The 44,603-nt window shown below is 69.5% G+C and carries 39 protein-coding genes and 2 pseudogenes; 18 read left to right on the top strand and 23 right to left on the bottom strand.

The window, feature by feature from the left end; genetic code table 11:
• Positions 1 to 276: 276 nt before the first annotated feature.
• Positions 277 to 693, bottom strand: coding sequence for a DUF5318 domain-containing protein (locus ABZ319_RS25855; protein WP_354989107.1), 417 nt, complete (start codon positions 691 to 693; stop codon positions 277 to 279).
• Between the two features lie 306 nt (positions 694 to 999).
• Between ABZ319_RS25855 and ABZ319_RS25860 the strand changes: the two genes are divergently transcribed.
• Together ABZ319_RS25860 and ABZ319_RS25865 are read left to right on the top strand one after the other, a co-directional pair.
• Positions 1,000 to 1,557: a PadR family transcriptional regulator gene (locus ABZ319_RS25860; RefSeq protein WP_354989072.1), complete on the top strand. Its 558-nt coding sequence runs from the start codon at positions 1,000 to 1,002 to the stop codon at positions 1,555 to 1,557.
• A complete protein-coding gene (locus tag ABZ319_RS25865; RefSeq protein ID WP_354989073.1) occupies positions 1,550 to 2,647 on the top strand; it encodes an inositol-3-phosphate synthase in 1,098 nt (365 codons plus the stop codon). Before ABZ319_RS25860 ends, ABZ319_RS25865 begins: the two co-directional genes overlap by 8 nt.
• 189 nt (positions 2,648 to 2,836) lie before the next feature.
• On the opposite strand, the gene ABZ319_RS25870 is transcribed toward ABZ319_RS25865, so the two are convergent.
• The 6 genes from ABZ319_RS25870 to ABZ319_RS25895 all read right to left on the bottom strand — a co-directional run bounded on the left by ABZ319_RS25870 (position 2,837) and on the right by ABZ319_RS25895 (position 9,623).
• Positions 2,837 to 3,262, bottom strand: coding sequence for a GyrI-like domain-containing protein (locus ABZ319_RS25870; protein ID WP_354989074.1), 426 nt, complete (start codon positions 3,260 to 3,262; stop codon positions 2,837 to 2,839).
• Positions 3,263 to 3,267: 5 nt separating this feature from the next.
• Positions 3,268 to 3,723 carry a GyrI-like domain-containing protein gene (locus ABZ319_RS25875; protein ID WP_354989075.1) on the bottom strand — a complete coding sequence of 152 codons (456 nt, stop codon included), beginning with the start codon at positions 3,721 to 3,723 and terminating at the stop codon, positions 3,268 to 3,270.
• 183 nt (positions 3,724 to 3,906) lie between these two features.
• On the bottom strand, positions 3,907 to 6,117 hold the full coding sequence (locus ABZ319_RS25880; RefSeq protein ID WP_354989076.1) for a transglycosylase domain-containing protein: 2,211 nt from the start codon (positions 6,115 to 6,117) through the stop codon (positions 3,907 to 3,909).
• Between the two features lie 205 nt (positions 6,118 to 6,322).
• Positions 6,323 to 7,231, bottom strand: a complete 909-nt coding sequence (locus ABZ319_RS25885) for a carbohydrate ABC transporter permease (RefSeq protein ID WP_354989077.1) — start codon at positions 7,229 to 7,231, stop codon at positions 6,323 to 6,325.
• A gap of 11 nt (positions 7,232 to 7,242) precedes the next feature.
• A complete protein-coding gene (locus ABZ319_RS25890; protein WP_354989108.1) occupies positions 7,243 to 8,217 on the bottom strand; it encodes a sugar ABC transporter permease in 975 nt (324 codons plus the stop codon).
• A 104-nt stretch (positions 8,218 to 8,321) separates the two neighbouring features.
• A complete protein-coding gene (locus ABZ319_RS25895; protein ID WP_354989078.1) occupies positions 8,322 to 9,623 on the bottom strand; it encodes an ABC transporter substrate-binding protein in 1,302 nt (433 codons plus the stop codon).
• Between the two features lie 147 nt (positions 9,624 to 9,770).
• Between ABZ319_RS25895 and ABZ319_RS25900 the strand changes: the two genes are divergently transcribed.
• Positions 9,771 to 10,625 (top strand): DUF2786 domain-containing protein, encoded by an 855-nt coding sequence (locus ABZ319_RS25900; protein WP_354989079.1) that lies wholly within the window; start codon positions 9,771 to 9,773, stop codon positions 10,623 to 10,625.
• A gap of 161 nt (positions 10,626 to 10,786) precedes the next feature.
• Complete coding sequence (locus ABZ319_RS25905; protein ID WP_354989080.1) at positions 10,787 to 11,302, top strand: TIGR04338 family metallohydrolase; 516 nt, start codon at positions 10,787 to 10,789, stop codon at positions 11,300 to 11,302.
• Between the two features lie 178 nt (positions 11,303 to 11,480).
• Here the strand turns inward: ABZ319_RS25905 and ABZ319_RS25910 are convergent, their stop codons facing one another.
• A complete protein-coding gene (locus ABZ319_RS25910) occupies positions 11,481 to 12,470 on the bottom strand; it encodes an o-succinylbenzoate synthase (protein WP_354989081.1) in 990 nt (329 codons plus the stop codon).
• Between the two features lie 1,409 nt (positions 12,471 to 13,879).
• Here ABZ319_RS25910 and ABZ319_RS25915 point away from each other — a divergent pair.
• Both ABZ319_RS25915 and ABZ319_RS25920 read left to right on the top strand, forming a co-directional pair.
• The gene (locus ABZ319_RS25915) at positions 13,880 to 14,608 is read left to right on the top strand and encodes a hypothetical protein (protein WP_354989082.1); all 729 of its coding nucleotides are present in this window, start codon (positions 13,880 to 13,882) and stop codon (positions 14,606 to 14,608) included.
• Positions 14,609 to 15,054: 446 nt separating this feature from the next.
• Complete coding sequence (locus ABZ319_RS25920) at positions 15,055 to 15,390, top strand: hypothetical protein (protein ID WP_354989083.1); 336 nt, start codon at positions 15,055 to 15,057, stop codon at positions 15,388 to 15,390.
• Between the two features lie 189 nt (positions 15,391 to 15,579).
• Here the strand turns inward: ABZ319_RS25920 and ABZ319_RS25925 are convergent, their stop codons facing one another.
• Positions 15,580 to 16,749 carry a thiolase family protein gene (locus ABZ319_RS25925; protein WP_354989084.1) on the bottom strand — a complete coding sequence of 390 codons (1,170 nt, stop codon included), beginning with the start codon at positions 16,747 to 16,749 and terminating at the stop codon, positions 15,580 to 15,582.
• Between the two features lie 107 nt (positions 16,750 to 16,856).
• On the opposite strand from ABZ319_RS25925, the gene ABZ319_RS25930 reads away from it, so the two are divergent.
• Positions 16,857 to 17,348: a helix-turn-helix domain-containing protein gene (locus ABZ319_RS25930; RefSeq protein WP_354989085.1), complete on the top strand. Its 492-nt coding sequence runs from the start codon at positions 16,857 to 16,859 to the stop codon at positions 17,346 to 17,348.
• A gap of 31 nt (positions 17,349 to 17,379) precedes the next feature.
• On the opposite strand, the gene ugpC is transcribed toward ABZ319_RS25930, so the two are convergent.
• Positions 17,380 to 18,459: a sn-glycerol-3-phosphate ABC transporter ATP-binding protein UgpC gene (ugpC, locus tag ABZ319_RS25935; RefSeq protein ID WP_354989086.1), complete on the bottom strand. Its 1,080-nt coding sequence runs from the start codon at positions 18,457 to 18,459 to the stop codon at positions 17,380 to 17,382.
• A 158-nt stretch (positions 18,460 to 18,617) separates the two neighbouring features.
• Here ugpC and ABZ319_RS25940 point away from each other — a divergent pair, with 158 nt between their 5' ends.
• The 4 genes from ABZ319_RS25940 to ABZ319_RS25955 all read left to right on the top strand — a co-directional run bounded on the left by ABZ319_RS25940 (position 18,618) and on the right by ABZ319_RS25955 (position 24,312).
• A complete protein-coding gene (locus tag ABZ319_RS25940) occupies positions 18,618 to 19,412 on the top strand; it encodes an LLM class F420-dependent oxidoreductase (RefSeq protein WP_354989087.1) in 795 nt (264 codons plus the stop codon).
• 210 nt (positions 19,413 to 19,622) lie between these two features.
• Complete coding sequence (locus ABZ319_RS25945; protein WP_354989109.1) at positions 19,623 to 21,371, top strand: ABC transporter substrate-binding protein/permease; 1,749 nt, start codon at positions 19,623 to 19,625, stop codon at positions 21,369 to 21,371.
• Entirely contained in the window at positions 21,368 to 22,093 is a 726-nt protein-coding gene (locus ABZ319_RS25950) for an amino acid ABC transporter ATP-binding protein (protein ID WP_354989088.1), read from the top strand. Before ABZ319_RS25945 ends, ABZ319_RS25950 begins: the two co-directional genes overlap by 4 nt.
• Before the next feature lie 158 nt (positions 22,094 to 22,251).
• A complete protein-coding gene (locus tag ABZ319_RS25955) occupies positions 22,252 to 24,312 on the top strand; it encodes a PhoX family phosphatase (protein WP_354989089.1) in 2,061 nt (686 codons plus the stop codon).
• A 355-nt stretch (positions 24,313 to 24,667) separates the two neighbouring features.
• Here ABZ319_RS25955 and ABZ319_RS25960 read toward each other — a convergent pair whose 3' ends face one another.
• Positions 24,668 to 25,396 (bottom strand): glycoside hydrolase family 25 protein, encoded by a 729-nt coding sequence (locus ABZ319_RS25960; protein ID WP_354989090.1) that lies wholly within the window; start codon positions 25,394 to 25,396, stop codon positions 24,668 to 24,670.
• Positions 25,397 to 25,640: 244 nt separating this feature from the next.
• Complete coding sequence (locus tag ABZ319_RS25965; RefSeq protein WP_354989091.1) at positions 25,641 to 26,981, bottom strand: glycogen debranching protein; 1,341 nt, start codon at positions 26,979 to 26,981, stop codon at positions 25,641 to 25,643.
• Between the two features lie 173 nt (positions 26,982 to 27,154).
• Between ABZ319_RS25965 and ABZ319_RS25970 the strand changes: the two genes are divergently transcribed.
• Positions 27,155 to 27,859 (top strand): SDR family oxidoreductase, encoded by a 705-nt coding sequence (locus ABZ319_RS25970; protein ID WP_354989092.1) that lies wholly within the window; start codon positions 27,155 to 27,157, stop codon positions 27,857 to 27,859.
• Positions 27,860 to 28,012: 153 nt separating this feature from the next.
• Entirely contained in the window at positions 28,013 to 28,813 is an 801-nt protein-coding gene (locus tag ABZ319_RS25975; protein ID WP_354989093.1) for a polysaccharide deacetylase family protein, read from the top strand.
• Between the two features lie 89 nt (positions 28,814 to 28,902).
• On the opposite strand, the gene leuS is transcribed toward ABZ319_RS25975, so the two are convergent.
• The gene (leuS, locus tag ABZ319_RS25980; protein WP_354989094.1) at positions 28,903 to 31,779 is read right to left on the bottom strand and encodes a leucine--tRNA ligase; all 2,877 of its coding nucleotides are present in this window, start codon (positions 31,777 to 31,779) and stop codon (positions 28,903 to 28,905) included.
• Between the two features lie 56 nt (positions 31,780 to 31,835).
• Between leuS and ABZ319_RS25985 the strand changes: the two genes are divergently transcribed.
• Entirely contained in the window at positions 31,836 to 32,378 is a 543-nt protein-coding gene (locus ABZ319_RS25985) for an SdpI family protein (protein ID WP_354989095.1), read from the top strand.
• A gap of 6 nt (positions 32,379 to 32,384) precedes the next feature.
• Here the strand turns inward: ABZ319_RS25985 and ABZ319_RS25990 are convergent, their stop codons facing one another.
• From ABZ319_RS25990 to ABZ319_RS26010, 5 genes are all read right to left on the bottom strand, one after another.
• Entirely contained in the window at positions 32,385 to 32,819 is a 435-nt protein-coding gene (locus ABZ319_RS25990; protein WP_354989096.1) for a GNAT family N-acetyltransferase, read from the bottom strand.
• Positions 32,820 to 32,865: 46 nt separating this feature from the next.
• Complete coding sequence (locus ABZ319_RS25995; protein ID WP_354989097.1) at positions 32,866 to 33,156, bottom strand: hypothetical protein; 291 nt, start codon at positions 33,154 to 33,156, stop codon at positions 32,866 to 32,868.
• Between the two features lie 178 nt (positions 33,157 to 33,334).
• The gene (locus tag ABZ319_RS26000; RefSeq protein ID WP_354989098.1) at positions 33,335 to 33,610 is read right to left on the bottom strand and encodes a hypothetical protein; all 276 of its coding nucleotides are present in this window, start codon (positions 33,608 to 33,610) and stop codon (positions 33,335 to 33,337) included.
• A 224-nt stretch (positions 33,611 to 33,834) separates the two neighbouring features.
• The gene (locus ABZ319_RS26005) at positions 33,835 to 34,698 is read right to left on the bottom strand and encodes a DUF692 domain-containing protein (protein WP_354989110.1); all 864 of its coding nucleotides are present in this window, start codon (positions 34,696 to 34,698) and stop codon (positions 33,835 to 33,837) included.
• Between the two features lie 254 nt (positions 34,699 to 34,952).
• Positions 34,953 to 35,888, bottom strand: coding sequence for a TIGR04222 domain-containing membrane protein (locus tag ABZ319_RS26010; RefSeq protein WP_354989099.1), 936 nt, complete (start codon positions 35,886 to 35,888; stop codon positions 34,953 to 34,955).
• A gap of 104 nt (positions 35,889 to 35,992) precedes the next feature.
• On the opposite strand from ABZ319_RS26010, the gene ABZ319_RS26015 reads away from it, so the two are divergent.
• Entirely contained in the window at positions 35,993 to 36,961 is a 969-nt protein-coding gene (locus ABZ319_RS26015; protein ID WP_354989100.1) for a bile acid:sodium symporter family protein, read from the top strand.
• Here ABZ319_RS26015 and ABZ319_RS26020 read toward each other — a convergent pair.
• The 4 genes and pseudogenes from ABZ319_RS26020 to ABZ319_RS26035 all read right to left on the bottom strand — a co-directional run bounded on the left by ABZ319_RS26020 (position 36,912) and on the right by ABZ319_RS26035 (position 41,550).
• Positions 36,912 to 38,042 carry an aminotransferase class I/II-fold pyridoxal phosphate-dependent enzyme gene (locus tag ABZ319_RS26020; protein ID WP_354989101.1) on the bottom strand — a complete coding sequence of 377 codons (1,131 nt, stop codon included), beginning with the start codon at positions 38,040 to 38,042 and terminating at the stop codon, positions 36,912 to 36,914. The two genes, ABZ319_RS26015 and ABZ319_RS26020, sit on opposite strands and share 50 nt — an antisense overlap.
• Positions 38,039 to 39,078: pseudogene (locus ABZ319_RS26025) on the bottom strand (3-oxoacyl-[acyl-carrier-protein] synthase III C-terminal domain-containing protein). Before ABZ319_RS26025 ends, ABZ319_RS26020 begins: the two are co-directional and overlap by 4 nt.
• A gap of 10 nt (positions 39,079 to 39,088) precedes the next feature.
• The gene (locus ABZ319_RS26030; protein ID WP_354989102.1) at positions 39,089 to 39,763 is read right to left on the bottom strand and encodes an SRPBCC family protein; all 675 of its coding nucleotides are present in this window, start codon (positions 39,761 to 39,763) and stop codon (positions 39,089 to 39,091) included.
• A 2-nt stretch (positions 39,764 to 39,765) separates the two neighbouring features.
• On the bottom strand, positions 39,766 to 41,550 hold the full coding sequence (locus ABZ319_RS26035) for a thiamine pyrophosphate-binding protein (protein ID WP_354989103.1): 1,785 nt from the start codon (positions 41,548 to 41,550) through the stop codon (positions 39,766 to 39,768).
• A gap of 150 nt (positions 41,551 to 41,700) precedes the next feature.
• On the opposite strand from ABZ319_RS26035, the gene ABZ319_RS26040 reads away from it, so the two are divergent.
• The 3 genes from ABZ319_RS26040 (at position 41,701) to ABZ319_RS26050 (ending at position 44,064) form a co-directional block, all read left to right on the top strand.
• Positions 41,701 to 42,216, top strand: a complete 516-nt coding sequence (locus tag ABZ319_RS26040; protein WP_354989104.1) for an EXLDI protein — start codon at positions 41,701 to 41,703, stop codon at positions 42,214 to 42,216.
• Positions 42,217 to 42,340: 124 nt separating this feature from the next.
• Positions 42,341 to 43,300 carry an ATP-binding cassette domain-containing protein gene (locus tag ABZ319_RS26045; RefSeq protein ID WP_354989105.1) on the top strand — a complete coding sequence of 320 codons (960 nt, stop codon included), beginning with the start codon at positions 42,341 to 42,343 and terminating at the stop codon, positions 43,298 to 43,300.
• Positions 43,297 to 44,064: an ABC transporter permease gene (locus ABZ319_RS26050; RefSeq protein ID WP_354989106.1), complete on the top strand. Its 768-nt coding sequence runs from the start codon at positions 43,297 to 43,299 to the stop codon at positions 44,062 to 44,064. The genes ABZ319_RS26045 and ABZ319_RS26050 overlap by 4 nt, the downstream gene beginning before the upstream one ends.
• A gap of 138 nt (positions 44,065 to 44,202) precedes the next feature.
• On the opposite strand, the pseudogene ABZ319_RS26055 reads toward ABZ319_RS26050, so the two are convergent.
• A pseudogene (locus ABZ319_RS26055) lies at positions 44,203 to 44,603 on the bottom strand (hypothetical protein); the annotation flags it as partial.

The raw sequence follows: 44,603 nt of genomic DNA on the forward strand, positions 1-44,603 counted from the left end.
GCCCTGTCCGCCCGGACCCCCCGGCCCGGGGCGGCCGGCGCCGGGCTGCTGTCGTGGCGCCCCTGGCGGGGGACCTGCCGGTCGCGGCGGCGGATACCCGCCGGGGCCCGGTTGCGAACCGCCACGCTGGGGGCGGCCGCCGTGCGGTCCGTCGTCATAGGGCGAATTCACAGCCTGGATCTCCAATAACTACTCGATACGGTCCTGTAGCTCGATGCGGTCACGTGCCACCGCGGCGGGCAGATCTGCCCGCTGATCAGCAGTCGACGTGGCCTTTCACTCGGCGCGGGTGCCGGTGCGGCGGCGACGCCCGGTCGGTGCCGGGGCCTGGCCCACCACGTAGGACTGCACCAGATGGTTCCAGCTGCAGGTCCGGCATACCTCGACCACGTGCACCGAGAACTCTTCGCGAGACTCGGCGAGCCGAATCAATTCCTCCGGCGTACGTGCCGACCCGGCAGCCTGACCCAGTCCGTCACCGTAGACCCACGATACGAGGGTGAGCTGTTCTTTTCGGCAGATAGGGCATGTGACCTCGCTCCCGCGCCCGTGGAACTTCGCCGCGCGCAGCAGATAGGGATTCGCGTCGCATACCTCGGATACAGCTACTCGCCCCGCATAGACATCGGCCAGCAGCGACCGGCGCCGGAGCGCATAGTCCACTACCTGCCGCTGTATTCGCACGCGACCCAGAGTACTTGCGGGTGTCCTCTGCTCGCACGCTGTATCTTCTGCCTCCGCTTCGCTCCGGCTGTTCGCGGCCCCCGTAACCCGGTTCTTCCCTCCTCCGCTCCTCCGCTTCGCTCCCCCGTTCCGTCAGTCCAGAACCGGCGGGCCGCGAACCACGAGGTCTTCTACAAGACCTTTTGGTTTGTGAGGAGTGTCTCGTGTGCCGGGTTCATGCCGGTTGTGTAGCCGCAAATATATCGGCGCGATATAGTTTCGTACTGCATCCATCGGTTAGATCTGTAGACAACAGTCAGGAGGGGGTGAGGCCCGGTGCTCGAGTTGGCAATCCTCGGGCTGCTCCTGGAATCTCCGATGCACGGTTACGAGCTGCGCAAGCGGCTCACCGGGCTGCTGGGCCCCTTCCGGGCCTTCTCCTACGGGTCGCTCTATCCGACCCTGCGGCGCATGCAGTCCGACGGCCTCATCGCGGAAGAGATTCCACCGGGGTTGACCACGCGGCGTGCGCGGCGGGTTTACCAACTGACTGATTTCGGGCGGGAGCGGTTCGCCGAACTGCTGGCCGATACCGGACCACAGAACTACACCGACGACGGCTTCGGCGTTCATCTGGCCTTCTTCACTCGCACCCCCGCGGAAGCGCGGATGCGGATCCTGGAGGGTCGGCGGAGGCAGGTCGAGGAGCGCCGAGAGGGCTTGCGGGAGGCGATCAAACGAGCCAGCGGGCAGCTGGATCGCTACACCCGCCAACTCCATCAACTCGGTCTCGAATCAAGCGAGCGCGAAGTGCGCTGGCTCAACGAGTTGATTGCTGCGGAGCAATCGACGAAGGCGGCACCACAGAAAGAGGGAAATAGCGGCCATGAGTGACATCAACACCGAAGTACGGGTGGCCATTGTCGGTGTAGGAAACTGCGCTTCTTCCCTGGTCCAGGGCGTGCAGTACTACCGGGACGCCGACGCCGACGCGACAGTGCCGGGTCTCATGCACGTCAAGTTCGGCCCCTACCACGTCCGCGACGTCAAGTTCGTCGCCGCGTTCGACGTGGACGCCAAGAAGGTCGGCTTCGACCTGGCCGACGCGATCTTCGCCAGCGAGAACAACACCATCAAGATCTCCGATGTGCCGCCGTCGGGCATCTCCGTGCTGCGTGGTCCGACGCTGGACGGCATCGGCAAGTACTACGCGGAGACCATCGAGCTCTCCGACGCCGAGCCGGTCGACGTCGTCCAGGTCCTGAAGGACGCGAAGGTCGACGTGCTCGTGTCCTACCTGCCGGTGGGCTCGGAGGAGGCCGACAAGTTCTACGCGCAGTGCGCGATCGACGCGGGTGTGGCCTTCGTCAACGCGCTGCCGGTGTTCATCGCCTCGGATCCGGTGTGGGCCAAGAAGTTCGCCGATGCCGGTGTGCCGATCGTCGGCGACGACATCAAGTCGCAGGTCGGCGCGACCATCACGCACCGCGTCATGGCCAAGCTGTTCGAGGACCGCGGTGTCACGCTGGACCGCACCTACCAGCTGAACGTCGGCGGCAACATGGACTTCAAGAACATGCTCGAGCGTGATCGCCTGGAGTCCAAGAAGGTCTCCAAGACCCAGGCCGTGACCTCCAACCTCGAGGGTCCCCTCGCCGGCAAGGTGCACGACCGCAACGTGCACATCGGCCCGTCGGACTACGTCGAGTGGCTCGACGACCGCAAGTGGGCCTACGTCCGCCTCGAGGGTCGCGCCTTCGGCGACGTGCCGCTGAACCTGGAGTACAAGCTCGAGGTGTGGGACTCCCCGAACTCGGCCGGCATCATCATCGACGCGGTGCGCGCGGCGAAGATCGCCAAGGACCGCGGCATCGGCGGACCGGTCATCCCGGCCTCGGCCTACCTGATGAAGTCCCCGCCGAAGCAGATCGCGGACGACATCGCCCGCGCCCAGCTCGAGGCGTTCATCATCGACGCGGAGTAGTCGCCCCATCGAGGAAACTCGACACAGGTGAGGGAGCCCCGGCCGGATACCCGGCCGGGGTTTTGCCGTGTCGGGGGCCCGTGGCGACCCCGGCGACGAAGCCGCCCCCGCGATCCGATCGCGGGGGCGGCCTTCGGTTTTCGGTGCCCGGGGTCCGGCGTCCGTTCCGCCGTGCCCGTGCTCTCGACGTCAGTCGAGGGAGATGTAGACCTCGACCGAGGTCGGTCCGGTGTAGCGCTCGATCTCGGCGCGGTGCGAGCGCGTGATCGTGCCCGCGCTCTCGGCCTTGGCGACCTTGGCCCACGCGGTGCGCAGCAGATCGTAGGGCTTGTCCGACACCACGAACTTGGCGTAGCGGCCGGTGGGAATCCGGGTGACCACGTCGCCGGTGTCCAGCTGATCCAGGCCGGGCACCTCGTACCCGAGAATGGCGACGGCGTGGTCGTTCTGGCCGATGTAGGCCGCGACGCGTTCGACCTTCTTCTCGCGGGCGAGATAGCGGTCCCAGGTGAAGTTGACCAGATCCAGGTCCCGGGCCGTGACCTCGCGCCCGGCCAGGGGGATCGTGAGTCCGCCGACCAGGAACGCGTCCATGGTGATGATCTCGAAATCCACGGCCCCTACCCCTCCGCGCCGGTGTCGAGCGCGACGAAAACCTCTACGGTCCGGGAGTCCGGATACCGTTCGTAATCCCCGGTGTACGCGCGGGTCAGCGTGCCCGAGGCTTCCAGGTCCCACACCGTGCGCCAGATGGCGGCGATGACGTCGCCCAGATTGTCGCCGCTGCGGCTGAAACGGGCGAACTTGCCCGCGGGGATGCGCGCGAGCACGTCACCGGGCTGTAGGTCGTCCAGCGTCCGGCACCGGTAGCCGACGATATGGGTCAGGTACGAACCGATTTCGGGCGCGTGATCGACATACGCGGTCGCGGGTGGACCGGGCAGGCTGCGCGCGAGGTTCTGTTTCCAGGCCTCCTCGACCTTGGCGCGGCGCGGTCCTTCGACCGCCAGCGCCGGGCTGCGTAGCACCGTTCCGGCCACCAGCGTTTCGTGGCGTTCAACGACATTGAAATCCACCGGCGTCGCCCCTAAGTCTCGTGCTGTCTCCGACCCCACCCTGCTCCTGACCCGCATCCTGCCACCGATCTCCGGAGTCGATGGCACCGGTGGCCGATTCCACAATATCCGCGGCCGGGGGCAGATGGGTCCGGTCGTCATGATTCATGATCAACAACGATGGGGAAGTCATCTGCGCCGACCTTAACCCGGAACCGGGATGGACAGTCCCGGGAAGATCTCGACCTGCCGGGGTTCGGGCGCCGGCGGGATGATGACCACGGGTTCCTGCTGCGGGCCCGGCCCCGGATTGAGGATGTCGTAGTTCGGATCGGCCGGTGCGGAGCCGGCGATCGGGACCGGATTGGGGAACTGTTCCACCGGCGCGCCGTCCAGCGCGCCGTCCATGGTCTGCTTCCAGATATCGGCGGGCAACCCGGATCCGTAGATCGCGCTGCCGCGCGCGGTGCGAATCGGCTGGGACTGTTCGGTTCCCACCCACACCGCGGTGGACAGCGACGGTGTGAACCCGACCATCCAGGCGTCCTTGTTGTATCCGGTCTCACCGAGCTGGGTGGTGCCGGTTTTGGCCGCGGACGGGCGGCCCGCCAGATCGTGTCCGTTGGAGTAGCCCGCGATGGGCAGCATGGCCTGGGTGACGCTGTCGGCGATGGTGGTCTGGATGCGCTGTTCGGTGCGCTGCGGGTCGGCGTCGCGGTCCAGCAGCACCCGGCCGTCGCCGGTCACCACCTTCTGCACGAAATACGGTGCGCGGTAGGCCCCGGAGGCGGCCAGGGTGCCGTACGCCGAGGCCATGTCGATGGGCCGCACCGAATACGCGCCGAGCACGATGGCGGGCAGCGGCGGCCCGCCGTCCTCGGTCAGGGTGCGCCCGGCCACGCCCGGGATCTGCTCCGGGATTCCGGCCTGGTGCGCGGCCTTGGCGATGGCCTCGGGCCCTTCGAACAGCGCCTGGCTGAGCCGGTAGAAGCTGGTGTTGAGCGAACGCTTGAACGCCTCGCTCAGCGGGCAGGTGCCGCAGGACTCGTCCTGCACGTTGGAGATCTTCTCCCCGTTCACGGTGATCGGCGCGCTGTCGAGCCGGTAGGACAGCGGGATGCCCTGTTCCAGGGCGGCCAGCACCGCGAAAGTCTTGAAGGCCGAACCGGTTTGCAGGGGCGCCTGCGCGAAGTCGAAGCCGATGCCGTCCGGCCCGCCGTAGTAGGCGCGCACCGCGCCCGTGCGCGGATCGACGGACACCACCGCGGTGCGCAGCTCACCGGGCTGGCCGCCCATGATGTTGCCCACCGAGTTCAGCGCCGACTGCTGGGCCCGCGCGTCGATGGTGGTGATGATCTGCAGCGCACCGGTATTGATCTCCTGCTCGCTGACCCCGGAGGAGCGCAGCTCGCGCAGCACCTGGGCGCGGATCAGGCCCTCGGGCCCGCGCGGGATGCTGTCGTCGAGTTCGGTGATCGGCAGGATGCCGGGAAACACGGTGGCGGCCCGCTCGTCCCGGGTGAGCTTGCCCATCTCGATCATGCCGTCCAGCACGTAGGCCCAGCGTGCCCGCAGCGGCTCCAGATGGGTTTCGGGGTCGAGTGTGGAGGGGGCGCGCACCACGGCGGCGAGTACCGCGCCCTCGGCGAGGGTCAGTTCCGGGACGGGCTTGCCGAAGTACGCCTTGGCGGCGGCGGAGATGCCGTACGCGCCGCGCCCGTAATAGATGGTGTTGAGGTAGGCGGCGAGGATGTCGTCCTTGCTCCACTGGCGCGCCATCTTGGCGGAGATGATGAGTTCGCGCATCTTGCGGCTCAGCGTGCGTTCCGAACTCAGGAAGGCGTTCTTCACGTACTGCTGGGTGATGGTGGAGCCGCCGCCGGCGTCTTCGCGGCCCAGGAAGTTGTCGCGCGCCGCGCGCACGAAGGCCGAGGTGGAGTAGCCGGGATTGGTGTAGAAATTGCGGTCCTCGGCCGAGAGCACGGCCAGGCGGACCGGTTCGGGCACGTCCCGCAGCGGCACCGGAATCCGATTGCCCTCCGGCGGAACGACCTTCGCGATGACGCCCTGGCCGTCGGAGGTGAGGATGGTGGCGATCTGGTTGGTCTGCACCGAATCCGGGTCGGGGATCTCCGCGCTCCAGTACGCGAGGGTCAGCACCAGCGACGGCAGCGCGAAGAAGATGAGGAACAGCGACAGCGCGAGCCTGCGCAGGCGTTGCGCTCGGGTCCGCATCGGCCGCCGGGCCCGCCCCGGTTCCGACCCGCCCGGTCCCGCGGGGGGCTTTCTCCGGCGCTGCGGCCTGCTGTGCCCGGTTTGTCGGGGCAATTCGGTCGTGATCTCGTTCCAGCCTGCCATGCTGGCGTACGGTGCCGGTTCCGGGCGGCGCCGTTTGCGGGACGAGCTCACGAGCATCTCCTTTGGGAGCGTTCGACAAAGCTTGCGTACTTGCGCGGGCCGCGGGCGCGGCGCGACCCATGCTAGTGGACGCATCCTTTCCCGCCGTTCAATTGCGCGGGGTCGGTTCGCTTGTCCGGAACCGGAACGAAACAGGGGTTCCGGCGGTCCGAGACCGCCGAAACCCCTGGTGTTCAGCACAGTTTCGACTGTGCCGGCGTTGTCAGCTCTTGACGCCGCCGGCGGTGAGGCCCGAGATGATCCGGCGCTGGAACAGCAGCACCATGATCACGAGCGGAATCGTCACGATGGTGCCCGCCGCCATGATCGCGGTGTACGGCTCCACCTGCGGGTTGTTACCTGAGAAGCGCGCGATGGCCACGGTCACCGGTTCGGTGGAGTCCACCGAGAGCAGCCGCGCCAGCAGGTACTCGTTGACCGAGGCGATGAAAGCCAGGATGGCGGTGGTGAATACGGCCGGCGCCGCCAGCGGCAGCATGATCAGCCGGAAGGCCTGGAAGCGCGAGGCGCCGTCGATGCGCGCGGCTTCCTCCAGTTCCCAGGGCAATTCGGTGAAGAACGACGCCAGGATGTACACCGTCATCGGCAGCACGAACGAGATGTTCGGGATGATCATGGCCTGGTAGTGGCCGATCCAGCCGATATCGGTGAACAGCTGGAACAGCGGGGTCACCAGCACCACCGCGGGGAACATGGAGGCGCTCAGGATGATGCCCGAGACCAGGTACTGACCCTTGAAGGTCAGCCGGGCCAGCGCGTAGGCCGCCATCACGCCGATGAGCAGCGCGACCACCGTGGTCGCCGCGCCGATCGCGACGCTGTTCACCAGCGCGCGCCCGAAGTCGTTGCCGCGACTGGTGTCGAAGGCGTTGCGGAAGTTCTCCATGGTCACGTGGGTGGGCCACGGGGTGTTGTCGAACGTGTAGTCCGGGTCGCGCAGCGCGGTGACGACCATCCAGTAGAACGGTCCCAGGCCCCAGACCAGCACGATCAGCGCGCCCAGGTACACCCGAGCCGAGGCGAGGCGTTTCGTCCACGGAACCGCCTGCGGGGCGGGCGCTTTCGGAGCGGTCGCGGCCTGCACCTCGTCCACGGCGGGAGATTTCGACATGCTCACGTTCATCAGTGGGCCTTCCGCTGCTCTTCCTGAGTGCGAACCGCGTTGGCGCCCAGCACTTTGACCAGCATGAACGCGACCGCGAAGATCAGGAAGAAGGTGATCACGGACAGCGCCGACGCGCTGTTGGGGCCCTGGCGGACCTGATCGACCACCAGCATGGAGATGGTCCGGGTGTGCGGGTTGTCCTGGGTCAGGATCGCGGGCAGGTCGTACATACGCAGCGCGTCCATGGTGCGGAACAGCACGGCCACCAGCAGCGCGGGCTTGAGCAGCGGCAGCGTGATGTGCACGAAGCGCTGCCACGCCGACGCGCCGTCGACCCGGGCCGCCTCGTACACGTCGTTCGGAATGACCTGCAGCCCGGCCAGAATCAGCAGCGCCATGAACGGGGTGGTCTTCCACACGTCCGCGGCGATGACCGCGAACCGCGCCGCCCACGGATCGGCCGTCCACAGGATGTGGGTGCCGAGCACCCGGTTGACCACGCCGTCGTACTGGAACATGAACTCCCACAGCCGCGCGGTGACGGCGGTGGGGATGGCCCACGGAATCAGCACCGCCGCGCGCAGCAGCGCGCGGCCCTTGAAGGTCTTGCCCATGATGACGGCCATGCCCAGGCCGATGGTGGCTTCCAGCGCGACCGTCACCACGGTGAACAGCAGGGTGATGCCGATCGCGGTCCAGAACTGCGAGCCGAGGTTGCCGGTGGGGCAGCTGACGGTCTCGCCGAGGCCGTTGGTGCACTGCTGCAGCAGCCAGTGCGTGTAGTTGTCGAATCCGGCGGAGCCGCCGTCGACGAACATGCCGGTCGCGGGGTCCAGCCCCTGATCCTTCTGGAAGGACATCCACAGGGCGTTGGCGACCGGGTAGCCGATCACGACGGCCAGGGCGAGTAGCACCGGGCTGACGAACAGCCAGGCCTTGGCCGATCCGGGGAGGCCGGATCGGCGCTTCTGCGGCGGCGGTGCGGGTTTCACGGACTTGGTGGAGTCGGGGGACGCGACTTCGGTCGCTCCCGAAGGACGTGACACCTGTTCTCTTCTCCTACGCGACTGACTCGTCGGGGCAGCTCGTGCCGGTATTACCGACCGGCGGTCTCGATGCCCTTCTGCATCCCGTCGATCGCGGCGTCGACGGACTTCGTGCCGGTCAGGGCAGCATAGGCGTTGTCCTGGATGGCCTTGGACACCGCGGGGTAGAAGGGGGTCACCGGACGCGGCACGGCCGAGGCGATGGACTCCTTGAGCGCGGGCAGGTACGGCATCTTGGCGATGAGCGCCGGATCGTCGTACACCGAGGCGCGCACGGACGGCAGCGCGCCCGAGGCCACGATGTGCTGGGCGTCCTCGGAGATCAGGAAGCGCAGGAAGTCCAGCGCGGTGGCCTTGTTCTTGGAGAACGAGCTGATGGCCGCGTTGTACCCGCCGAGGGTGGAGGCGCCGACGCCGTCCTTGCCGGGCAGCGGGGCGACGCCGAACTTGTCCTTGACCGCGGAGGCGTCCGAGCCGGCGTCACCGAAGGTGGACGGCCAGCCGCGCATGAACAGGAGCTTGCCGCTGACGAAGGCGTTCTGGCTCTCGGGCTCCTTGAAGGAAATGGCTTCCTTCGGGATCTCGCCGTTCTTGTAGGCGTCGACCAGCACCTGCAGCCCGGCCTTGGCCTGCGGGCTGTTCACGGTCGGGGACTTGCCGTCCGGGCCGACGAAGCTGCCGCCGAAGGCGTTGATGACCTCGGCGGTGTTCACGGTCAGACCCTCGTAGGGCGCGAATTGCCCGGCGTAGCAGCTGATTCCGGCCTCGGTGGCCTTGGGGCAGTTGGCCACCAGATCGGTCCAGGTCTTGGGCGGCTCGGGGACCAGGTCCTTGCGGTAGAACAGCAGGCCGCCGTTGGTGTTGCGGGGCGCGGCGTAGAGCGTGCCGTTGTAGGTGGCCGAGGCGACGGGCGGCGAGAGCAGCGTGGAGGTGTCGATGCCGAAGCCGTCCTTGAGCGGCTGGATCCAGCCCTTGGCGGCGAATTCGGCGGTCCACGGCACGTCGAGCGCGACCACGTCGTAGTCCGACTGCTTGGCCTTCATGTGCTGGACCAGGTCGTCGTACTGCTGGGAAGCGTCGTTCGACTGCTCCTTGAACGTCACCTTCTCGTCCGGGTGCGCGGCGTTCCAGCGGTCGATGAGCTGCTTGACCGCACCGGTTTCGGTGGTGTCCTTGCCCTCGACGTAGGTGATCGGCCCGCGGCCGGTGAGGTTCTCCGAGGTGGAGTTGCTACCACTGTCGCTGGAGCACGCACTGGCGAAGGTCACCGTCAGCAGCGCTGCCGAGGTGACCACCATCGCGGCACGCGGCACGAGCGACGATCGTAGGGACGACACCTTCTTGAAAACCATCGCGGATACTCCAGGGTCGAGACGTGAGCGGCAGCACACTCAGCCGGTTGCACAAGGGAAGATACATGGTGGAGGTTCTGTGTGCCGGGACTACCTCGGTGTTCGCGCCCGGCGGCGCGGACATCCGCCCAGCTAGGCTGAGTGTCGATGTCTGCACAGGACAAGTTACTCACCAGGATCGGTGGTCTGCTCCGGCAGGCCGAATCCACCGACAACGAACACGAGGCCGAAGCCTTCCTAGCCGCAGCTCAGAAGCTTGCGACGCGGTCGGCGATCGATCTCACGGTGGCGCGCGCCCACGTGGCGAGTCGCGAGCGGCGGCCGACGCCGGCCCAGCGCGTCATCCCGATCGGCGAGCCCGGCAAGAAGGGATTGCGGACCTACGTCCAGCTTTTCGTGGCGATCGCCGCCGCGAACGATGTGCGCTGCGATGTTGCCCGCACCTCGACCACGGTCTACGCCTACGGTTTCGACACCGACATCGACACGTGCGCCGCGCTCTACGGCAGCCTGCTCGTGCAGATGGTGCGGGCCTCGGATCACTACATCAAGTCCGGGTCGTATCGCACCGCCACCACCGAGAAAGTGGTGGTGGAGACCACGCGCTGGGGCAGGCAGGTGCAGCGCCGGGTCCAGGCCCCGGTGGCGGCGGTGACCGCGCGGCTGAACTTCCAGATGGCGTTCGCCACCCGGATCGGGCGGCGGCTGGCGGAGATCAAATCCGAGGTGGAGGCCGAGGCCGTGCGCGGCGACTCCGGTCCCGCGGCGCTCGGTGCCGCGCCGACCGGTACGGCATTGGCGCTGCGCAACAAGGAGATAGAACTCACCGATTTCTACCGCGGTACGTCCGAGGCGCGCGGGACCTGGCAGGGTCCGCAGGCGTCGGCGGGGTACTCCTCGGCCGCGCGCCGGGCCGGTGACCGTGCCGGGCGGGCGGCCCGGCTCGGCAATTCCCCCGAATTGGACGGTCCCCGTGGGCAGTTGCCGCGCGGCGGGGAGTAGGTCGTGTCCGCCTGCGCCGAGTCGGGCTCGGTCGTGGTGACTCGCGGCGCGGCCGGATCGGCCCGCGGTCCGCTCGGCGAGCGGGGTGGGGCGGGCACGATCCGCCGGGCGTGGCGGCCGATTCCGCGAGTGGGTCCGGCTTCCCGGTCCGTGGCGCGGCGGTGAGCGTGCGAGATGCCCAGCGCGCTCGCGTCTATGACGCGGAGATGCTGGTGCGCGGGGTGTTCGACCGCGCCGACGAGTTCGGGGCGCGCGTCATCGAGGTCGTCGGCTCCCAGTTGACGCTGCCGATCGAGCGCCGCTTCGCGTCGGTGGAATCGGTGCAGACCTACGTGGATCGGGTGCTGGCGCTGAATTGGGTTCGGGCACAATGGGAGCCCGCCGCCCACCCGATCACCGTGCGGTCTCGCGCGGGTGCGAAAGCGGCGCACTACGAGGCCGGGAGCGCGGTCCTGGCGGTTCCCCTGCACGTGCGCGGAACCGCCTGGGCGCTGCGGGAATTGGTGATACTGCACGAAATCGCCCACCACCTCGATCCCGCCCCGGCCACCTCGGCCCCCCACGGTCCCGAGTTCTGCGATCGCTATCTGGAACTCCTGTCGGGCGTGATCGGCCCCGAGGCGGCGCTCCTGATGCGCAGCACCATGTTCGACTGTGGCGTGCGGATCGGCGCTTAGTCGCCGGGGATCCGGCCGGCCGCTCGCAACCGGGCCGATCAAGGCGGGGCGCACCGACCCTGCACGTGCGCGACCGCGAAATGTCCGGTGCTGCTCAGGGAGTGGTGTGATCGACGGCGCGTGGAGGCGATGTCGCCGGCTCGGAGTGTGCGCTGCGCGTGCGTGGGGTTCGTTCGCGCTATCGGTCGGGGAGCAGCGCGCTGACGCGATCGAGGCGGTGGCGCCACCAGCGCTCGCGCTCGGGGTCCGGATGGCGGTAGCGGTCCACCAGCGCCGGGTCGGGGGCCGGTGGAGCGGGCGGGACCGGGAGGTACCCGTCGACGGGGCGCAGGGAATCGGTGACGGTGTCGCCGGTGAGCAGGGACAGGGTGTCCAGACCGCAGGCCAGGTCGAGTTCGGGAAGGGTTGCGGCCAGCCGGATCTGGGCGGCGAGACCGACGCTGGTCTCCAGCGCGGAGGACACGATGCAGGGCAGGCCCGCGGCCGCGGCCACCCGCAGCGCGCGTCGGACCCCGCCCAGCGGCGTGCATTTGAGCACCGCGACGTCCGCGGCCCCGGCCACCGCCACGCGCAGCGGATCCTCGGCGCGGCGGATGGATTCGTCGGCGGCGATGCGCACCGTGACCTTGCGGCGGACCTCGGCGAGTTCGGAGATGGTGCGGCAGGGTTGTTCGACGTACTCCAGACCGCCTGCCGCGCGGTCGATTCGCGCGATGTGCTCGATCGCGGTCGCCACGTCCCACACGGCGTTGGCGTCGACGCGGATCGCGCCGCCGGGTCCGAGCGCCTCGCGCGTCGCGGCGACCCGGTCCAGATCCTCGGCGAGGGAGCCGGGATGGTCGGCGACCTTCACCTTGGCGGTGCGGCAGCCGGAGGCGGCCACGATCTCGCGCGCCCGCTCCGGCCCGACCGCGGGCACGATGCAGTTGACCGGCACCCGATCCCGCACCGGTTCGGGCCAGCCCGCGCTCACCTGCTCGACCGCCGTGGCCAGCCAGTGCGCGGCCTCGCGGTCGTCGTACTCGGGAAACGCGCAGAATTCGCCCCACCCCAGCGGCCCGGGAATCAGCATCCCCTCGCGCACGGTGATGCCGCGGAACCGCGTCCGCATGGGTATGGCGTACACGACCGCCGCATCGAAGTCCGGTCCACCAAGTTCGTCGCTCATCACCGCGCAGCCTACTCAGCGCGAACGCCCCGAATCCGCCCCGCGGGTCCCGGGGTAGCGGTCGTTCCCGTATCCGGTCAGAATCGGGAATACCGACGATCAACCGGGGGAGCCCACCAATCATGTATCCGCCCAACGAACCGCGACGGCCGGGGGCGGACAACCCGCGCTCGCTCCCCGCCCACCCCCACCCGGGCTCACCCCCACCCGCCCCGAACCTCCCTCCCATGCCGGGTCCTGCGGGCGGCTCGAACCCCCCACCTCTGCCGGGTGCCGCGGGTGGTGCGAACCTTCACCCTCTGCCGGGTGCCGCGGGCGGTGCGAACCTCTCACCCCTGCAGGGCAACCCGGGCGGACCGGGTCTCCCGCCCCTCCCCGCCACGCCCTCCGCCCCGGGCGGCCCGAACTTTCCCCCGCCCCCGGGTCCCGCCGGGGGACCCTTCGCCCCCGGCGCCGCGCCTCAGCCTCCAGCCTCCGGCCACCCCCGCACCGGCGATCTGCCGGTCCCGGGCTACCCGACGCCGGGCGCTGCGGGCCAACAGCTTCCAGGCTTCCCCGATCACCCCCGAACCGGCGATTTGCCGGCGATGAGCGGGCCGAGTGGCCCGGGTAACCCACCCAATTCGGGTGGGCCCCAGCGGATCCCGGGTCATCCCCGGACGGGCGAACTGCCCCGGCAGGGCGGACCGGGTGCTCCCGGGCCGCAACCGGGCCAGGGATTCGCACCCGGGGGCGGCAATCCGGGCCAGGCGATGCCACCCCGCCCGGGCCACCCGTCCACGGGCGATCTGCCGGCGCTGAGTGGTGCGGGCGGGCAGGGCTACGACCCCGACTCGGGTGAGCCGAGCCAGCGGCGTGGGCCGGGCTACCCGGCGGGTCCGGGTAGCCCCGGAGCGCAGCGCAATTCGGGTGCGTCCGGTCAGCCGCAGGGGCCCGGTGGTCCGGGTCAGCAGCCGGGGCCCGGTGGTCCGCAGTCGCAGGGTTACGGCGCAGGCGGACAGCCCGGGCCCGGTGGTCGGCAGTCGCAAGGGCACGGCGGGGCCGGACAGCCGGGGCACGGGCAGCCGCAGGGTCCGGGTGCGCCCGGGCAACCTCCGGGTCCGAACGGCCCGGGAGCGCAGGCCCGAGGTCAGGGACCCGGTGGCGGGCAGCAATCGCAGGGGCAAGGCTCCGCACAGCGGCCGGCCGGCGGGCAGCCGCAGGGACCCGGTGGTCCCGGTCAGCAGCCGGGGCCCGGTGGTCCGCAGTCGCAAGGGCACGGCGGACCCGGACAGCCGGTTCATGGGCAGCCTCAGGGTCCGGGTGCGCCGGGGCCCGGCTCGTTCGGGCAGCCGCAGGGACCGGCGGGACGGCCGGGTTCCGGTGACGGTCAGCAGTGGAATTCGCGGGGCGCGGCGTCGGACGGGCCGGTGCTGTCCAAGCCGCAGGGCGGCTCGAATCCCGCGCAGAGCCCGGCGGATTCGTCGCCGACTGTGCGGCGGGCGATCCCGCCGCAGCCCGGCGGCCCGTCAACGGGCGCCAATCCGGCGGTGCCGGGCGCGCGCGGCGATGTCCGCCCGGGTGGCGGTTTTGCCCCGGACACCGGGGCCGCCCCGGCGTTCTCCGGTCCGGCGTTCACCGCTGCGCGCAATGACGCACGGCCCGGCGGTTCCGACACCGGCGCGAATCCGGCCTTCTCCCCGTACGACGGCGCCACCCAGTCCTACGAAATCCCCGGCGGTGCACACGATCCGGCAGGTGGTGGTGATCCGGCGGAACCGGCGGCGACCCCGGTGAAGTCCCGCGGCGGCCGCAAGGACCTGCTGCTGGCGGGCGGCATCTACCTGGTCAACCTGGTCGTGGCGGCCCTGTGGTCCTACGACCTGTTCGGCAAGTTCTTCGACCTGGTCAAGAACCGCTGCTCGGCGAAGCGCGACTTCACGGTCGAGTGCATCGTGGAACGCCCACCCGCCCAGGGCCTCTGGGGCCTCCTGATAGGCGGCGGCGGCCTCTCCCTGGCACTGGTGGCCGCCCTGATCCTGATCGCGGTGGCGGCCATGACGAACCGCCGAACCTGGATCTACCCCGCCCTCGCCCTCCCCGTGATCGCGATAACCGGCGCGATCGGCCACTTCCTGGTCGGCAGCGCCATCGGCTGAAACCCACCCCGCCCGGCGCATTCGCCACTCCGAACACGAATGCGTCGGGCGTCTCACCCGGTGCGGTGACGAGTGAATCGCCACGCGTCCAGGTCCTGTTCTCGTGGGTGGGATCACGGTGGCCGTGGTCCCACCCGGACCCTCCGTGTCCAGCTGATTGTGGACCGTCGCTGCGAGCCGGCCATATCTGCGCCGATCGCGGACGCACCCGCCCCGAGTGCAGATCGCCGCGGGCGGCCGCGACCCGTCAGGGCCGGCCGAGCCGGGTGTCACCGGGGCTGAAGCAAAGGGCAGCCGAGTTGCATCGCGGTGGACCTGAGACGGTGCTGATCGATTGGGCCGCATTCTGATTGATAGGCGACCGGTGCGCGTCCGAAGACCCACCGGTCGGCTCTGGTGAGCCGAAACGGGCGTTTCGGGGGTGGGCCGGGCGGGAAATCCCGGGTATGGCGGACTATTGGCGGCCGCCGGTGCGCCGGTCGGATGTCGTTGTCGCGGTGGTGATCTACGCGGTGGCGGTCGGATTCGGGCTGGTGGCCGTGGCTTTGGTGCCGGAGTACGAAGTGCTGGCGCGGGAGACGGGGGAGACCCGGTACCTGCCGTACGCGTACGCGGTGGGGTGGGCGGGGATCGTGATCACGCTGCTCGTGGTGCCGCTGTGGGTGTTGCGGGCGGTGCGGTTGCGGCAGCCCGCCTGGCGGACAGCGCTACTGGCGTTTCCGCTCATGGCGGAGGCGCTGCTGCTGGGGCTGCTGGCCGCCGTCGTCGCCGTGTCGCTGTGAGCGGGCGCTTGCCATTCGTGGCTGCCCAGAGCCCGGGAAGACTGTGCTGCCCGCATGGCCGCGCACCGCGATCCTGTGCGCATCTCATCGGTATCGGCGATGTGCAATCCGTTCCGGCTGTGCCGGTGATCGGCCGCCCCGGCACGGGTGCCCGCCCGCCCCGGCACACGGGGCGGGCGGAAGCCGGACTCAGAGGCGTTCGTAGATCGTCGCGTTCGCCAATCCGCCCGCCTCGCACATGGTTTGCAGCCCGTAGCGCGCGCCGCGCTCGTGCAGGGCGTGCACCAGGGTCGTGGCCAAGCGGGAGCCGGACGCGCCCAGGGGATGGCCCAGGGCGATCGCGCCGCCGTTGACGTTCACCTTGGACAGGTCCGCGCCGGTGTCCCGCGCCCAGGCCAGCACCACCGAGGAGAACGCCTCGTTCACCTCGAACAGGTCGATGTCCGACAGCTGCAAACCGCTGCGCTGCAGTACCTTCCGGGTCGCGGGGATCACCGCGGTGAGCATCAGCAGCGGGTCGTCGCCGGCCACCGCGAAGCTGTGCACCCGGGCCAGCGGGCGCAGCCCGAGCTGCGCGGCGCGCTCGCTCGTCATGATCAGCACCGCGGAACTGCCGTCGTTGATCTGGCTCGCGTTGGCGGCGGTGATGTTCCACCCGATCTGCGGGAAGCGCTCGGCCATCTCCGCGCTGTAGTACGCGGGCCGCAGCTTCCCGAGGGTGTCCGGGGTGCTGCCCAGTCGAATGCCCTCGTCGGCGTCGAGCCCCGCCAGCGGCGCGAGCTGGCTCTCGAACAGCCCGTTCTTGGTGGCGTACGCCGCCTTCTCGTGGCTGGCGAGCGCGAACTCGTCCAGCTGCGCCCGGGTCAGGCCCCAGCGCGCGGCGATGAGCTCGGCGCTGATCCCCTGCGGCACCAGGCCCTCGGGATAGCGCTCGGCGAACCCGGCCCCGCTCACGTCCTCGGCCCCGATCATGTTGGCCCCCATGGGCACCCGGCTCATGGATTCCACGCCGCCGGCCACCACGATGTCGTACGCCCCGGCGATGACGCCCTGCGCGGCGAAGTGGATGGCCTGCTGACTGGACCCGCACTGCCGGTCCACGGTGGTCGCGGGCACCGATTCGGGATATCCGGCGGCCAGCGCGGCCCGCCGGGTGAGATTGCTGCCCTGCTCCCCGACCGCGGTCACCACGCCGCCGATGACGTCGTCGATGAGTGCGGGGTCGATCTCGCTGCGCCGCACCACTTCGCGCAGGCTGTGCGCGAACAGGTCGGCCGGATGCACGCCGTGCAGGTGACCGTCGGGCTTGCCCTTGCCGATCGGGGTGCGTACCGCTTCGACGATGACTGCGTCTCTCATGGCCTGTCCTTCTCCGAGCCCCTCGCGGGGTACCTGGCTCTATCGATCTAAAGTCAGATTACGAGCTGGCCATAGTGAAGGCAAGTCAGAGTTGTATGATGTGTGCCATGTCTGTCGTACTGGAAGGACCGCTCGCCGATCTGAGCGCGTGGCAGCCCGACGGGTGCTCCATCGCCAAGGCGATGGACATCGTCGGCACCCGCTCGGCCATCCTGATCCTGCGCGAGGCCTACTACGGCACCCGCCGCTTCGACGGTTTCGCGAGCCGCGTCGGCATCACCGACGCCGCGGCGGCCACGGCCCTGCGCAAACTCGTCGAGGCCGGGCTGCTGGAGAAGCGCCCGTATCAGGAGGAGGGCAAACGCACGCGCAGCGAATACGTCCTGACCCGAATGGGTTCGGATCTGCTGCCCGCCGTCGTCGCGCTCTGGCAGTGGGGTGATACGTACCTGCAGAACGGCACGCCCCCGCTGGAGCGGATCGAGGACGCCACGGGTGAACCGGTGCGCGCCGCGCTGATCACCGAGTCGGGAACCGAAGTGCCGCTGGACAATCTGCGCGTGCGCGTGAACAAGAACTGGCGCCGTCCCCGGAAGTAGGGACGACGCCGGTTCGCTCGAACACCCGGGCTCAGTTCAGCCGAGCCCCGGTCTCGGGGTTGAAGAAATAGATGTGCTCGGCGCCCGCGTTCAGCGTCAGCTGCGCGCCCTTGGGCGGCGGGTTACGCCAATCCGCGCGCGCCACAATGGTTTCCCCGCCGCCGATGCCGCCGATCGTGCGCCCGTAGATGTAGGCGTCCGAGCCGAGCTCCTCGACCACGTCCACCTCCATCGCCACGCCGCCGCCGTTGCCGGTGGGTTCGAAGTGCTCGGGGCGAATGCCGACCACGACGGACCCGGAGGTGCCCTCGACGACCGAGCGCGGCACGCCGAACCGGTACCCGCCGAGCGCGACCGCGCCCTGCTCGACCGGTAGCGTAAACAGGTTCATCGCGGGCGATCCCATGAACCCGGCCACGAAGAGATTGGCGGGGTTGCGGTACAGATCGCGCGGCGAGGCGCACTGCTGCAGCAGCCCGTCCTTGAGCACCGCGACGCGGTCGCCCATGGTCATGGCCTCGACCTGGTCGTGGGTGACGTAGACGGTGGTGGTGCCCAGGCGCCGCTGCAACTGCGCGATCTGGGTGCGGGTCTGCACGCGCAGCTTGGCGTCCAGGTTGGACAGCGGCTCGTCCATGAGGAACACCTGCGGCTGGCGCACGATGGCCCGGCCCATGGCCACGCGCTGGCGCTGACCGCCCGACAGTGCCTTGGGCTTGCGCTCCAGGTACTGCTCGAGGTCGAGCAGCTTGGCCGCCTCGAGCACGCGCTCGGCGCGCTCGGCCTTGGATACCTTGGCCATCTTCAGCGCGAAGCCCATGTTCTCGGCCACGCTCATGTGCGGGTAGAGCGCGTAGTTCTGGAACACCATGGCGATATCGCGTTCCTTGGGCTCGGCGTGGGTGACGTCGCGATCGCCGATGAGAATGCGACCGGTGCTCACCTCCTCGAGGCCCGCGAGCATGCGCAGCGAGGTGGATTTGCCGCAGCCGGAGGGCCCGACGAGCACCAGGAACTCGCCGTCGGCGATCTCCAGGTTCAACGCGTCGACCGCCGGTGTGTCGCCGCCCGGATATAAACGAGTGGCCTGATCGAAAGTCACCGTTGCCACGGTGCACATCCCTTCACCGGCAGGAACGTGCCGGACGATCCGAGTAGAGGGGTGGATCCGGGCCACGAGGCCCGGGTGCGGGCACGATATCAAGGTAGCCTCGGATCCGGACATGGCCCGGCCGGTTCGGGCTCCGTATCCCCGAGCGAGGAGTGTTCATGAGCCGACCGGTTCGTATCGGAGTGCAATTGCAGCCGCAGCACGCGCCCAATTACGGGCTCATTCGTGACGCGGTGCGGCGGTCCGAGGACGCCGGCGTCGACATCGTCTTCAACTGGGACCACTTCTACCCCCTGTACGGCGATCCCGAGGGCGCGCACTTCGAGTGCTGGACCATGCTCGCCGCGGTCGCCGAGCAGACCGAGCGCGTGGAGCTGGGCGCCCTGGTCACCGGCGGTGGTTACCGCAATCCCGACCTGCTGGCCGATATGGCCCGCACCGTCGACCACATCAGCAACGGCCGCCTGGTGCTCGGCATCGGCGCGGGCTGGTTCCAGAAGGACTACGACGCCTACGGTTACGACTTCGGCACCGCCGGCAGTCGTCTGGCCCTGCTCAAGGACTACCTGGCCCGCATCTCCGATCGCCTGGCCAAACTGAATCCGCAACCGGTGCGCGAGATCCCGATTCTCATCGGCGGCGGCGGCGAGAAGAAGACCCTGCGCCTGGTCGCCCAGTACGCCCACATCTGGCACAGCTTCGCCGAACTCGATGTGCTGCAGCGTAAGTCCGGCATCCTGGCCGAGCATTGCGCCGAGGTCGGCACCGATGTGAACAGCATCGAGAAGTCGGTGGACTGGCCCGGCGCGGACAAGGCCGCCGATTTCGTGGCCGCGGGCGCGACCCTGTTCACCGTCGGCACCGGCGGCCCGGACTACGACCTGAGCGTCGTCGAGGAGGCCGTCCGCTGGCGCAACGAGTTCAACCCGGAGTCCGTCACCGGCATCGCCTGATATTTGCTGGACCGGGGTGCACGCGCGCGCGTACCCCGGTGCCCCCGGAAAATTCATCGGGACTCCGGCTGACTGCAACTCTGGATCGGCGACCGTGCGCCGCTAGGGTGGCTATCCATGGTTTGCTTGCGCACGACCGGTCCCTCTCGCGAACGCAGTCGCACGTGGCGACCTCGCGTGGCCGCGGTCGCGGGAGTGTTGCTGGTCACTTTGACGGGGGTCGCGACCCTCGGTGTGGGGTCCGGCACGGCGGCTCCCGGCGGCGGTGATCTGTGCTCCCCGCCCGGACTGTCCGCGGCCAGCGCCGCCCCGACGAATCTGGCCTCGGGGCAGCAGTCCCCGTCCGCGGACAGGTTCACGACGGCCACCACCGAACCGCTCGACCGCATCGACATCGGCAAGCTGGGCCTGCTCACGCCCGGCAAGCTCAGCGTCGGCACCCTGTCCGACGCCCCGCCGAGCATCTGCGTCAACTCCGCGGGCGTGTTCACCGGTTTCGACAACGAGCTGCTGAAGGCCGTGGGCGCCAAGCTCGGGCTGGCCGTCGAATTCACCGGCACCGACTTCTCCGGCCTGCTCGCCCAGGTGGCCAACGGCCGCTTCGACGCCGCCTCCTCGAGCATCACCAGCACCGACGCCCGCCGCGAGCTGGTCGGCTTCACCAACGGCTACGACTTCGGCTACTTCTCCCTGGTCGTGCCGAAAAGCGGTGACATCGAGGCCTTCTCGGACCTGAACAAGAACACCCGCATCGGCGTGGTGCAGGGCACCGTGCAGGACGAGTACGTCGTCAACGAGCTGGGCCTGGACCCGGTGAAGTTCCCGGACTACAACACCGCCTACGCGAACCTGAAGACCGGCCAGATCGATGCCTGGGTCGCGCCCTCGCAGCAGGCCATCGGCGCGATCAAGCCGAGCGATCCGGCCGTCATCGCGCAGAACACCTTCAGCCTCAACAACTTCACCGCCTGGGCGGTGCGCAAGGACAACAAACCGCTCACCGACGCGCTCAACGCCGGTCTCGACGCGGTGATCGCCGACGGCACCTACGCCCGGCTGTACCAGGACTGGGTGCCGCGCGAGATCCCGCCGGGCTGGAAGCCGGGCTCCAAGGCCGTTGCCGCGCCGCAGCTTCCGGACTTCGCCGCCCTCGCCGCCGAACGCGGGGACACCGGCGAGTACGTCCCGGTGGAGCCGAAATCCACGCTCGCGCAGCTGAAGGACACGTTCTTCGACTGGTCGCTGTACCGCAAGGCGTTCCCTGATCTGATCAAAACCGGCCTGCCCAACACCCTGATCCTGGCGCTGGTCTCCGGAGCCCTGGGCACCGTCATCGGCATGCTCCTGGCGGTGGCCGGCATCTCGCGCACCCGCTGGCTGCGCTGGCCCGCCCGCGTCTACACCGACGTCTTCCGCGGGCTGCCCGCCGTCGTCATCATCCTGATCATCGGCCTGGGCGTCGGCCCGGTCGTCAAGGGCATCACCGGCAACAACCCGTACTGGCTGGGCGTGGTGGCGCTGGCGCTGCTGTCCTCGGCCTACATCGGCGAGATCTTCCGATCCGGCATCCAATCGGTGGAGCCGGGCCAGCTCGAGGCCGCGCGCGCCATCGGCTTCGGCTACCGCCAGGCCATGAGCCTGGTGGTGATCCCGCAGGGCGTGCGCCGGGTGCTGCCCGCGCTGATGAACCAGTTCATCGCGCTCATCAAGGACTCCTCGCTGATCTACTTCCTGGGCCTGCTCGCCACCCAGCGCGAATTGTTCGCCGTGGGCCGCGATCTCAACGCGCAGACCGGAAATCTCTCGCCGCTGGTGGCGGCGGGCCTGATGTACCTGGTGCTGACGGTGCCGCTGACGCACCTGGTGAACTACATCGACCGGCGGCTGCGCACCGGCCGCCGGGTCGATCCGACCGAGCCGGTCGAACAGGCCGTGATCACCGAAGGACGTGGAGCATGAGCGCCTCCCTCACCGGGACCGGCCTGCGATTGACGCTGGGCGGCAACCAGATTCTGCGCGGCGTGGACATCCAGGTCGACGCGGGCAAGACCACCACCGTGATCGGCCCGTCCGGATCGGGCAAGTCCACCCTGCTGCGCGTGCTGAACCGGCTGCACGAGCCGAACGCGGGCGACATTCTGCTGGACGGCAAGTCGGTGCTGACCGAGAGCCCGGACGCGCTGCGCCAGCGCATCGGCATGGTGTTCCAGCACTTCAATCTGTTCCCGCATCTGAGCGTGGCCGAGAACATCGCGCTGGGCCCGCGCAAACTGCGCGGGCTCGGCAAGGAGCAGGCCCGGGCGCTGGCCCTGGAGCAGCTGACCGCCGTCGGGCTCGAGGGCAAGGCCGACGTCCGCCCGGCGCAGCTGTCCGGCGGCCAGCAGCAGCGGGTGGCCATCGCGCGGGCGCTGGCCATGAAGCCCGAGCTGATGTTCTTCGACGAGGCCACCTCCGCGCTGGATCCGGAGCTGGTCAAGGGCGTGCTCGCGCTCATGGCGGATTTGGCGGCGGGCGGCATGTCGATGATCGTGGTCACCCACGAAATGGGCTTCGCCCGTTCGGTTTCGGACCGCGTGGTGTTCATGGACCACGGTCTGGTGGTCGAGACCGGTTCGCCCGATGAGCTTTTCGACGACGCCAGCACACCGCGACTGCGGCAGTTCCTTTCCCAGGTGCTGTAATTCACGTCCGGGGCCGGGGCTGCCGCCTGACAGGGTGGCCCCGCATCCCGTCGGCAAACTAAGGGCAACCTAATTGGTCGTCCGTTCACCTGCTCGTCCCCTGCGGCTCTTCTGGCCTGGTTACCGTGCGCGCGACAGTCCAACACCGGGAGCATGTTGTGAGCCTGAAACCCCTCGCCCTTTTCGTGCAGCACGACGGGGCCTCGTCGCGCGCCTCCATAACCTGTCAGTACAAGTGCGGGAACGCCTGCTTCCACGAGGTGCCCAACACCTCCGAGGGCACGTACTTCGGCGATATCGTCGCGGACATCTCGCGCCGGCGACTGTTCCGGGGCAGTGCCGCGGCGGTGCTCGCGGTCGGCGCGGGCAGCCTGCTCGCGGCCTGCGGCGGCGACGAGGCCGATGCGGCCGAAGCGAATCCGGGCACCGGGATCGGCACCGACTTCACCCCCATCGCGCCCAACAAACAGGACGCGGTGGTGATCCCCGAGGGCTACGAACAGGGCGTGGTGATCCGCTGGGGCGATCCGGTGCTGCCCGGCGCGCCGGCGTTCGACTTCGCGAACCAGACCGCGGCCGCGCAGGCCAAGCAGTTCGGGTTCAACAACGACTTCGCCGCGCTGCTGCCCATCGAGGGCCGCGACGGCAGCTTCCTGCTGGTGGTCAATCACGAATACACCACCGAGCCCTACATGTTCACCGGCTACACCCCGGGCAACCCCACCAAAGAGCAGGTCGAGATCGCGCTCGCCGCGCACGGCCTCTCGGTGGTCGAGGTCAAGGGTGAGAACGGTGGCGGCAAGCTGAGCCCGGTCATGGGCCAGTACAACCGGCGCATCACCGCCACCACCGAGTTCACCGTCACCGGCCCCGCCGCGGGCAGCGCGTTCCTGAAGACCGCCGCCGACCCCACCGGGACCAAGGTGCTCGGCACGCTGAACAACTGCTCCGGCGGCGTGACCCCCTGGGGCACCGTGCTTTCCGGTGAGGAGAACTTCAACCAGTACTTCGCCGGGGTCCTGGCCGATCCGGCCATGCAGGCGATGGGCAAGCGTTACGGCCTCGGGCACCCGGGCGCGGGCCAGGGCGAGATGCCCCGGCGCTGGGAGCTTTTCGACAAGCGGTTCGATGTCACGCAGGAGCCGAACGAGTCGCACCGCTTCGGGTACGTGGTCGAGGTCGATCCGTGGGATCCCACCGCCGCCCCGATCAAGCATTCGGCGCTGGGCCGGTTCAAGCACGAGGCCGCGAACATCTACGTCACCGCCGACGGCACCGTGGTGGCCTACTCCGGCGACGACGAGCGCTTCGAGTACATGTACAAGTTCGTGTCCAGCAGGAAGATCGAGCCCGGCAACACCGCGGCCGCTCGCAAGGCGAACATGGGCATCCTCGCCCAGGGCACGCTGTACGTCGCCAAGCTCACCGGCGATCATCCCGACAAGATCGACGGCACCGGAAAAGCGCCCTCGGACAAGGGATTCACCGGCAAGGGCCAGTGGATTCCGATCCTGGAGACCGGCGCGGACGGCAAGGGCCGCTCGCTGGTGGACGGCATGTCCGCCGAAGAGGTCGCGGTGTTCACCCGCGTCGCCGGCGACAAGGCCGGCGCGACCAAGATGGACCGCCCCGAGGACTTCGAGGCCAACCCGAAGACCGGCAAGGTCTACGTCGCCCTCACCAACAACAGCAACCGCGGCACCGAGGGCAAGGCCGCCGCCGACGAGGCCAATCCCCGCAACCAGAACAAGAGCGGCCAGATCCTGGAACTGGTCGACGATCACAAGGGCACCGCGTTCACCTGGTCGCTGCTGCTGGTCTGCGGTGATCCGCAGGCCGCGGACACCTATTTCGCGGGCTTCGACAAGTCGAAGGTCAGCCCCATCTCCTGCCCCGACAACCTGGCCTTCGACCCGCACGGCAACCTGTGGATCTCCACCGACGGCAACGCGCTCAAGTCCAACGACGGCCTGTTCTCGGTGGCCCTCGAGGGCGAGCGCCGCGGCGAGACCAAGCAGTTCCTGACCGTCCCGATCGGCGCGGAGACCTGCGGCCCGGTCATCACCGCCGACCGCGTCCTGGTCTGCGTCCAGCACCCGGGCGAGCTCGACGGCCACAGCGCCGACAACCCGGGCTCGCACTGGCCCGACGGCGGCACGACCCAGCCCCGCCCGTCCGTGGTCGCCGTCTGGAAGAAGAACGGCAAGATCGGCGTGTAGTTCCACCACCCACCGGCCGAATACGGCCGGGCGCGGATTCGATTCCGCGCCCGGCCGTTTCGCGCGTCCGGCCCCGTGCCCCGGCGCTCCCGCGCCCGTTGCCGCGCGGGGATGCTCGTGCCTGTCGCCGCCGCTCCGGATGCTCGTGTCCCAGCCGTTGCCCAGATGTGGGCGTTGCAGCGTCGCGTCCGGGTGGACGACGCGACATTGCCGCTCATCGCCCGGCATGAATTCGCCGGCGGCCGGCAGTGTTTCCGTCGTGCCGGTGGAATCCCGATGCGCTGGTCGATCCGTAGTGCGTGGGCCGGAGGTCCGGGACGGTCCGGGCTTGCGCCGCAACCGTTCCGGGCGGTGGCTAGCTGCTGCCGAAGCTGGGCATGTTCGCGTAGCGGGCGAAATCGCCCTGCGCGCCGCTGTATACGTTGATGTCGGTGCCCGCCGCGATGCCGGGGATCCGGCCGGAGTCGGTGTACTGCCAGAAGGTCCAGGCGGGCCAGCCGCCGGGGACCTCGGGGCCCTCGTTGCCGCGGTAGTCCGCGATCCAGAGCGGATAGCGGTGGAACTCCGGGGAATCGGCCATCGCGGTCCGCCAGAAGTTCGGGTACGTGTAGATGATCGGGGTGCGGCCGGTCAGCGCCTGGACCGTGTTCAGGTAGCGGTGGGTCCAGTCGATGAGCGCCGCGGGGGACAGCCCGCCCGAATCCTCCATGTCGAGCACCGGCGGCAGATCGAGCATCCCGTTCTGGCCCAGCACCACCGCCGCGTACATGGCGGCCTGCGGTTCGGGGGCCAGCGCGGGCCGGGCGTAGTGGTAGGTCCCGCGCGCCACCCCGGCCGCCCGCATGAGCAGGCTGTCCGGGACGAAGTACGGGTTCACGTAGCTCAGGCCCTCGGTCGCCTTGACCATGGCGAAGTGATTGCCGGACGCGCGGACCGCGTGCCAGTCGATGCCGCGCCCGTCGATGTGCTGCCAGGACGAGACGTCGGGTCCGCTCACCTCCGCCGTCGCCGGGGCGGCGGCCACTGTCGCGAGAATGCCGGTCGCGGCGAAGGCCGCCAGGGCCAGCCGGTGTCGTCCTGCCATACGAGCGGACGCTATGTGAGCCGCGTCGCTCTGGCCAGCGACCGGGCCGCATGTCCGCCAACTGTTAGCTGAATCTCAATACCGCCGTTCCCGCTGATGGAGGGCTCGGACGGGCTATAAGCGCGCGGCAGATCGCCCGGTCATGGGCGGTCCGGGGCAGCGGGCGCGGCGCGGTGCCGGGCGGCCTGCCCGGCACGGGCCACCCCGTGCCGGTTGCCGCGGGTGATGCGGCTCGGGTCGCCCGCTACCCGAGCCAGTCCAGGACCGACGCCGCCGTCCAGGACTGCTGCATCGAGCCCAGCGGCTCGCCGGTGAACGGCTCGTAGTACTCCGCGAACGTCCCGTCACTGGCCTGGCGCAGCCCCTCCGCGCGCAGCATGAACGCGCGCTCGGCCCAGCCTCGCCGGGCGAAAACCCAGGAGAACAGCCAGCTCATCACCGGCCAGACCGGCCCGCGCCAGTACTCGCGCGGGCGGAAGTCCCTGGCGACCGGTGACGTCGAGGGCGGCAGGGCGTAGCGCAGGTCCGGATGGCCGCACCAGCGCGGGCCCTCGAACAGGCGCAGCAGCCGCCGTTCGGCGTCCCGGGCCAGGCCGCCGCACAGCAGCGGCGCGAACACCGCCAGGGTCTCGGTGTCGATCCACTCGTCGGCGCGCACGTCGAAGTCGCGGGCCGCGCCGGTGCGCGGATCGGTCGTGGCGATGACCCCGGCCCGGAAGTAGTCGGCCCATTCGTAGAGCTCGCGCACGTCGGCCAGGGGCTGTTTGTAGTCCTCGCCGATATTGGCCAGCACATCGCAGGCCAGGGCGAAGATGGCGGTGACGAACACGTCCTCGACCGCGAAGCTCATGGTGGACGCGAGCTCGAAATCGTCGTATCCCGACCGCCGCATCTGCTCGACCAGCCACAGGTACCGGTCGTATTCGCGATCGCTGGGCCGCTGTGTGGGATCCCCGACGACCTGCCGGTCCGCGCGCTCGTACGGCGGCAGATCCGGGCCCGGAATCACGTTGGCGTAGGCGCGATCCCAGCGCGGGGAGTTGTCCATGCCGGACTCCCAGCCGTGATACAGCGTGATGCGCCCCTGCTGTTTGGGATCGCGCGCGTAGGCCAGCCAGCGATGCCAGCGCATGAGATCGGGCCAGCGCCGCTGCAGGAACTCCTCCGCGACGGCCCGGGTACTGCGCCCGTGCCGGCGTGAATGATCCAGAATCCGTTGCACCGCAATGGCATGCACCGGCGGCTGGGTGATGCCCGAGGTGTCCGGGCCGTCCGGCGCGTTCGCCGCCAGCCGCCGGCACTCCCAGCGCGCCGGCCCCGGGAAGTAGCCGTCCACGCCGTTCGCGAACACGATGTGCGGAATCATCCCGTTCCGCCATTGCGCCGACAGCAGCGTGTCCAGTTCCAGCGCGGCGCGCTCCACGCTCAGCGGGGCCAGCCCGACCGCGACGAACGCGGCGTCCCAGCTCCACATGTGCGGGTAGAGCCGGGGGGCCGCGCTGGTCATCGTCCCCAGATCGTTGCCGCGCAGCAGGTAGGCGGCGCGGGCCGCGAGCTGGGTCGGCGTGAAACCGGGATGTGTCATCGCCCTATTCTGCGACGGAACCCGCAGGTATGCGCGGTGGGCATGCCGCACGGGATGGTCGGAGGGCGGTTCCGCTACGCCAGAATGCACTCTGTTCGCCTTCTCGTGATTCGAACGTGTGGTGTGCTCAGCCGGAGCATCGCCGCGCGGGGGCGCCCGGTTACGGTGTTCGCATGGCGAATTCCGCGAAGACCAGCACAGACCGGCCGATTGCGTTGATCACGGGCGCCAGTCGCGGTCTCGGCGCCGCGATCGCGCGCGAGCTGGCGCCTACGCATCGGCTGCTGCTGGGCGCGCGCACACCGCAGGCGCTGGAACCGATCCTGGACGAATTGCCCGGCGCCACAGGGTGGCCGGTCGATCTGACCGACTATCCGGCGGTCGCGCGGGCGACGGAAACCATCGAACGGCTGGACGTGGTGGTGCACAATGCGGGAATCGCCGACCTGGGAACGATAGCCGATTCGTCCGTTGCCCAGTGGCGGAATACCTTGGAAGGCAACCTGATCGCGGTGGCCGAACTGACCAGGCTGCTGCTTCCGGCACTGCGTGCCGCGAACGGTCATGTGGTACTGATCAATTCGGGCGCCGGGTTGCGCGCCAACCCCGGCTGGGGCGTCTACGCGGCGAGCAAATTCGGGCTGCGCGCCTTCGGTGACGCGCTGCGCCTGGAGGAGCCCGCCCTGCGCGTCACCTCGATCCATCCCGGCCGGATCGACACCGACATGCAGCGCGAGATCATCGCCGGGGAACAGCGCGCCTACGAGCCGAACGAATTCCTCACCGCCGAGACGGTGGCGCGCACCGTGCGCAACGCGATCGAGACCCCGCGTGACGCACATCCGACCGAGATCGTGCTGCGACCCGTGCCACGGTGACGGCCGGCCGGGGATTTCTTCTCAATTCGAATCATTTCGCGTCTTGTACGTGACTCGTTCATCCGGAATCGATATAACCGGGAAGGTTGCGCGCAGGCAGACATCGACGACGCGGCTCCCCGGGCGGAGCGAACACTTCGGAGCGAATGGGATATGGAACGACGACAGCTGCTGACCTGGCTCGCGGCGGGCACCGCCGTCGCTCTCACCGCCGGGTGCACCCAGGCACGCAGTGACACGCTGGACACCGGCAGCGGCGGCGGAAATCCGTTCCCGCTGCCCGAGCCCGCCGCGCCGCGCCTGTTGCCGCCGCCCGGCGGTCCCAAGACCGCGCTCACGCCCGGCACCATCACCGCGCTGCCCGGCACGGGCAATTCACTGGCCTTGACCGTGGACGACGGCGCGAGCCCGGAGGTGGTCGGGGCGTACATCAAGTTCGCCAGGGACACCGGCGCGCGCTTCACCTTCTTCGTGACCGCCTACTACGACTCCTGGACCACGCACCGCGACGCCCTGCGACCGCTGGTGGAGTCCGGGCAGATCCAGCTCGGCAACCACACCTGGGACCACGCCGATCTGACCGCGATCTCCGCCGGCGCGGTCTCCTCGCAGTTGGACCAGGCGAAGCGGTTCCTGCGCAACAACTTCGGCGTGGACGGCACGCCGTACTACCGCCCGCCCTTCGGCCGGCACAACGCCACCGTCGACCGGGTCGCCGCCGATCTCGGCTACACCGTCCCGACCATGTGGTACGGCTCGCTCTCGGACTCCGGCGTGATCACCGAGCAGTACCTGATCGAATGCGCCCACAGGTACTTCAACCCGCAGACCATCATCATCGGCCACGCCAACGCGCCCGCGGTGACGCACTGCTACGACCAGCTGGTCGAGATCATCCGCGAGCGCAACCTGTCGATGGTGACCCTGAACGACGTCCTGCTGCCGCCCGCGTAGGGGCGGGACGCACCACCGAAAGCTTTCTCACACAGACGATTCGGGCCCGGTGCGAATACGCACCGGGCCCGATCGGCTCAATGGTCCGCTCAGGCGACGATGTTCACCAGTCGGCCGGGCACCACGATGATCTTGCGGGGATCCTTGCCGCCCAGCAGTTCCGCGACCTTCGGATCGGCCAGCGCCGCGGCCTGTACCGCGGCCTGATCGGCGTCGGCGGGGACGCTGATCCGGCTGCGGACCTTGCCGTTGACCTGGATCGGGTACTCCACCGAATCCGCCACCAGCAGTGCCGGATCCGCAGCCGGGAACGGGCCGTGCGCCAGGGACTCGGTGTGGCCCAGGCGTTCCCACAGCTCCTCCGCGATATGCGGGGACATGGGGGCCAGCATCAGCACCAGCGGCTCGACCGCGGCGCGCGGCGCGCCGTCGCCGTAGTTCTTGGTCAGGAAGTTGGTCAGCTCGATCAGCTTCGCGCCCGCGGTGTTGTCCCGCAGGTTGGCGTAGTCGTCGTCGACCCCGGCGATCGTCTTGTGCACCAGGCGCAGCGCCTCGTTCGAGGGCTCGTCCTCGGTGACCCGGATCGCGCCGGTCTCCTCGTCCACGACCAGTCGCCACACGCGCTGCAGGAAGCGTTGCGCGCCGACGACGTCCTTGGTCGACCACGGGCGCGAGGCGTCCAGCGGGCCCATGGACATCTCGTAGAAGCGGAAGGTGTCCGCGCCGTAGGCGTCGTACATCTCGTCCGGGGAGACCGCGTTCTTCAGCGACTTGCCGATCTTGCCGTACTCCTGGAACACCTCGATCTCGGCGCCGGTCGCATCGGTCCAGAAGAACTTGCCGTCGCGCTCGACGATCTCGGCGGCGGGCACGTACGCGCCGCGCTCGTCCTGGTACGCGAAGCCCTGGATGTAGCCCTGGTTGAACAGGCGGCGGTACGGCTCGCTGGAGGACACGTCACCCAGGTCGAACAGCACCTTCTGCCAGAACCGCGCGTACAGCAGGTGCAGCACCGCGTGCTCCACGCCGCCGATGTACAGGTCGACGCCGCCCGGATCCTTGGGACCGTGCTCGGCCGTGCGCGGGCCCAGCCAGTACTGCTCGTTCTCCTTGGCGCAGAACGCCTCCGAGTTGGTGGGATCGGCGTAGCGCAGCTGATACCAGGAGCTGCCCGCCCAGTTGGGCATGACGTTGGTGTCGCGGCGGTACCGCTTGGGTCCGTCGCCCAGATCCAGGGTGACGTTCACCCAGTCGGTGGCCTTGGCCAGCGGCGGGGACGGCTCGGAGTTCGCGTCGTCCGGGTCGAAGGTGACCGGCGCGAAGTCCTCGATCTCCGGCAGCGTCACCGGCAGCATGGATTCGGGCAGCGCGTGCGCCGCGCCGTCCTCGTCGTAGACGATGGGGAACGGCTCGCCCCAGTAGCGCTGGCGCGCGAACAGCCAGTCGCGCAGCTTGTACTGAATGGTGCCCCGGCCGTGACCGTTGGCCTCCAGCTCGGCGATGACCTTGGCCTTGGCGGCGTCGATCTCCAGCCCGTCCAGGTAGCCGGAGTTCACCAGCGTGCCCTCACCGGCGTACGCGGCCTCGGAAACATCGCCGCCCGCAACCACTTCCACGATCGGCAGGCCGAAGGCGGAGGCGAATTCCCAGTCGCGCGGATCGTGCCCGGGGACCGCCATGATGGCGCCGGTGCCGTACCCGCTCAGCACGTAGTCGGCGATGAAGATCGGCACGCGCGCGCCGTTGACCGGGTTGGTGGCGTAGGAGCCCAGGAAGACGCCGGTCTTCTCCTTGCTCTCCTGGCGCTCCAGATCCGACTTGGCGGCGATCGACTTGCGGTAGGCCGCAACGGCTTCGGCCGGAGTCTCGGAGTTGCCGAAGGTCCAGCGGGCATCGGTGCCCGAGGGCCAGGTGCCCTCGGTCAGCCTGTCCACCAGATCGTGCTCGGGGGCCAGCACCACGTAGGTCGCGCCGAACAGGGTGTCGGGACGGGTGGTGAACACCTCGATGATGTCCGCGCCCGCGGTGAACTTGACCTGCGCGCCGCGCGAGCGCCCGATCCAGTTGCGCTGCATGGACTTCACGTTCTCCGGCCAGTCCAGGTCGTCCAGGTCGTCGACCAGGCGATCGGAGTAGGCGGTGATGCGCATCATCCACTGCCACAGGCGCTTGCGGAACACCGGGAAGTTGCCGCGCTCGGAGCGCCCGTCGGCGGTGACCTCCTCGTTGGACAGCACGGTGCCCAGCCCCGGGCACCAGTTGACCATCGAATCGGTCTGGTACACCAGGCGATAGGAGTCGATCAGCGCGTTGCGCTCGGCCGGGGACAGCTCGTTCCAGGCGCGGTTGTCATCGGCGATCGCGCGCCTGCTGGCCTCGAAGTCGGCGATCAGCTCCGAGATCGGGCGGGCGCGGCCGATGCCCTCGTCGTACCAGGCGTTGTAGATGCGCAGGAAGATCCACTGCGTCCATTTGTAGTACTCGGGATCCGTGGTCGCGAAGGAGCGGCGGCGGTCGTGGCCCAGGCCCAGCCGGTCCAGCTGACGTTGCATGTTCGCGATATTGGACTCGGTGGTCACCCGCGGGTGCGCGCCGGTCTGCACCGCGTACTGCTCGGCGGGCAGGCCGAAGGCGTCGTAACCCAGGGCGTGCAGCACATTCCGGCCGCGCATGCGGTGGAAGCGCGCGAAGACGTCGGTCGCGATGTAGCCCAGCGGATGGCCGACGTGCAGGCCCGCGCCCGAGGGGTACGGGAACATGTCCTGCACGAACAGCTTGTCGGCCGGGGTCTCACCGGCCAGCGGGCCGACCGGGTTGGGCGCGTGGAAGGTGCAGCGCTCGCGCCAGGCGGCCTGCCACTTCTGCTCTACGCGGCCGGCCAGGTCGGCGTTGTAACGGTGTGCGGGCACATCGCTGCCCCCACCCGCCGTCGCGGTGGGTGTGTCGGTTGCGGGAGTGTCCTGCACGGTCCTGCCTTCTCTGCCTAGCCGATCCCCGATAAGGTCCGCCACCAGGGTAAAGCGTGGCTACCCAGGTCCCCAAAAAGGGTGGCGGCCGCGCGCCGCGCGTACGTGATGACCGCCTCACCCGGCCCCGGCTCGGCCGGGTCGCGCACCCGGCCGAACGCGCCGCGGGTAAATTGAGCCCCGTGGCGGTCGTGGCGTTGATTCTGTTTGCTCTGTCGGTGGTGGCCGTGGTCACCGGTGTGCTCGGCTGGACCGGCACCATGCCGCCGAATCGCATCTTCGGCGTGCACTCCGACGAGGCGATCAAGTCCGAGGAGAACTACCGCCTCGCCAATCGCATCGCCGCCCCGACCTCGGTGGCCGCGGGCTTCCTGCTCGCCGCCAGCGGCGCGGTCGTGCTGGTCGCCGGTGGCATCGCCGCCGTCGCCGTGGCCGCCGTCGCGGTGATCATCGCGCTGTTCACCCTGGGTGCGGGCGCGACCGCGGCGAACAACGCGCTCGCCGCGCTGGCCCCGGCCGAGGAGCCCGGCGGCTGCGGCAGCGCCTGCGGTTCCTGCTCGCTGCGCGACGCGTGCGAGCCCGCCGCCACCAACGGCTAGTCGCGATCAGGCTTCGCTGAGCGTCTTGCGCATCCAGATGTGCGGGATGCCCGCGTCCAGCTCGATATCCCCGTACGCCTTGTAGCCCAGCCGTTCATAGAACCCCTCGGCCTGGGTCTGAGCGTGGAGTTCGAGCGCGGGCAGCCCGCGCTCGCGCACCCGATCCTCGATCGCCCGCACCAGCGCCGCGCCCAGCCCGGTACCGCGCGCCTCCGCCAGCACCGCCAGCCGGCCGAGCACGCCGACCTCGTCGCGGACGATGAGCCGGCCCGCGCCCACCGGCCGCCCGTCGAGCCGGGCCAGGAAGTGATCGGCGGTCGCGTCCAGCTCGTCGAGTTCCAGTTCCGGGGGTACGCCCTGTTCGTCGACGAACACCCGTATCCGGACCGCGTACGCGTCGGCCAGTTCCCGCTCGGTGGAGACGGTGCGGATCTCGATCATGGATTCAGCATGCTCCGGTGAGCGGGATCACCGCCGGGCCGGGGCGTCAGTGTTCGTCGTAGTGGCCGTCGTGCGCGGCGTGGCGATGGCCGTCGTGGATGTAATCCATGTGGTCGCCGTGCGGCACCGCGACGTGGCCGCAGCCCTCGCCGTGCTCGTGGGTGTGCGCGGCGTGCTCGGTGTGGCCCGAGGGCTCGCACTCGTCGTAGTGGCCGTCGTGGGCGCGGTGCAGATGGCCGTCGTGGACGTAGTCCACGTGATCGCCGTGCGGTACGGCAACATGCCCGCACGCGGCGCCGTGCGCGTGATCGTGGCCATTGTGCAGAACGTGAGTCATGGAGCTTCCCTTCCGAGTTGGATCAGGACACCTTCCAGCAAACGGATACGAACATTAGCACCCATGCATCTATCGCCCGAACGGTCCGTCCGGGCCGCGGCGGGACGGACCGTTCGGACGCGGTCCGGACGGCGACCGCGGCTGATACCCGGACGATCCGCCGCGCCGCCGGGCGCGGCTATCGCCCGAACCGGGGGAATCGCCGAGTCGCGGGCGGCGGCACGCCCAGGTGCGCCGCGAAGGCGGCCGCGTCGGCGGCGGTGCTCACCTTGGGCCGCGTGCGCGCCCACGCCAGGAAGAGCGCGGTGAAATCCGGTCCGCAGGCGTGCGCGAACACCGGGAACCGCCGGGCCAGGCCCCCGGCCCGCTTGTGCAGCAGCGCGTGCGCGGTGGCATCGAGATCGCCCGCGTCGAAACCGGGCGGCGGGGGAGCACCCGTCACCAGGGCGCGCACCAGCGCCGCCTGCTGCTCGGCGAGGGTTCCGCGGGCGCGGCTCGAGCCTGCCGCCGAGCCCGGTGGCCCCGAGTTTTCCGCCGCCGCGGATTCCCGGTCCGGCGGGCGGCCGGCGGCCGGCGGTTCGGCGGGAGGTGTTCGGGCCCCGGGGCCGTGCGCCGAAGCGGGTTCGGGCGCAGTGCGTCCGGTGCTCGGGCTCCGCGTGCCCGCCGGGTCGCCGGGTGTCATGTCCGAGGCGGCTCTGGTCGTGACGTGACGGCCGGGCGGCCGGCGGCCGCGGCTATCGCGTTCAGTTCGGCGAGCAGTTCCGGTGCGGGCGGGTAGTTTCCGTCGCGCTCCAGCATCAGCGGCACCGGCCGGGAGGGTGCGAACTCGGCCACCAGGGCGAGTACCTCGGCGGGCACCGGATGCACGTGGGTGTCGTGATAGCGGCCCGCGACCTCCCGGCCGCCGGCGATATGGCAGTACGCGAGGCGTTCGGTGGGCAGCCGCAGCAACTCGGTCAGGGGATCGCGAGAGCTGTTGCGGGCGTTAGCGTAGACGTTCGCGATATCCAGGAGCAGGTGCACCCCGGTGCGCTCCACCAGTTCCCGCAGGAACTCCGCCTCGGTGAACTCCGCGTCCGGCCATTCGAAGAGCGCGGCGATGTTCTCCACGGCGAGCGGAACATCCAGCGCGCGCTGCGTACGAGAGATGTTGCGCACCAGTGCGTCCAGGGCCTCCCGGGTGCGCGGCACCGGCAACAGGTGCCCGGCTTCCACCCCGCCCGCCCGCACGAACGCGATGTGCTCGCTGACCACCGGCGACCCGAGCGCACGGGCGCAGGCGGCGAGGTGCTCGACGCGCTGCTCGTCGACCGCCTCGGCCCCGCCGAGCGAGAGCGAAATCCCGTGCGGCACCGCCGAAACGCCGCGATCGATCAGCGCCGACAGCTCGTCCGGCACGGCTATGCCGGTCCGCCGCCGCCACCGCCCGGCGGGGGCGCTCAGCGATTCCGCGATCACCTCGCAGAAGGCGATCCCCTCGAGGTCGGCGATCATCCCGCAGATCTCGGGCCGCCACCCCACCCCGATCGCCCCGCCGGGCAACGGCCCGCCGGGAGGAAGGGGATCGCCACCGTCCGTCCGGTGGCTCGCGCCGGGATATCCAGCACTACCGGCGATACCGTGCCGAGGGGATTCGCCACCCCGCCGCCGCTGGTCGCGAGGCGGTTGTGAACCGCCGGCGGTGGGTATCCGCTCCACCGCGCCGGTGCTCGCGCCACGTCCATCGCTGTGACCGCCGTGATCGCCGGGGCGCCACGGGGTTCCGGTCGGCGTGTGCTCGGCGTCGAGGGGGCGGCTCATCCGCCGCAGCCTCCACCGCCGCCGCAACCCCCGCCGCCACAGCTGCTGCCGCCGCCGCTGTCGCCGCCACCCGAACAGCTGCTGCCGCTGCCGCTGAAGTCCCCGCCCGACGCACTGACCGTTCCGGTGGCGCTCGCCAGACCCGGATCGGCGCTCCACAGCACGGCCGCTCCGAACAGCGCCACGGCCACGGCCGCGCTGTCGGCGCCGTAGGAGGCGTAGGCGGGCGAGTTGTTCGGGCGCAGATGGCCGTTGCGGCGGGCGGCGTCCAGCAGCAGGTCCCGGCCGCGTTTGGTCAGCCGGGGCGCCCGGATGAGCAGGCGGGTTGCCAGGAACAGGATGACGATGCTGATGCCGAGGAAGAGGACGGGCTTGTGGTTGTCCAGGCCCGCGGCGAACCGCACCGCGCCGAGCGCGAGCAGCACCCAGAGCGGTATCGCGGACAGTGCGATGGTGCGGCGCTGCCCGTCGCTCAGCAGGTAGCCGCGTTTGGCCAGCGAGACCCGCAGGGCGTCCAGCGCCGTCCGCGTCGCCTTCGCCAGGGCCGGAATCTTGCGGTCCGCCGACACGCGCAGGTGCGCGTACACGGCCCGGGTCACCGGATCCAGCGCGTCGAGCTCCTGGGTGCTCACCGCCCGGCTGGGGTTGCCCGCGGAGTCGATGAGCCCGCGGCCACGCAACTGCGTGAGCGCGGCCAGCACCGCTCGCCGGTCGTCGAAGAGCATCGCGGTCTCGGTCGGATTCAGCGGTCCCGCATAGGGATCGGCCGGTCCGGTGGAACGCCCGATCCGAATGCGCTGGGCGATGACGAAGACCCCGCCCGCGAGCGCGGCGAACCAGAACAGCGCCAGGAACGTCGGCCCGGGAACTCCCCAGGTGTCGGCGGCGAGGGCCGGGGCGTGCGTACTGGCCAGTGTGGTCCAGGGAACCATGGCATTCCACCTCGGAACTCGTGCGTGCGGTCGATCAACATCAGTATCGCGGTCGTCCGGGTGCGGTGTTAATCCTTTTTGCCGGGGGTGATTAGCCTTGACCCGTGCGATTTCTCAGCAAGTTCTATATCGACGGATTCATTTTGTCGATCCTCGCCGTCATCGCCGTGGCCAGTATTTTTCCGGCGCGCGGAGATGCCGCGGTAATTGTGAGCTGGCTCACCAAGATTGCTATCGCATTGCTGTTCTTCCTGTACGGCGCGCGTCTGGCTCCGAACGAGGCGATCGAGGGTCTCAAGCATTGGCGCCTGCACCTGGTCGTGCTCGCCTGCACCTTCGTGCTCTTCCCGGTCCTCGGGGTGGCCGCGCACCTGCTGGTGCCGAGCGTGCTGACCGAGGACCTGTACACCGGTCTGCTGTTCCTGTGCCTGGTGCCCTCGACGGTGCAGTCCTCGATCGCCTTCACCTCCATCGCCAAGGGCAATGTGGCCGGTGCGATCGTCAGTGCCACGGTCTCGAACCTGCTGGGCGTCTTCCTGACTCCGGCGCTGGTCATTCTGCTCATGAACACCACCGGCCAGGCGCGGGTGGACCTGTCCTCGATTCTCGACATCGTGCTGCAGCTGTTGGTCCCGTTCTTCCTGGGGCAGCTCATCCGCCCGCGGCTCGAGGACTGGCTCGCCCGCTACGCCGAACCGACCAAACTCGTGGATCGCGGCTCGATCCTGCTCGTGGTCTACAGCGCGTTCAGCGCGGGGATGGTCGAGGGCATCTGGCACGCCATGTCGCCGTGGCGGATCCTGGCGCTCCTGCTGGTGTGCTGCGTCCTGTTGGCCCTGGTGCTCGCGGCGACCATGGCGGCCGGTCGCGCCGCCGGCTTCAACCGCGAGGACCGCATCGTGGTCGTCTTCTGCGGGTCCAAGAAGAGCCTGGCCACCGGTCTCCCGATGGCCACGGTCCTGTTCGCCGGTTCACCGATCGGCCTGATCGTGCTGCCGCTCATGCTCTTTCACCAGGTGCAGCTCATCGTCTGCGCGGCGCTGGCGCAGCGCTGGGCGCGTACGGCGCCGTGAGGGCGACCAGGTGACTGTCGTCGGTGGACAGTGGCCGGGAATGCGGCCGGGGCGGCGCGGTGAGGGCCCGCACGACGGCGCGGTCCGCGACGGGGTCGCCGACGGCTATGCGGACGCTGCCGTCGGCATAGCGCTTGGCCGCGATACCGGCGCGGGCCAGTGACCGCGCGATATCGGCCCCGGGAAGGTAGAGGAAGTTGGCGCTGCTGCGGGGCACCCGGATACCGGCGCGGCGCAGCCGGGTGCGCAGCAGCTCGCGCTGGGTGGTGATGTGCAGAATGCGCTCGCCCAGTTCGTATTCGGCGGCGTAGGAGGCGCGGACCGCGGCGGCGGCGAGCGCCGGGACGCCGAACGGCAGCTGTAGTCGCTGTACCCGGCGGATCAGGTCCGGGGAGCCGAAGGCGTAGCCGATGCGCAGGCCCGCCAGGCCGTACGCCTTCGAGAAAGTGCGCAGCACCAGTACGTTCGGATGCCGGTGCACCAGTTCCACGGCGTCCAGAACCTCGCTCGCACCGAGGAATTCGAAGTACGCCTCGTCCAGCAGGACCGGAACGCCGGCGGGGACAGCGCACAGGAAGGCTTTGAGTTCGCTGCCCGACACCACCGTTCCGGTGGGATTGTGCGGACGGCAGATCGCGACGAGGCCGGTGTCCCGGTCGATGAGCCGGGACATGGCCCACAGGTCCTGGCGACCGTGCGCATCCAAAGGGACGGGCGCGGCGCGCAATCCGGTCATCCCGGCCAGGATGGGATACCCGTCGAAGGTCGGCGCGGCGAACACGAACCGCGCGCCCCGGCGGGGCAGGGTCTGCATGATCTGCATCGCGACCCCGGTCGCGCCGGCGCCGGCCACCACCTGATCGGCGCGCGCGCCGATGTGCCCGGCGATCAGCTCGGGCAGCAGCCGCGGCCGGAATTCGGGGTACCGGTTCGCCGTGGCCAGTGCCTCGTCCAGCGCGCCGAGCACCGAAGGCAGTGGCGGGAAGGGATTCTCGCTCAGGCTCAGGTCGAAGCGCTCGGCTTCGAAGAGCCCGTTCTCGAAGCGGTCATTCTCGAAGCGGAACGACTCCAGCGCCGTCATCGCGCGGCCCCCCACCGCACGGCCGCGGCGCCCGCGAAATCACCCGCGTGCGCGAAGGCCGCCATGAGCACGACCGAACCGTTGCGCAGCCGGCCCGCGGAGTTCTCGGTGTCCAGCGTGACGGGAATACCCGCGGCGAAGAGGTTTCCGCAGCTGTCGAAGGTATCGGGATGTCGTTCGGCGGGCAGTTCCAGCGCGTCGTGCCAATTGCGCAGGAACAGCCGGTTGGGCTGATTGGTGACCAGGGTGTCGATATCGCTGCTCTTGACCCCGATGCGCTTGCACACCGCGTGGGCGACCTCGGGCACCAGCCGGTTGCCGCGCGTGAACACCTTGGCCACTTTGGATTCGGTGAAGGTGACGCACGCCTGACCCTCGCCGGGCTGCCAGTATTTGCGCTCGGACCCGGTGTCGAAATCCATGTCTCCCGCGAACTCGGGATAGGTGCGGCATTCGATATCGAGAATGGGCGCGGAACTGTTCTTGACCAGCAGCCCCACCCCGCAGCCGTCGCCGGGCACGGCGCCTGCGCGAGCCCGCGGATGTCGGGCTGGGTGAAGACCGGCCCCGCGCAGTTCTGGGTGGTGACCAGCAGTGCGGTGCGCGCATCGGTGGTCCGCAGCACGGTGCGGGCGAGCCACATCATGTGTACGAAGGCCGCGCAGCCGCCGTTGTGCACGTCGAAGACGTAGCGCGGGCGCATGTTCAGCCTGCGCGCGAGTTCGCCGCCGCAGCCGAGCACCGGATTGTCCGGCAGCTGGGTGTGGGTCAGCAGTACATCGATCTTCGAGAGCTCCTGCGCCCCATGGCGTTCCACCAGCGGTGCGGCGGCCCGCTCGGCCATGTCGACGGCGGTCTCGTCGGGCCCGCGGTGATGGCGGCCCTTGGGCGCGCGGAACATGACGTTCTTGGCCATGCGTTCGGATCGCGAGAACCGCGTGAAGTACTCGGTGCCCACCGGTTCACCCGGCAGATACGAGGCGACGTCGAGCAGGCTGACCGGAGGGGTGGTCCAGGCGGGATCGGTGAAGTCCATGGCGCACTCCTCATTTCATCCAGGTCGGCGTCAAGGGGAGCCCGTGTGCGGCGCGGTACTCGGCGATGGCCCGAAGGTTGTCGAGTTCGAGTTGATGCCCGGCGGAGAACATCTCCCAGAAATCGCCGACCCACACCTTGCGCTTGTCGGGCGCGGCGTCGCCGTAGGGATTCTCGTCGTAGAACGGGTGGTGGCAGTTCGTCCAGAGCACCACCGATCCCGGCTTGTCGAACACCACCTGCGCGTCCACCACGCGCAGCAGGTAGATCATCCAGAGGTGATCGGGCTGATCCCAGGCGCAGTGATAGTCGACCGTCATGGCGTCGGGATTGGCGACGGTGCGGGTGTAGATGCGGGTGCTCTCGCCCAGCCGGTCGTAGGACTCCCACAGGCCCGGGGTCGCGGTCTCGGTGAAGCCGCGCAGGCTGTAGGTCCATTCCTCCAGTGAGCGGGTGTCCGAGAGGTAGTCGTAGAGCTCGCGGGGCGGTGCGTCGATATGACCCTGGACCGTGCAGTACTCGCCGAAGATCTGATCGTGCGGATAGACCGAGCGCAGCATGTCCAGAATGATCGGCGTGGTGGCCTCGCGATCGGAGGTCTCGATCCGCAGGACGCCGGGGATGTCCGCGGGCAGGTCGTTCAGGGCGGGCAGTTGCTCACGCTCGGGCCGGGTCGAACTGGTCACGATTACCTCCGGGGTGCCGTCAGGAACGGCGTGAAAGGCGGAATCTCGTCGGGATCGCACTCGATCGCGATGCACGACGGTCCGGGGCTGCCGAGGCAGTGCCGCAGCGCGGCACGGAGTTCGGCGGGTGTGGCAGGTGCACGGGTGCACAGATCCGGGAACATGGCGGCCAGACCGGCGCCCGGATTCGCCGGCCGAAACCGGTTGAAGCTGTATCGATCCCGGTAGTACAGCTGTTCTCGGGTCACGCACATGGCGTGCGCGTTGTTGTTGAGGAGCACGAAGGTGACGGGCAGGCGGTGCTCGACCGCGGTGTGGATCTCCATGCCGTGCATGTAGAAGGCGCCGTCGCCGGCGATCACGACGGTGCGCCGGAGACCGCCGTCACCGCGGCGGTGCCGCGCGAACGCCGAGCCGATGCCCGCGCCGAAGGCGTAGCCCATGCCGCCCATGCCGAGGGCGACGGTGAACCGGCCGCCCCGGGGCAGCCGTAGGTGGTGCACCACGGCCGCGCCGGTATTCCCGGCGTCGGCGAAAACATCGGTACCGGCGGGCAATTCGGAGTTGATCGCCTCGATTACCTGGAGGTAGCGCAGTCCCGGGCCGGTGGCGGGCGGCACCTCGCGGGCGGACAGGACCGCCGTCCGCGGTCCGGGCTCGGTGCTCTCGCCGACGCTCGCGCGCTCGGAAAGCGGCTCTCGCGCCGCCGATCCCGGCCGCTCGCCGACGGCGAGCACGGCGACCGGCACGGGCGGGCGCAGCGCGGCGCTCAGGTCGGCGAGCGTGACCGCCAGATCGGCGGCGTGCGCGTGAATCGAAGGCAGAAACGGGATTTCGGCTCCGATGCCGGCCAGTGGCACGGCGTCCAGCGCATCCTCCAGCCCGGCCCTGTCGGTCAGCGGCAGGCGGGTGCCGATGAGCAGGCACAGGGCGGCGGATTCGAGGGCGGCCCGCGCCTGCGCGTGGCCCATGCTGCCGGTGATGCCGCGGAAACCCGGGTCGGCGTGGTGGTAGACGTCCATGGCGTCCGGGCACACCGCGACGGCGGCGTCGAGCGTCCGCGCCAGTTCGGCCAGTTCCGCGCGCGCGTCGTCGCGGGCCACCTGCGCGCCCGCGATGATCAGGACGTGGCCCAGCGCTCGCGCGGCGCGCAGGGTCTCCGTCACCCGGTGCAGGCTCGCGGCGGGCGGCCGGTGCGCGCGGGGCGGCGGCGCGAAATCGGGAGCGAGCAGATCGGCCCGCTGAATGTCCTTGGGCAGCAGCAGTATCGCCGGGCCGCCGCCGTGCCCGCCGGTCTCCGGGTCGTCCCCGCGCGCGGCGAGCACCGCCCGGGTGAGGTGAGCGGGCAGGTCGGCGGGCGCGTCGACGCGCGCACAGTAGTGCGAGACCGGCGTGAACAGCCGTACCGCGTCGATGGCGCCGGCCTGCCCGCTCGTGTCCTGGAAGGCGCCCTTGCCCTCCAGGACGGTCGGGGGCTGGCCGATCAGGGCCAGCACGGGCACCCGGGAGGCGTAGGACTCGGCGAGTCCCGGGAGCAGATTCATCGCGCCGCCCCCGGACGTGGCGGCCACGACGCCGAGCCCGGAGGTGGAACGCGCGTAGCCGTCGGCCATCGTGGCCGCGGCGAATTCGTGTTTGGCCACGACGGCGGTGAGGAGTCGCCGATGATCGTGCGCCGCGTCGTACAGGTCTTCGATATTCGCTCCGCCGACCCCGAAAAGGTGTCGCACCCCGAGCGCGGAAATCGCTCTGACCAGGTGATCCACCACTCGTGTTCCATTGTGCATGGGCGGCTCCTCTCGGCGCCGGACACCGGATGCCCGAGTCGGTTCTACTCGGGATACGAGCGGGGGTTGCCGAAGGTTCAATCGCCGGGCGCGGCGGCCGTCCGAGATCCGCGCTTGCAATGTATGTATACGTCTACGTATAGTTGGCTCATGCCGAACAAGACGATCTACGTATCCGATGAGGACCTCAAGCTGTTCACGCGTGCGCAGGAACTGGTCGGGGGCAATCTGTCGGGCGCGATCGTGACGGCACTGCGCCGGTTCATCGAACTCGAAGAGGGCCGGCTCGAGGGCTACGACGAAGTGGTTCTCAAGCTCGGCAAGGACGGGGTGCGGCAGGTCCGCTTCTCGGCCACCCTGCTCACCGAATGGCACCAGGTCACCGACAAGCGCGTCGAGGACATCCGGGTGTACCGCACCCGCAAGGGCGCGTACGCGGTGCACAGTCATTTCTCCAACTGGAGCGAATTCCCCACCGACACCAACATTCTCAAGGATTGGAAGCAGTGGCGCCGCCTGCTCGGCGTCGGCGAACAGGACTGGGGTGATTACGAACTCGTGGTCGTGGACGAACTGCGCGAACTCGAGAAGCTGATCCCCAACCGGCTCTACGCCCGGCTGGTCGACGCCGCCGAACATCCGAACGTCGAAGTGCTCGACATCTGATCGCACACCCGAGGCGAAACCCGCTCTCGCACAACTGAACAGCTCATCGCTTTGATCGCAGCCTCGGCGGTCACGGCTCAGCCAACTCATGCATTCATGCGTATCCATTGATCCGAGGGGAACAATGAACCACGATCAGCACCCGGCCGCGATAACCGTCACCGGCCTGTGCAAATCCTTCGGCGAGCAGATAGTGCTCGACCGCATCGACTTCCGCGTCGAACCGGGCAGCATCTTCGCCCTGCTCGGGCCCAACGGCGCCGGCAAGACAACCACCGTGCAGATCCTGTCCACCCTGCTGCGCGCCGACGGCGGCGACGTCGAGGTCGGCGGGCACGACCTGGCCACGAGACCGGACCGGGTGCGCTCGGTGATCGGGGTGACCGGACAGTTCTCCGCGGTCGACGAACTGCTCACCGGACGCGAAAACCTGCTGCTCATGGGCGATCTGCGGCACCTGCCGCGCTCCGAGAGCCGCCGCCTGGCCGACGAGCTGCTCGCGAAGTTCGATCTGACCGACGCCGCGGACAAGACCGCGGGCAGCTACTCCGGCGGTATGACCCGCCGCCTGGATCTGGCCATGACCCTGGTCGGCGGCCCGAGCGTCATCTTCCTGGACGAGCCGACGGTCGGCCTGGATCCGCGCAGCCGCCGCGCCATGTGGGACATCATCCGGGAACTGGTCCGGGGCGGGGTGACCATCTTCCTGACCACCCAGTACCTGGAGGAAGCCGATCAACTGGCGGATCGCATCGCGGTGCTGCACCGGGGCCGGCTGGTCGCCGAGGGCACCGCCGATCAACTCAAACGCCTGGTGCCCGGCGGCTACATCCGCCTCGACTTCACCGATCGCGATCAATTGACCGGCGCCGCACAGGTTCTGGGCAACACCGCACAGGTCAACGGCGAGCTGACGCTGGCCGTCCCCAGCGACGGCGGCGTGCGCTCGGTGCGCGAGGTGATCGACCGCCTCGACGCCGCGCGCATCGAACCCGCGGGGCTGTCGGTGCACACCCCCGACCTGGACGACGTCTTCCTCGCTCTCACCGGCGAACACACCACCAGCAAGGAGAACGCGCGATGAGCGCCCTGGCCACCGCCTACGTCGATTCCAAGACCATGCTGCGCCGGAACATGGTGCACGCCAAGCGCTACCCGGCGATGACCTTCAGCATGATCCTGATGCCCATCGTGCTGCTGCTGGTGTTCAACTACGTCTTCGGCGGCGCGCTGGGCGCGTCCACCGGCAGGTACATCGACTACCTGACACCGGGCATGATGCTCATCATTCCGGCGTACATGATCGCCGGCGTCGCGGTCTCCATGTGCACGGATATGACCAAGGGCATCGTGAATCGCTTTCGCACCATGCATATCTCGCAGTCGTCGATCCTGACCGGCCAGGTCGTGGGCAGCTGGATCCAGGGCATGCTCGGGGTGGCGGCCATGACCGGCGTCGCGGTGCTGGCCGGCTTCCGGCCGTCCGCGAGCCCGGTGGAGTGGCTGGCCGCGATCGGCCTCATCGGCCTGGTGTTCTTCGCGCTGAACTGGCTCGGCGTCGCCTTCGGCCTGGTCGCCCAGACGCCGGAGAGCGCCAGCAACATGCCGATGCCGATCCTGCTGCTGCCCTTCCTCGGCAGCGGTCTCGTGCCTACGGACACGATGCCCGCCGGTGTCCGGCACTTCGCGGAATACCAGCCCTTCACGCCGATCACCGAGACCCTGCGCGGGCTGCTCATGGGCACCGAGATCGGCAACAACGGCATCATGGCGCTGGCCTGGTGCACCGGTATCGCGGTACTCGGATTCTGCTGGTCCACTTCGCTGTTCCGCCGTCGCGCCGACTAGGCACGTCCCTTGGTCCGCACCCGCACGTCGCGATGACGGCGCACCCCGAACCGGGGTGCGCCGCCTTCGTGCGTTCCGGTCCGCCCGTCGCGGTCCCCGCGCGAGTTCCGGTCCATGGGCGATGTCCGCCCGGAACGGTCAAATACTCGCTGCCAGTAGCACTTTCCCGTACCCGTCGCGCACCTCGACGGTGCGCAACTGCCCCGGCTCGGCGGAGGTGGTGCCGTCCGGGGTGAAGACCCGGCCCGGGGTCGCCGTCCACTCCGCCAGCTTGGATTGCGTGCCGTCGTGGCGCACCACCCACAGCGACAGTTGCCAGGCGTAGACGCTGTCGGCCGGCGGGTAGTCGCACCACATGTCCACCCGCGTCTGCCCGTTCACCAGCAGCACCTTGAAGGTCGCGGTGATCGGGGTCTCGGCCTGCGCCCGCAGCGGGCCCTCGGCGACCACCCGCGATATCGCCGGGCGCTGGTTCTCCACCACCGCGGCCGTCACCGGAATGGCGACGCACGCCGCCGCGGCGGCGGCCGCGATCGCGC

This window comes from Nocardia sp. NPDC005978 (genome assembly GCF_040614455.1).
Lineage (GTDB): Bacteria > Actinomycetota > Actinomycetes > Mycobacteriales > Mycobacteriaceae > Nocardia.

Bases quoted from the DNA above. Each gene is read 5' to 3' on its own strand.
- ABZ319_RS25880 (WP_354989076.1), bottom strand. From the start codon at position 6,117: ATGCTCGTGAGCTCGTCCCGCAAACGGCGCCGCCCGGAACCGGCACCG.
- ABZ319_RS25960 (WP_354989090.1), bottom strand. From the start codon at position 25,396: ATGGCAGGACGACACCGGCTGGCCCTGGCGGCCTTCGCCGCGACCGGC.
- ABZ319_RS25940 (WP_354989087.1), top strand. From the start codon at position 18,618: ATGAGCCGACCGGTTCGTATCGGAGTGCAATTGCAGCCGCAGCACGCG.
- ABZ319_RS25930 (WP_354989085.1), top strand. From the start codon at position 16,857: ATGTCTGTCGTACTGGAAGGACCGCTCGCCGATCTGAGCGCGTGGCAG.
- ABZ319_RS25910 (WP_354989081.1), bottom strand. From the start codon at position 12,470: ATGAGCGACGAACTTGGTGGACCGGACTTCGATGCGGCGGTCGTGTAC.
- ABZ319_RS25990 (WP_354989096.1), bottom strand. From the start codon at position 32,819: ATGATCGAGATCCGCACCGTCTCCACCGAGCGGGAACTGGCCGACGCG.
- ABZ319_RS26010 (WP_354989099.1), bottom strand. From the start codon at position 35,888: ATGGTTCCCTGGACCACACTGGCCAGTACGCACGCCCCGGCCCTCGCC.
- ABZ319_RS26035 (WP_354989103.1), bottom strand. From the start codon at position 41,550: ATGCACAATGGAACACGAGTGGTGGATCACCTGGTCAGAGCGATTTCC.
- ABZ319_RS25965 (WP_354989091.1), bottom strand. From the start codon at position 26,981: ATGACACATCCCGGTTTCACGCCGACCCAGCTCGCGGCCCGCGCCGCC.
- ABZ319_RS26020 (WP_354989101.1), bottom strand. From the start codon at position 38,042: ATGACGGCGCTGGAGTCGTTCCGCTTCGAGAATGACCGCTTCGAGAAC.
- ABZ319_RS25975 (WP_354989093.1), top strand. From the start codon at position 28,013: ATGGAACGACGACAGCTGCTGACCTGGCTCGCGGCGGGCACCGCCGTC.
- ABZ319_RS25925 (WP_354989084.1), bottom strand. From the start codon at position 16,749: ATGAGAGACGCAGTCATCGTCGAAGCGGTACGCACCCCGATCGGCAAG.
- ABZ319_RS26040 (WP_354989104.1), top strand. From the start codon at position 41,701: ATGCCGAACAAGACGATCTACGTATCCGATGAGGACCTCAAGCTGTTC.
- ABZ319_RS25970 (WP_354989092.1), top strand. From the start codon at position 27,155: ATGGCGAATTCCGCGAAGACCAGCACAGACCGGCCGATTGCGTTGATC.
- ABZ319_RS25920 (WP_354989083.1), top strand. From the start codon at position 15,055: ATGGCGGACTATTGGCGGCCGCCGGTGCGCCGGTCGGATGTCGTTGTC.
- ABZ319_RS26050 (WP_354989106.1), top strand. From the start codon at position 43,297: ATGAGCGCCCTGGCCACCGCCTACGTCGATTCCAAGACCATGCTGCGC.
- ABZ319_RS25900 (WP_354989079.1), top strand. From the start codon at position 9,771: ATGTCTGCACAGGACAAGTTACTCACCAGGATCGGTGGTCTGCTCCGG.
- ABZ319_RS25995 (WP_354989097.1), bottom strand. From the start codon at position 33,156: ATGACTCACGTTCTGCACAATGGCCACGATCACGCGCACGGCGCCGCG.
- ABZ319_RS25895 (WP_354989078.1), bottom strand. From the start codon at position 9,623: ATGGTTTTCAAGAAGGTGTCGTCCCTACGATCGTCGCTCGTGCCGCGT.
- ABZ319_RS25865 (WP_354989073.1), top strand. From the start codon at position 1,550: ATGAGTGACATCAACACCGAAGTACGGGTGGCCATTGTCGGTGTAGGA.
- ABZ319_RS25950 (WP_354989088.1), top strand. From the start codon at position 21,368: ATGAGCGCCTCCCTCACCGGGACCGGCCTGCGATTGACGCTGGGCGGC.
- ABZ319_RS25885 (WP_354989077.1), bottom strand. From the start codon at position 7,231: ATGTCGAAATCTCCCGCCGTGGACGAGGTGCAGGCCGCGACCGCTCCG.
- ABZ319_RS26045 (WP_354989105.1), top strand. From the start codon at position 42,341: ATGAACCACGATCAGCACCCGGCCGCGATAACCGTCACCGGCCTGTGC.